This window comes from Eleftheria terrae (genome assembly GCF_030419005.1).
Classification (GTDB): Bacteria; Pseudomonadota; Gammaproteobacteria; order Burkholderiales; family Burkholderiaceae_C; genus Caldimonas; species Caldimonas terrae.
Map to the genome: position 1 here is coordinate 1 of NZ_CP106950.1, position 53,353 is coordinate 53,353.

General features: G+C 62.3%; 72 protein-coding genes (1 of these 72 cut by a window edge). 65 read left to right on the forward strand and 7 right to left on the reverse strand.

The features are described from left to right. Positions 1–683: 683 nt before the first annotated feature. The 6 genes from N7L95_RS00005 to N7L95_RS00030 all read left to right on the forward strand — a co-directional run bounded on the left by N7L95_RS00005 (position 684) and on the right by N7L95_RS00030 (position 4,325). Positions 684–1,499 carry an N-6 DNA methylase gene (locus tag N7L95_RS00005; protein ID WP_301255454.1) on the forward strand — a complete coding sequence of 272 codons (816 nt, stop codon included), beginning with the start codon at positions 684–686 and terminating at the stop codon, positions 1,497–1,499. 96 nt (positions 1,500–1,595) lie between these two features. Next, positions 1,596–1,823 (forward strand): hypothetical protein, encoded by a 228-nt coding sequence (locus N7L95_RS00010; protein WP_301255455.1) that lies wholly within the window; start codon positions 1,596–1,598, stop codon positions 1,821–1,823. A gap of 17 nt (positions 1,824–1,840) precedes the next feature. Further along, positions 1,841–2,245: a DUF4124 domain-containing protein gene (locus N7L95_RS00015; protein WP_301255456.1), complete on the forward strand. Its 405-nt coding sequence runs from the start codon at positions 1,841–1,843 to the stop codon at positions 2,243–2,245. A gap of 23 nt (positions 2,246–2,268) precedes the next feature. Next, positions 2,269–2,640 (forward strand): hypothetical protein, encoded by a 372-nt coding sequence (locus tag N7L95_RS00020; RefSeq protein WP_301255457.1) that lies wholly within the window; start codon positions 2,269–2,271, stop codon positions 2,638–2,640. Positions 2,641–2,803: 163 nt separating this feature from the next. Beyond that, positions 2,804–3,169: a hypothetical protein gene (locus N7L95_RS00025; RefSeq protein ID WP_301255458.1), complete on the forward strand. Its 366-nt coding sequence runs from the start codon at positions 2,804–2,806 to the stop codon at positions 3,167–3,169. A 772-nt stretch (positions 3,170–3,941) separates the two neighbouring features. Continuing rightward, positions 3,942–4,325: a hypothetical protein gene (locus tag N7L95_RS00030; RefSeq protein WP_301255459.1), complete on the forward strand. Its 384-nt coding sequence runs from the start codon at positions 3,942–3,944 to the stop codon at positions 4,323–4,325. A gap of 614 nt (positions 4,326–4,939) precedes the next feature. Here N7L95_RS00030 and N7L95_RS00035 read toward each other — a convergent pair. Further along, entirely contained in the window at positions 4,940–5,221 is a 282-nt protein-coding gene (locus N7L95_RS00035; RefSeq protein WP_301255460.1) for a hypothetical protein, read from the reverse strand. 618 nt (positions 5,222–5,839) lie between these two features. On the opposite strand from N7L95_RS00035, the gene N7L95_RS00040 reads away from it, so the two are divergent. The 9 genes from N7L95_RS00040 (at position 5,840) to N7L95_RS00080 (ending at position 14,049) form a co-directional block, all read left to right on the forward strand. Then, positions 5,840–6,577, forward strand: coding sequence for an NYN domain-containing protein (locus N7L95_RS00040; protein WP_301255461.1), 738 nt, complete (start codon positions 5,840–5,842; stop codon positions 6,575–6,577). Between the two features lie 54 nt (positions 6,578–6,631). Further along, positions 6,632–7,327, forward strand: coding sequence for an SOS response-associated peptidase (locus tag N7L95_RS00045; protein ID WP_301255462.1), 696 nt, complete (start codon positions 6,632–6,634; stop codon positions 7,325–7,327). Positions 7,328–8,126: 799 nt separating this feature from the next. Beyond that, positions 8,127–8,807, forward strand: a complete 681-nt coding sequence (locus N7L95_RS00050; RefSeq protein ID WP_301255463.1) for a DNA-binding protein — start codon at positions 8,127–8,129, stop codon at positions 8,805–8,807. 92 nt (positions 8,808–8,899) lie between these two features. Continuing rightward, a complete protein-coding gene (locus tag N7L95_RS00055) occupies positions 8,900–9,286 on the forward strand; it encodes a thermonuclease family protein (protein WP_301255464.1) in 387 nt (128 codons plus the stop codon). Positions 9,287–9,348: 62 nt separating this feature from the next. Continuing rightward, positions 9,349–9,558, forward strand: coding sequence for a hypothetical protein (locus N7L95_RS00060; protein WP_301255465.1), 210 nt, complete (start codon positions 9,349–9,351; stop codon positions 9,556–9,558). Between the two features lie 189 nt (positions 9,559–9,747). Continuing rightward, positions 9,748–10,149 (forward strand): hypothetical protein, encoded by a 402-nt coding sequence (locus N7L95_RS00065; RefSeq protein WP_301255466.1) that lies wholly within the window; start codon positions 9,748–9,750, stop codon positions 10,147–10,149. 506 nt (positions 10,150–10,655) lie between these two features. Beyond that, on the forward strand, positions 10,656–11,384 hold the full coding sequence (locus N7L95_RS00070) for a hypothetical protein (protein WP_301255467.1): 729 nt from the start codon (positions 10,656–10,658) through the stop codon (positions 11,382–11,384). Then, positions 11,377–13,185 carry a site-specific integrase gene (locus N7L95_RS00075; protein WP_301255468.1) on the forward strand — a complete coding sequence of 603 codons (1,809 nt, stop codon included), beginning with the start codon at positions 11,377–11,379 and terminating at the stop codon, positions 13,183–13,185. Before N7L95_RS00070 ends, N7L95_RS00075 begins: the two co-directional genes overlap by 8 nt. A gap of 171 nt (positions 13,186–13,356) precedes the next feature. Further along, positions 13,357–14,049 (forward strand): competence protein CoiA family protein, encoded by a 693-nt coding sequence (locus N7L95_RS00080; protein WP_301255469.1) that lies wholly within the window; start codon positions 13,357–13,359, stop codon positions 14,047–14,049. Positions 14,050–14,324: 275 nt separating this feature from the next. On the opposite strand, the gene N7L95_RS00085 is transcribed toward N7L95_RS00080, so the two are convergent. Next, positions 14,325–14,711: a hypothetical protein gene (locus N7L95_RS00085; RefSeq protein WP_301255470.1), complete on the reverse strand. Its 387-nt coding sequence runs from the start codon at positions 14,709–14,711 to the stop codon at positions 14,325–14,327. A 211-nt stretch (positions 14,712–14,922) separates the two neighbouring features. On the opposite strand from N7L95_RS00085, the gene N7L95_RS00090 reads away from it, so the two are divergent. The 15 genes from N7L95_RS00090 (at position 14,923) to N7L95_RS00160 (ending at position 23,737) form a co-directional block, all read left to right on the forward strand. Then, positions 14,923–15,351 carry a hypothetical protein gene (locus tag N7L95_RS00090; RefSeq protein ID WP_301255471.1) on the forward strand — a complete coding sequence of 143 codons (429 nt, stop codon included), beginning with the start codon at positions 14,923–14,925 and terminating at the stop codon, positions 15,349–15,351. Between the two features lie 298 nt (positions 15,352–15,649). Next, on the forward strand, positions 15,650–15,817 hold the full coding sequence (locus tag N7L95_RS00095; RefSeq protein ID WP_301255472.1) for a hypothetical protein: 168 nt from the start codon (positions 15,650–15,652) through the stop codon (positions 15,815–15,817). An 83-nt stretch (positions 15,818–15,900) separates the two neighbouring features. Continuing rightward, positions 15,901–16,479 carry a hypothetical protein gene (locus N7L95_RS00100; RefSeq protein WP_301255473.1) on the forward strand — a complete coding sequence of 193 codons (579 nt, stop codon included), beginning with the start codon at positions 15,901–15,903 and terminating at the stop codon, positions 16,477–16,479. A 124-nt stretch (positions 16,480–16,603) separates the two neighbouring features. After that, complete coding sequence (locus N7L95_RS00105) at positions 16,604–17,071, forward strand: hypothetical protein (RefSeq protein WP_301255474.1); 468 nt, start codon at positions 16,604–16,606, stop codon at positions 17,069–17,071. 137 nt (positions 17,072–17,208) lie between these two features. After that, the gene (locus N7L95_RS00110; RefSeq protein ID WP_301255475.1) at positions 17,209–17,553 is read left to right on the forward strand and encodes a hypothetical protein; all 345 of its coding nucleotides are present in this window, start codon (positions 17,209–17,211) and stop codon (positions 17,551–17,553) included. Positions 17,554–17,624: 71 nt separating this feature from the next. Further along, positions 17,625–18,320, forward strand: a complete 696-nt coding sequence (locus tag N7L95_RS00115) for a GIN domain-containing protein (protein WP_301255476.1) — start codon at positions 17,625–17,627, stop codon at positions 18,318–18,320. Positions 18,321–18,486: 166 nt separating this feature from the next. Continuing rightward, on the forward strand, positions 18,487–18,822 hold the full coding sequence (locus N7L95_RS00120; protein ID WP_301255477.1) for a hypothetical protein: 336 nt from the start codon (positions 18,487–18,489) through the stop codon (positions 18,820–18,822). Between the two features lie 30 nt (positions 18,823–18,852). Further along, a complete protein-coding gene (locus N7L95_RS00125) occupies positions 18,853–19,149 on the forward strand; it encodes a hypothetical protein (RefSeq protein ID WP_301255478.1) in 297 nt (98 codons plus the stop codon). 19 nt (positions 19,150–19,168) lie between these two features. After that, complete coding sequence (locus tag N7L95_RS00130; RefSeq protein WP_301255479.1) at positions 19,169–19,699, forward strand: hypothetical protein; 531 nt, start codon at positions 19,169–19,171, stop codon at positions 19,697–19,699. Between the two features lie 110 nt (positions 19,700–19,809). Next, entirely contained in the window at positions 19,810–20,142 is a 333-nt protein-coding gene (locus tag N7L95_RS00135) for a hypothetical protein (RefSeq protein ID WP_301255480.1), read from the forward strand. 229 nt (positions 20,143–20,371) lie between these two features. Continuing rightward, a complete protein-coding gene (locus tag N7L95_RS00140) occupies positions 20,372–20,596 on the forward strand; it encodes a hypothetical protein (RefSeq protein WP_301255481.1) in 225 nt (74 codons plus the stop codon). Between the two features lie 281 nt (positions 20,597–20,877). Further along, positions 20,878–21,171 carry a hypothetical protein gene (locus N7L95_RS00145; RefSeq protein WP_301255482.1) on the forward strand — a complete coding sequence of 98 codons (294 nt, stop codon included), beginning with the start codon at positions 20,878–20,880 and terminating at the stop codon, positions 21,169–21,171. A 1,037-nt stretch (positions 21,172–22,208) separates the two neighbouring features. Further along, a complete protein-coding gene (locus N7L95_RS00150) occupies positions 22,209–23,042 on the forward strand; it encodes a DUF932 domain-containing protein (RefSeq protein WP_301255483.1) in 834 nt (277 codons plus the stop codon). Positions 23,043–23,128: 86 nt separating this feature from the next. Next, entirely contained in the window at positions 23,129–23,257 is a 129-nt protein-coding gene (locus N7L95_RS00155) for a hypothetical protein (protein WP_301255484.1), read from the forward strand. Between the two features lie 12 nt (positions 23,258–23,269). After that, complete coding sequence (locus tag N7L95_RS00160) at positions 23,270–23,737, forward strand: hypothetical protein (RefSeq protein WP_301255485.1); 468 nt, start codon at positions 23,270–23,272, stop codon at positions 23,735–23,737. Positions 23,738–24,085: 348 nt separating this feature from the next. Here N7L95_RS00160 and N7L95_RS00165 read toward each other — a convergent pair whose 3' ends face one another. From N7L95_RS00165 to N7L95_RS00180, 4 genes are all read right to left on the reverse strand, one after another. Then, positions 24,086–24,517: a hypothetical protein gene (locus N7L95_RS00165; protein WP_301255486.1), complete on the reverse strand. Its 432-nt coding sequence runs from the start codon at positions 24,515–24,517 to the stop codon at positions 24,086–24,088. 14 nt (positions 24,518–24,531) lie between these two features. Then, the gene (locus tag N7L95_RS00170) at positions 24,532–24,750 is read right to left on the reverse strand and encodes a hypothetical protein (protein ID WP_301255487.1); all 219 of its coding nucleotides are present in this window, start codon (positions 24,748–24,750) and stop codon (positions 24,532–24,534) included. Continuing rightward, positions 24,747–25,154 (reverse strand): hypothetical protein, encoded by a 408-nt coding sequence (locus tag N7L95_RS00175; protein WP_301255488.1) that lies wholly within the window; start codon positions 25,152–25,154, stop codon positions 24,747–24,749. The genes N7L95_RS00170 and N7L95_RS00175 overlap by 4 nt, the downstream gene beginning before the upstream one ends. A 122-nt stretch (positions 25,155–25,276) precedes the next feature. After that, positions 25,277–27,097, reverse strand: coding sequence for a type IV secretory system conjugative DNA transfer family protein (locus N7L95_RS00180; protein WP_301255489.1), 1,821 nt, complete (start codon positions 27,095–27,097; stop codon positions 25,277–25,279). Positions 27,098–28,160: 1,063 nt separating this feature from the next. Here N7L95_RS00180 and N7L95_RS00185 point away from each other — a divergent pair. The 4 genes from N7L95_RS00185 (at position 28,161) to N7L95_RS00200 (ending at position 31,296) form a co-directional block, all read left to right on the forward strand. Further along, complete coding sequence (locus tag N7L95_RS00185) at positions 28,161–29,033, forward strand: hypothetical protein (protein WP_301255416.1); 873 nt, start codon at positions 28,161–28,163, stop codon at positions 29,031–29,033. Beyond that, positions 29,026–30,135 (forward strand): TadA family conjugal transfer-associated ATPase, encoded by a 1,110-nt coding sequence (locus tag N7L95_RS00190; protein ID WP_301255417.1) that lies wholly within the window; start codon positions 29,026–29,028, stop codon positions 30,133–30,135. Before N7L95_RS00185 ends, N7L95_RS00190 begins: the two co-directional genes overlap by 8 nt. Positions 30,136–30,191: 56 nt before the next feature. Then, positions 30,192–30,452, forward strand: a complete 261-nt coding sequence (locus tag N7L95_RS00195) for a hypothetical protein (protein ID WP_301255418.1) — start codon at positions 30,192–30,194, stop codon at positions 30,450–30,452. Between the two features lie 139 nt (positions 30,453–30,591). Further along, the gene (locus N7L95_RS00200; RefSeq protein ID WP_301255419.1) at positions 30,592–31,296 is read left to right on the forward strand and encodes a SprT-like domain-containing protein; all 705 of its coding nucleotides are present in this window, start codon (positions 30,592–30,594) and stop codon (positions 31,294–31,296) included. A gap of 131 nt (positions 31,297–31,427) precedes the next feature. Here the strand turns inward: N7L95_RS00200 and N7L95_RS00205 are convergent, their stop codons facing one another. Next, positions 31,428–31,679 carry a hypothetical protein gene (locus N7L95_RS00205; protein ID WP_301255420.1) on the reverse strand — a complete coding sequence of 84 codons (252 nt, stop codon included), beginning with the start codon at positions 31,677–31,679 and terminating at the stop codon, positions 31,428–31,430. A 216-nt stretch (positions 31,680–31,895) separates the two neighbouring features. On the opposite strand from N7L95_RS00205, the gene N7L95_RS00210 reads away from it, so the two are divergent. The 31 genes from N7L95_RS00210 to N7L95_RS00360 form a co-directional block, all read left to right on the forward strand. After that, positions 31,896–32,189, forward strand: a complete 294-nt coding sequence (locus N7L95_RS00210; RefSeq protein ID WP_301255421.1) for a hypothetical protein — start codon at positions 31,896–31,898, stop codon at positions 32,187–32,189. A gap of 2 nt (positions 32,190–32,191) precedes the next feature. After that, positions 32,192–32,545 (forward strand): hypothetical protein, encoded by a 354-nt coding sequence (locus tag N7L95_RS00215; protein ID WP_301255422.1) that lies wholly within the window; start codon positions 32,192–32,194, stop codon positions 32,543–32,545. Between the two features lie 76 nt (positions 32,546–32,621). Further along, the gene (locus tag N7L95_RS00220) at positions 32,622–35,210 is read left to right on the forward strand and encodes a VirB4 family type IV secretion system protein (RefSeq protein WP_301255423.1); all 2,589 of its coding nucleotides are present in this window, start codon (positions 32,622–32,624) and stop codon (positions 35,208–35,210) included. Positions 35,211–35,229: 19 nt separating this feature from the next. Continuing rightward, complete coding sequence (locus N7L95_RS00225; RefSeq protein WP_301255424.1) at positions 35,230–36,078, forward strand: hypothetical protein; 849 nt, start codon at positions 35,230–35,232, stop codon at positions 36,076–36,078. A gap of 27 nt (positions 36,079–36,105) precedes the next feature. Beyond that, positions 36,106–36,381: a hypothetical protein gene (locus N7L95_RS00230; protein WP_301255425.1), complete on the forward strand. Its 276-nt coding sequence runs from the start codon at positions 36,106–36,108 to the stop codon at positions 36,379–36,381. A gap of 104 nt (positions 36,382–36,485) precedes the next feature. Then, positions 36,486–37,493: a type IV secretion system protein gene (locus N7L95_RS00235; protein ID WP_301255426.1), complete on the forward strand. Its 1,008-nt coding sequence runs from the start codon at positions 36,486–36,488 to the stop codon at positions 37,491–37,493. Further along, complete coding sequence (locus tag N7L95_RS00240; protein ID WP_301255427.1) at positions 37,490–38,317, forward strand: VirB8/TrbF family protein; 828 nt, start codon at positions 37,490–37,492, stop codon at positions 38,315–38,317. Before N7L95_RS00235 ends, N7L95_RS00240 begins: the two co-directional genes overlap by 4 nt. Then, positions 38,314–39,138: a TrbG/VirB9 family P-type conjugative transfer protein gene (locus N7L95_RS00245; RefSeq protein ID WP_301255428.1), complete on the forward strand. Its 825-nt coding sequence runs from the start codon at positions 38,314–38,316 to the stop codon at positions 39,136–39,138. The genes N7L95_RS00240 and N7L95_RS00245 overlap by 4 nt, the downstream gene beginning before the upstream one ends. Before the next feature lie 2 nt (positions 39,139–39,140). Then, positions 39,141–40,790: a TrbI/VirB10 family protein gene (locus tag N7L95_RS00250; RefSeq protein WP_301255429.1), complete on the forward strand. Its 1,650-nt coding sequence runs from the start codon at positions 39,141–39,143 to the stop codon at positions 40,788–40,790. Continuing rightward, a complete protein-coding gene (locus N7L95_RS00255) occupies positions 40,765–41,238 on the forward strand; it encodes a hypothetical protein (protein WP_301255431.1) in 474 nt (157 codons plus the stop codon). Before N7L95_RS00250 ends, N7L95_RS00255 begins: the two co-directional genes overlap by 26 nt. Before the next feature lie 10 nt (positions 41,239–41,248). After that, entirely contained in the window at positions 41,249–41,674 is a 426-nt protein-coding gene (locus tag N7L95_RS00260; protein WP_301255432.1) for a hypothetical protein, read from the forward strand. Between the two features lie 173 nt (positions 41,675–41,847). Next, positions 41,848–42,105: a DUF2274 domain-containing protein gene (locus tag N7L95_RS00265; protein WP_301255433.1), complete on the forward strand. Its 258-nt coding sequence runs from the start codon at positions 41,848–41,850 to the stop codon at positions 42,103–42,105. Between the two features lie 76 nt (positions 42,106–42,181). Next, on the forward strand, positions 42,182–42,532 hold the full coding sequence (locus N7L95_RS00270) for a hypothetical protein (protein WP_301255434.1): 351 nt from the start codon (positions 42,182–42,184) through the stop codon (positions 42,530–42,532). A 105-nt stretch (positions 42,533–42,637) separates the two neighbouring features. After that, entirely contained in the window at positions 42,638–43,351 is a 714-nt protein-coding gene (locus N7L95_RS00275; protein WP_301255435.1) for a hypothetical protein, read from the forward strand. A gap of 20 nt (positions 43,352–43,371) precedes the next feature. Next, on the forward strand, positions 43,372–43,680 hold the full coding sequence (locus tag N7L95_RS00280) for a hypothetical protein (RefSeq protein ID WP_301255436.1): 309 nt from the start codon (positions 43,372–43,374) through the stop codon (positions 43,678–43,680). Continuing rightward, on the forward strand, positions 43,677–43,943 hold the full coding sequence (locus N7L95_RS00285) for a hypothetical protein (RefSeq protein ID WP_301255437.1): 267 nt from the start codon (positions 43,677–43,679) through the stop codon (positions 43,941–43,943). The genes N7L95_RS00280 and N7L95_RS00285 overlap by 4 nt, the downstream gene beginning before the upstream one ends. After that, positions 43,940–44,230 (forward strand): hypothetical protein, encoded by a 291-nt coding sequence (locus N7L95_RS00290; RefSeq protein ID WP_301255438.1) that lies wholly within the window; start codon positions 43,940–43,942, stop codon positions 44,228–44,230. Before N7L95_RS00285 ends, N7L95_RS00290 begins: the two co-directional genes overlap by 4 nt. Further along, positions 44,227–44,535 carry a hypothetical protein gene (locus tag N7L95_RS00295; RefSeq protein ID WP_301255439.1) on the forward strand — a complete coding sequence of 103 codons (309 nt, stop codon included), beginning with the start codon at positions 44,227–44,229 and terminating at the stop codon, positions 44,533–44,535. The genes N7L95_RS00290 and N7L95_RS00295 overlap by 4 nt, the downstream gene beginning before the upstream one ends. Positions 44,536–44,770: 235 nt before the next feature. Next, complete coding sequence (locus tag N7L95_RS00300; RefSeq protein WP_301255440.1) at positions 44,771–45,169, forward strand: hypothetical protein; 399 nt, start codon at positions 44,771–44,773, stop codon at positions 45,167–45,169. Between the two features lie 15 nt (positions 45,170–45,184). Further along, a complete protein-coding gene (locus N7L95_RS00305) occupies positions 45,185–45,787 on the forward strand; it encodes a hypothetical protein (RefSeq protein WP_301255441.1) in 603 nt (200 codons plus the stop codon). A gap of 144 nt (positions 45,788–45,931) precedes the next feature. Beyond that, on the forward strand, positions 45,932–46,567 hold the full coding sequence (locus tag N7L95_RS00310) for a hypothetical protein (protein WP_301255442.1): 636 nt from the start codon (positions 45,932–45,934) through the stop codon (positions 46,565–46,567). A 570-nt stretch (positions 46,568–47,137) separates the two neighbouring features. Further along, entirely contained in the window at positions 47,138–47,422 is a 285-nt protein-coding gene (locus tag N7L95_RS00315; protein ID WP_301255443.1) for a hypothetical protein, read from the forward strand. Between the two features lie 201 nt (positions 47,423–47,623). Further along, positions 47,624–49,138, forward strand: coding sequence for a hypothetical protein (locus N7L95_RS00320; RefSeq protein WP_301255444.1), 1,515 nt, complete (start codon positions 47,624–47,626; stop codon positions 49,136–49,138). 134 nt (positions 49,139–49,272) lie between these two features. After that, complete coding sequence (locus N7L95_RS00325; protein ID WP_301255445.1) at positions 49,273–49,734, forward strand: single-stranded DNA-binding protein; 462 nt, start codon at positions 49,273–49,275, stop codon at positions 49,732–49,734. 25 nt (positions 49,735–49,759) lie between these two features. Then, positions 49,760–50,080: a hypothetical protein gene (locus N7L95_RS00330; RefSeq protein ID WP_301255446.1), complete on the forward strand. Its 321-nt coding sequence runs from the start codon at positions 49,760–49,762 to the stop codon at positions 50,078–50,080. A gap of 62 nt (positions 50,081–50,142) precedes the next feature. Continuing rightward, positions 50,143–50,430, forward strand: a complete 288-nt coding sequence (locus N7L95_RS00335) for a hypothetical protein (RefSeq protein WP_301255447.1) — start codon at positions 50,143–50,145, stop codon at positions 50,428–50,430. Continuing rightward, positions 50,427–51,260 carry a ParA family protein gene (locus tag N7L95_RS00340; RefSeq protein WP_301255448.1) on the forward strand — a complete coding sequence of 278 codons (834 nt, stop codon included), beginning with the start codon at positions 50,427–50,429 and terminating at the stop codon, positions 51,258–51,260. The genes N7L95_RS00335 and N7L95_RS00340 overlap by 4 nt, the downstream gene beginning before the upstream one ends. Next, positions 51,257–52,150, forward strand: coding sequence for a ParB/RepB/Spo0J family partition protein (locus N7L95_RS00345; RefSeq protein ID WP_301255450.1), 894 nt, complete (start codon positions 51,257–51,259; stop codon positions 52,148–52,150). The genes N7L95_RS00340 and N7L95_RS00345 overlap by 4 nt, the downstream gene beginning before the upstream one ends. 53 nt (positions 52,151–52,203) lie before the next feature. Further along, entirely contained in the window at positions 52,204–52,608 is a 405-nt protein-coding gene (locus N7L95_RS00350) for a hypothetical protein (protein WP_301255451.1), read from the forward strand. Between the two features lie 43 nt (positions 52,609–52,651). Further along, positions 52,652–52,936, forward strand: coding sequence for a TrfB-related DNA-binding protein (locus N7L95_RS00355; protein WP_301255452.1), 285 nt, complete (start codon positions 52,652–52,654; stop codon positions 52,934–52,936). 16 nt (positions 52,937–52,952) lie between these two features. Continuing rightward, positions 52,953–53,353 carry the 5' portion of a replication protein RepA gene (locus N7L95_RS00360; protein WP_301255453.1) on the forward strand. It continues 688 nt past the right edge of the window, so the window shows 401 of its 1,089 coding nt (coding positions 1–401); its start codon is at positions 52,953–52,955; its stop codon lies off the right edge, out of view.

Below are 53,353 nucleotides of genomic sequence, written 5' to 3' on the forward strand. Positions count from 1 at the left end.
GCCGGGCGCTAGAGCGCCCGGGGCGCCGGTAGGAGCCGGCCCGGCAGGGCTTCAACCCCGCGGCCGCGGGCGTTGAACTCCGTAGCCCGGCGCCGGACTCGGCCAGCTCCGCCGCCTGACCCTGAACCTGCTCGCTGCCTTGGCGTCGCAGTGGCGGCGCCGCCGGCGCCGGCCACCTCCTACAGCTGCTGCCGCAGCAATCCCGTCCCCGCACCCGTCGACCAGGCTGACCTGGTCGACGTCACACGCCTCCCCCTTCGGCCTCGGCCAACACCCCCTTCCAGCTCGGCATGGCTCGGCCGCCGCGCCAGCTCGTCCCTCCCTGGCACGCCCGCCGCAGAGACGCCACGCCGAGATTCCCCCGGGCGACTCCGCCCTGCAGCCGTCCCGCCAGGCCGCAGCCCTGGCATGCCGGCCGCGATCGCTGCGTCGCCCCTCGCAGCCTCTCGCCGGGTACCCGCCCGCTGCACTCCCCCCACAAGCGCCCCCCATCCCTCAGTGAGGGGGGACTTGTGGGGGGATCTCATTTCGCAGCGGGCCGGAACACTCCGGCTCGCTCTTCGGCTGCCCCAATCCCACATCCCCCACCCCGCGCCCCCAGGGGCGAGCGAGGGAAGTCCGAGCGAGAGGATCTCCGCCATGTCGGCGCGAGGCCTCTTCCAACTTCTTTCGATGAGGTGGAAATGCAAGAGGCACAAAAGCGCCTGGTGTCACTCGTGAAACAGAACAGCCACCGGCACCGTCCCCACGAGGTGTGGCGCGACTTCTGTGAGCTGTCGGCGCTCGCGATCAGCAACAGCGTGGACCTGGTGCAGTACGCCCAGCGTGAGGCTCGGTATCTGGAGATCGTCAAACGCTACAACTCGGAGGAGGTGGAGCGGTTTCCGCACATGCTGGCCTGCGTTGTTGAAACATTGGAGGTTGGCAGTTGCGACTGCCTGGGCGAGACCTTCATGGCGCTAAACCTCGGTGACCACTGGAAAGGGCAGTACTTCACCCCCTACCCGGTGTGCTCCCTGATGGCTCGTATGTCAGTGGTGAACTGCGACGCGCCGATTGCGCGGAACGGTTTTGTGCGAGCTATGGAACCCTGCGTTGGCGCTGGTGCGATGGTGATCGCCTTGGCTGAGGCGATGCAGGACAACCAGCTCAACCCGCAACAGCAGTTGCACGTCACGGCTGTCGATATCGACGCGACCGCAGCCCATATGGCGTATATCCAGCTCTCGTTGCTGCACATTCCTGCGCTCGTCGTCCACGGCAACTCGCTGAGCCTCAAGACTTGGAGTACGTGGAAAACGCCCGCACACATCCTCGGGTTCTGGGATCAGAAACTTCGGAAAGTGGAGCAAGCCCAGGCCGAGCAACAACCGCCTGCCGAGTCGCAAATGTGTGACCTGAGTGACGTGTCTGCTGAACCTTCTCAAGGGGAACCAAGTGCGACCGAGCGGGAGCCGTTCCCGGCCACCGCTTCCAACCGGCAGTTCTCGCTGTTCTAGCTGCGCTCGACTGAGACGTAGCGTGTTACTGAGGGGTTGACAAACGCAACCCCGATGGTAGCCTATGAGTACATTGTGTACGCCGACGGAGACGACATGAGCCAATTTGCCGATCAAGAGGTATCCGATCGCTTCGCGCCCGGGTACTACCGGTGCGTGGCGGACGGCTCCGAAGTATGGTTCGGGTGGGCGGCCAGCGTTGTCGATGCGCACGCCCGCGCCGAAGCTGAAGGTGTTCCGGCCGAAGAGAAATTCGCTGAACGCATGACCTACGGCCCAGCCATGCACCCCGTTGTTCTCGCCGCTTGGCGAGAACAACATTGATCGACAGGAGTCACCCGATGAAGCGTCAAACTGCTGCACTCGTCTTGCTGGCGAGTGCAGCTGTTCTTGCTCATGCCGAGATCTACCGGCATGTCGATGACCACGGCAACGTGACGTTCTCCAATATCCCGCCCAAGGGACTGGTGCCTGCGCTCGCAGAGAAGGTGCCAGCCGCCAGGGAACTGGCCGCGCCTCCGGCTGCACGTTCGGAAGGTAGGGCAGCTGACTCAGTGCCTCGGCCAAAAGTTGCGGCGTCGGTGCAAGCTGTGCGGGACGCCGAGCGGCGACAGATCCTTGAACGGGAGGTGGCCAAAGAGCAGGAGCTTCTGGCTGCCGCGACAACCAAGAAGGATGCCGAGGCCGTCGGTCGACATCAGGCAAACCTGGTGGCGCTTCGGGCGGAGATGGGGCGGATCAAATGACGCAAACGCAGACAGGCTGAGGTATGGACATCGTAGGCACACAGCTGAACATCATTTCGACCCAGGAACTTATCGAACGGGCAGAAGGGCTCGGAGTTCGCATCACGCTTGAAATCGGCCGGAGCGACGATGGAGCAGATTTTCTCGTGCACGCCGTTGGTCGACATCTGTTGCTGCCAGGGAAGCGCCAAGCCCTAGGCCTGGTGGTCGTCGACGTGTCAAGCGAGGAGTCCCGGCTTCTCGGCGGTGCAACCCATGAAGACGCCGAGATCGACGCTAGAACCCAGCTCGCGGCCATTGCCGATCGCATCAGCTTTACAAGGACGTCAGCCCCGCTCAGAGCCCTCGGCGCCCAAGGAAAGATGCAACTAGACGTTATCGACCGCCTACACTGAACAGCCGCTTGCTCTATGATGAAATCGGCTGCGGGAGGACTTTTTAAAGTCTGATCGTAGCTTTGCGCTACTGCCGGAAGGGGATGAACCATGTTCATCCCTGACCGGATGAACATGGCTCTTTTGGCGGTGGTACTACACCTTTTCGCGAAAGGAACCAACCATGTTTAAGCGTAGCACAAGTAATGTTAGCTGTGGAACGGCCCGTGTCGAGGAAGTGCGCGTGCTGAAGCGGCCGGATGGCGAGCAGCCTTATCTGTCCGCATATGCGCGAGTGATCTTCTGTGAGAAAGGAACGAAGCGCGATCAAACGCTCTTCTTCCATCCCACGGACACGGAAACGGTCGACTTCTTGTTGGGCGCCATGCATGGCCGTCATACGGTCTACATGGAGGTCCTGGGGTTGAAAACGCCGATCCCGTTCTTCGATGCCGTCGCTCATAAGCTCGGTATGCGGAGTAGCTGGATTCGGCAAGGCGACATCGTTCACATGAACCTGGGCGATCAGCCTTTCGTGTTCCCGGTCTAACGCAACAGACGGCACGGTCCTTAGGGATCGTGCCGTTTTTTCATGGGTCTGCCAGATTCGCATGCACAGAATCACACGTGCCCTGGCCCGCGTCATTGCTGCGTTGCAGGCTGCGTGGAATTACGACATCCACGCTGCCCATCGCCGAGCGGGCGACCGAACGCCTAGAGGCGAGCAAATCCGATTGGAGTCCGCTTGGCGACGGCAGCAGCTGCGCGCCCATCGTGCGCGCCAGGCGGCGTGGCGATCGACCCGGCGGTTGGCCGGCGAGCCATCGGCTTGGGCCGAGCAGCTCGGCGAGCTGGTCGTGTTTGTAGTGAAGATCTTGTGTTGGTACTGGGGACTGACGGCTGCCGTGCTGGCACTGTGGTGCCTGGCAACGTCGACGCTGCCTGGCGAAGTGGCTGCAGAGGGAACGCACGCCGTGGAGTCGCTGGTTTCCCTGTCCCTCAGCCTTCAGTATGGATGGGCCTTGCTGCATTTGCGGCTTCCCATTGGCTCGCCTTTCGTGCGCACGTGGCGCGAGACGTATGAGAAAGTGGAGCGCGGTGATGCGGCACACCGATAGTGAATTGACAGTTGTCATTACACATTGTTGCGTGCTGGTGTATTGACGTTTGTGAGTGCAAGAACGATAAATACATCACTCGCGCGCTGCTTATCTGCGGCGAGGAGATGAAAACCGTTTTGGTAACCCCCCAGGACAACGCTTTGCGTTGTCCTTCGGGACGACGAGAGCGGTGTCCTTTTATCTACCGTGAAAGGATGCGCCATGTCTCACGTCAACCACGACGACGTTTCGTCGGTCACGTCTGCTAAGGCTTACATTCAAGAGGTGAAACTCTGCAGGAGTGAACCCCAGAATGGAAAGAAGGCTCGTGAGTTTCTGATCGTCAAGTTGAAGCAACACAACGGCTTCCGACGCGATGGCTCATTCGCTTTCAAATACCCGGAATGCGGCTTTACCGAGGATCTGAAGGAACTGGTAGCAGAACTGAAAGATCGGCTGGAAAAGGAGCCCGGATGCCGAATTGTCGCGCGGGTTGAGATTCTCAACGCTAGCGCTAAGCCCTGGTTTCAGGGAGACAAAGCAGGAGTGAATGATCGTGGAACGCTTCGTGCGATCCATCTGATCGAGCAGGAAGACGCTCAGTAGTGTCCCGCTGCAAAAAAACCCGGTCAGCCTACGCTGACCGGGTTTTCTCTTGCCATGGCAATAATGGCAAGTATGAACCGCTCTTGACGTGGTGCTTTATTTGGGGAAAATGAAGTATTCGCTGGCGATACAGCGGATCGGCGGAAGTTGTTTTGGAAACCGAAGGGCAATGCATTGCGTTGTCCTTCGGGATGACACAGCGCTGTCCTTATTACCGTGAGGATGATGTTATGTCTATCGACCAAAATGATCTTGCTTCGGTTTTTCTCCGGCGCCGGGCCATGTTCGGTGGTGACGTGTTGGCGCAATATGAGGTTTATGGCCTATGGCCTGACGGTGGACCTCAGTCTGCGTCGGTGCGTTACGCGTATGTGGTTAGTCTGGACGACGCGTTTGAACGGGCAAGGATGTGGCACCGGCAAGACTTGGACGTCGAGGTGACTGCTGCGGACGGCCGTGTTCTATTGTCCATTGGGGGTGATGAGCCCTGGCCACGGACTGCGTCGGAGATTGCGGAAGCGACGCACGGGTATGAGGATGCTTTTTAGTATCCAGATGCCGAAGAGCCCTGCCAACGTCTGTTGGCAGGGCTTTTTCTCGTTCAATTCAAGACGTCATCGAAGACAAATTTCCACAACCAAGCTGTCCCACATCGCTCGGCGGCTGTAGGGGCAGCTCCAGGTGCGGCCGGCGGCCGACATGCTGAAGCCACGAGCGACGAGAAGGGCGCAGATCTCGGGCGCGGGCTGTGCATCGAATGTAAAGACGATTCGGTCAGCTCCCATGTCGAGCTGGTAGTGCGGAGGAAGGCGCACGGCATCCGACGAGCCCCCAGTTGTCTGGGAATGGGCGTCGTCCGACACAGGGGCGCTAGGGACGATGCGAAGGCTTTTCATGACACGGTTCTCCTTGGTATGGATTTCTCGGCTGATCGGGCTGCTAGATTCAGGAGCCGATCGTTTTCGGCTTTCCGAGCGGAGCGGCCCTGGTGCCGCTCCCGTCGTTCTGCTGAGTTCGTTCGCCGTGTCTGCGCATTGAGACGGCGCGGTGAAGCAGAGCCGCAAGGGGACCGTGGAATAAATGGAGGGGACCCGCCGGAGGCGGGGAGGCGCTTTTTATGCCGCGAAAGCCCCTTGCGGCTCTGCGCGCGGCGGCTACCTTGCGCGGATTGCGAACGGGCGCAGCAGGGCGACGGATCGAAGCCGTTGCGCGAGGAATGCCCTGTCACTCACAGCACGCTTTGCGTGCTCAAGCTGGTAGCAAGCGATGCTTGCCCCTAGGTCGCGCGGAGCGCCCTGTGCGAGTCTTTGGCGCGCCAAAGACTTCCACGTCGGCGAGCCGTCTCCTGAGCGGCGTTGTCGTCTGCTTCAAGCTTCACGCTGTGTCTCTCTCCATCATTGTTGATTGACAAAGTTCACCGCGCGCTGCATAATCCCCGAACTACTCCTCCCTCGCCGGGTCATTCAGTTGGCTTCGGTTTGGGACGAAAAAACCGCCCAAGTGGCGGTTTTTTCATGTCTGCCTACCGAAAGCACAACGACGTGGAGACACCCGCCAAGGCGACCGCGGTCTACATCGACGGCTACAACCTCTATTACGGGCGCCTGCGCGGCACGGAGTTCAAGTGGCTCGATGTGGTGGCGCTGTTCGACCACATCCTGCACGTGCAGGACCCGGGCGCCTCGGTGGTGGCGGTCAAGTTCTTCACCGCGCCGGCACTGACCCGGTTCGCTTCCCACGGCGACGCCTCTATGCAGGCGCAGATGACCTACCACCGGGCGCTCGAAAACCGCCACCCCGAGCGGTTTTCCATCATTCTCGGCACCCATGTCTGGGAGAAGAACGGTACCGCCTTGCCCCAATACATCGAGGGCGAGCCCTTCGACAAGAACAAGAAGGTCAAGGTGTGGCGGCTGGTCGAGAAGAAAACCGATGTCAACCTTGCCATGGCGATGTACCGCGACGCTGTGGCGCGGCGCTACGACCAGGTCGTCCTCTGCTCCAACGATTCAGACGCGGAGCCGGTGCTGCAGGCGCTGCGTGAAGACTTCCCGGAGCTGACAATTGGCGTCGTCACCCCCATCCGTCCCCGTGGCGGCGAAGGTGCGTCGGATCGACGGGTCAGCACCTCACTTTCCGCCTTCGCACATTGGACGCGTCAACACATCCGGGATGAAGAGCTGCGGCTTGCTCAGCTGCCTGCCAAAGTACCGACCCGCAAGAAGCCAGCGGTCAAACCGGATCACTGGTGAGCTACGCAGGTTGCGCCGCTATCCTCAGGGCGTCGTGACCTGAAGGCATTGTCGATGTGTGTCAACTACGTGCCCCTGACGGACAAAGCGAGGTTTCGTCGTGAGTGGCAGTTGGATCTGCCCGACGAACAATGGCCGCGCGAAGTCTTTCCTCGCTACCGTGCTCCGATCGTCCGACGTAGGTCTGATACGTTGTCCTTTGACGTGGAGGCGGTCGCCGGCACCTGGGGCTTGCTGCCCTGGTGGGCGAAGGAGGCCAAGATTCCGTGGACCACGGTCAATGCTCGCAGCGAAGAGGTGCATACCAAAGCGTCGTACCGAGACGCTTGGAAGCGAGGGCAGCGCTGCATCGTGCCCATGGAGGCCTTCTACGAACCGAACTACGAAACCGGCGAACATGTTCGCTGGCGTATGTGGAGATCGGATGGTCAGCCCATGGGAATCGCTGGGTTGTGGGAGCGATGGCGCTCAAAGGATGGGTCTGGTGTCGACTTGGTCACCTTCACCGCTCTCACCATCAGTGCTGAGGGGCATGCCTTGATGCGGCGCATGCATAAGCCAGGCGACCCGAAACGCATGCTGGTGGTGTTGGACGAGACCGAGTACGGGCGCTGGCTGGAGGCGCCTATTGAGGAGGCTGCGCCGCTGCTCGATCAGTACCCGGCAGAACTCTTCAGCGATGAGGCGGCTCCATTACCCCCGCGTGGTGCTCGGTCAGCACATAGCACAACCACGACTGCCGATAGCTGAAAAGCTGCGTTCCCGTGCGCACCAGTTCCTGGCCTGTGATCACGAACTGTTTTCCTCGCAGCTGGGTGAGAAGCGCGTTGTCGAGTTGCGGCAGCAAGTGCCGCCCTGGCGGGCCTGCATTCTCGGTCAGCTTAGCGACGGTGATTAGCTTCCCGTAGGCGCGAGTGCTCGCAATCCAGAGGTGCCCCTGGATGGAGTCCGCCCGGTGAACGGCGAGGTCCAGGTCAGGCACTCGCCTTCCCTCCAGCCGCATACGTCTTACCGCGACCCACATTGCCCGGCTATCGGCGTCGGGTAGGCGCAGCTGCAGCGGCCCGATTGCCCTCAATGGGTGAGCGAGAGACCGCCAGGGCGTTGGTCTCATAGAGTTGCCCAGCTACACGAAACCAGAGCCGTGGATGATCGCCCTCGTCGTCCGCGCCAGGCTCTCGGCGCCAAGCGCAACACCCTACCTCTGGCAGCCGGGATACCGATTTCCCGCTGCTTTGGGGGTCAAGGCAGATCGTTGTGTACGGCAATTCGCCGTGGCCGCCGAAGCAGGCACAAACGTAACAGCTACCGCGCGACGAAGTAGAGTGCATGGTCGTCATACTGTACAAATATACAGGTATCCAAGCCAGGCACAACCTCGGTGACGCTTCCCCCCCCCGGATCAGCAGCCGAGTGGTGATGTTTGGCGCGCCAAAGAAAAGCCGCAACGACCAGGTGTAGGAAGTGTATGATGTAGGTTGTATTGTGTAGTAGCGCGTATGCTGTAGTGCTATACAATTGCATACGTATTGAGCTACCGGAGCACTACATGACGCAGCAGAAAACCCTTCCGTATGACCTCGACAACCCTCCGGAGCGCATTCTGGACATGTGGCGAGCGGCCGATAGTCTGGATGCGGAAGGTACTCGTGTAACGCTGGAAGCGGTGCGAGAACGCGCGGGGGGCGGGAGCTACTCCACCATCTCGAACGCGCTCGCTGGCTGGAAGAGAAAACGAGCAGCGGGGTCGGTGAAGGCTTCCGAGCCGATGCCGGCTGCCTACGCCGACCGCTTAAGCGCGGTCGGCGCCGAACTCTGGGCGATGGCCCTAGATGCCGCGAATGCTCGCTTAGAGAAAGAGCGCCGAGACCTAGGGGATCTTCGCGAGGAACTGGAGGTTGAACTGGGGGACGCCATGCAATTGGCAGACCGCTTGACTAAAGAGGTTGAGCAGCTACGGCGTGATGTGGAGGAACTCAGTGGCGCCAAGCGGCAATGCGAGAAATTGGCCGAGCAGTTGGCTGATCAGAAGCACCGCAGCGCGGAAGAGCTGACTCGTGCGGCAGCGAGGGTTCAGGCTGCAGAGGCGGCGGCCTTGGCAGACCGCGAAGCGGCTCGTAAGGCAGCCGAGTATGCGGCGCGCATGGAGGGGCAGGTTGAGGCCTATCGCACCCAGTTGAGCGAGCTAACGGCCGCAGTGAAGACGACACCCGGTCGTTCTAGGGGGTAGGCGTGACATTCTGTGCGCGATGGCTGTTAGCAGTACTGGCTGCGGCTACGCCTCTGGCGCATTGCTGGGCAGCCGATTTCGAAGGTGAGGTCGTGGCGGTACTCGACGGCGACACGATCGACGTTCTGCACGATCGACGCGCGATCCGCGTTCGTCTGGCTGAGATTGACGCTCCAGAGAAGCGGCAGGCGTTTGGCCAGCGCTCGCGACAGGCGTTGGCCGACTTGGTGTTCCGGCGCCACGTGAAGGTGTTAGACCGTGGGAGCGAGCGACATGGTCGCACGCTCGGCATCGTGATGGTGGCTGGCATCAACGTGAACGAGGAGCTGGTCCGGTGGGGGCATGCATGGGTATATCGTTCGTACTCCCGAGACGAGACTTTGGTGCAGTACGAGCAACTCGCCAAGGGGGCTCGGCGTGGACTGTGGGCAGACCCAGGCGCCGTGCCGCCGTGGGTCTATCGCAAGAGCCGGCCGTGAAGGGCCGGGGATGAAAACCTTTGGCGCGCCAAAGACCGCTGGCCGTCTTTCGAGGACTGCTGATGCTCAAGAAATCGGAATGGGTGGATCGGTTTGCCAACGAGTTTGGGCGCCGCTGGCCCGGAATTAGTCCTGAAGGCGCCTATGAAGTGGCACTGGACGCCGCCGACGATGCGCATGGATGGTTAGAGCCTGAAGAGGCCGCGGATCTCGAAGCGCGGCAGTGGCAGTGGCTTGCTGGGGGTGAACATTCGCACAAGGATGCACCATGAACCATTCAATCGGCTCTGGGATCTCGCAGTGAAGCCACCGAAGGCGATCACGTGCTCGTGAACAGTCTTGGCGGCGGCTGTGATCAGCCTATATCGTCGCAACGATGACCGGCTTCTTGTCTTGACAGGATTGACCCTCCGGTTCATCTGCGCTCGAATGCCCCGTTCAAATCACCGGAAGAGTATGCAATGAGCGCCGCGCGAGCCCCCTCGCTCGCCAGACTGGCCATCGGGTCCGTACTGGCGTATCTGGCATTCAACGAGGCCTGGCTCTATGGCGGCATCTGGGAGCTGCGCGCCCACCCCGCTCGCGAGGTTGAGGTGACGCTCTCTGACAACAAGACCGTCCTCAAAGGCGATCTCTCCCGGGCGTGGACAAAGGAATGGGTGCTCGAAACGAAGGATGGCCAGCAGTGGCATTTCGAGGACTACGCTGTGATGCGATTCACCCCATCCGAGCCGGAGCACCCGAGGGGCGCGCACCACTGGCGTTCCCTTCTGCCCCCGCTGTTGATCGCCTGGGCGTGGCTCGCATGGCTGCTGAAAGGAATTGCGATGCCAGTTTTCTCTGGCCGCAGCGAGGGGCATTGACATCGCCCGAAGTAGTGCGGTGGTGCCCCGTGTACGCGTGACGCCTTTTGCGGTACCTGGGCACAAACCTTCAACTTCCGTGAGCCCGCCTCCCGCCCACCTTCCGCGCCGAGATCACGCCTCGGCCGTGGTGGCTCAAACCGTCATCCGAGCGTCGCCGCGCTTGACTTTCCGGCGCCGCCTGCTGGAATAGGGATGGGGGCATGGTTCGCCCTGCCCCCGGCCTTTCGAGGGTGGGGACGCTCACCCGACCGCGACTCAACCCCTGTCAGTCGCTGTGCCGCGCCTAGCTAGCGCGGCCAAGGGGTCCCTGTAAGGGAACGCGCCTGCGATCCCGCCGCCGGCTGCCGCTACGCCAAGGCGAGCGGCGCCTCCCGTTCAAGAACGGCCGCCCTGCACCGGGCGGCCATTTTTTTTGACCGCACGCCCTGCAGATAACGTTTGTTATTTACAGGCATAATTTCTCAGTCAAATCTCCACGTTGTTGGGCTGAAGGAGCTAAGTGCATGTCGGAGAAAGAGAAATTTGAGGTCGACGGCAACAGCCTGGAGACGGGATGGGTGACCGCCCGGGGCATGGTGTACGTGCTCGCCACCTTGGTGTTCGTCGCCTTCTGCGCCTTGTTCGTCGTCGTGCTGCTGTACTTTGTCCGGTTCGGCGACCAACCGGTCGGCGATCAAGCGGTCTGGGGCCAGTTCGGTGATTTCCTCGGCGGTAGCCTGAACCCGCTGTTTGCCTTCCTCAGCTTCATTGCACTGGTGTTCACACTCGTGTTGCAGACCCGGCAGCTGGCCTTGAGCCGCCACCAAATGGAGGTGAGTCGCAACGAGCTGGCGTTGAGCCGCACGGAGCTGGAGCTGACACGCGCCGAACTCACGAAGTCGGCTGCCGCGCAGGCGGATCTGGCGAGAGCCACTGAAAAGCAGTTGACCTGGGCGGCGACCACTGCACGAGCGCAGCAAGAGGCCGCCAAAGCGCAACGGGCGACGGCCGAGACAATGAAGCAGCAAGCGCTCGCGGCCACGCTCGCTGCGCAAGCGCAGGCGGTGCAGGCCGATCTGTCCCGCCTCACGCAGGAGTTGGGCCGCTCCAGCGCTCTAGGCGGAATTCCCTTTGCCGAGCACGGACCGGCTACGGCGCGGATGAATGCGCTGCGCACTCGACTTCAGCAGCTAACGGATCGGCTCACCGCAATGAGCGAAAACGAGTCCGAAGGTGGTTCATCCGGTGATTGACCCGCACCGGCGCCTCGCGGCACACCACTTTGCCTACCTGCGGGCCTGGGTAGAAGGTGTACCGCTTGTTGACGCGGCGCGACGCTATCTCGGGCTGGAGCATGGCCACCAGGCGGTGACCATCCACCGTCTGGTCATCGACGAGCTGCGGGCGCTAGCGCGGCGCCGCGGAGACCGGCGCTGGCGGTTGATCGGCATCGACGTCGGTGCGCGCACGGAGGCCACGGGCCCCGCCTCGCAGCCCAACCTGCATGAGTGGGCCGCGGCCAAGGGCCTGGAGGGGTGGAGCGAGGCCGAGCTGCTGGAGCTGTACCAGGAGGCGTTTCCGCCACAGAACCCCCAGGGCGAGCGGAAGCAGCTGCGCAACGCCAAGCTGCGCCAGCGGCAGCTCGCCGTGCTGGCCGACCTGGAGCACGCGGTCGGCATGCCGGTCGCACCGACCGACCCGGTCGACACGTGGTTCGAGCCGGCGGTGGCCGAGCGACTGAAGCGCGCCGGGTACCTGCTGCTGGGGGAACTGGCCAGTGCCATCCGCCGCGGGGGACGGTGGTGGCGCGGTATACCGGGCGTGGGGGCGGTCAAGGCGGGGCGCATAGAAGCGCTGCTGACTGCCCTGCTGCCGGACCACCTCCGCACGCCGGTGAGCGCCGCGATCCAGAGCGCCGGGCTGCCGGCGCTGCCGCCGAACCGGCACGCGCTGGATGGGTCGGCCGGCGCCAACCGGTCGCCCCTGCCGCCGCGGGTGCCGGCCACTACCGACCTCGAAGCGATCAACGCCTGGCTCTCGGCCACGGTGGGCCAGCCGGGGGAGCCCGGCCACAACGCGGTGACCGACGCCACCTACCGGCGCGAGGCGCAGCGCTGGCTGCTGTTTTGCGTGCTGGAGCGCGGCAAGGCGATGTCGTCGGCCGACACGGAGGACTGCCGCGCCTACATGGCCTTCCTGAACCGGGTGCCGGAGCACTGGCAATCGCTGCGTCCCGCGCCGCGTCTGGATGTGGAGGCCGGCTGGACGCCGTTTCGAAAGCAGCCGGGGCTGGCCAGCCGGCGCCTGGCGGTCAAGGTGGTGCACCTGATGTGCCACTGGCTGGAGAAACAGCGCTATCTGGACAGCAACCCGTGGTCGGCCGTCAACCGCAGCCTGGTCGACGGCGACGAGACGCCGCCGGCGCCGACCAGCCGGGCACTGACGCCGTCGGCGTACCAGGCGCTGCTGGCCGGCCTGCCCGATCCGACACGGCCGGGGAGCACCCGCAACGGGTTCATCGTGGTGTTCACCCGCTTCACGGGACTGCGGGCGGCCGAGCTGCTGCGAGCCACGATCGCCGACCTGGTTGAACACGATTACGGGTGGAAGCTGAACGTGCTGGGCAAGGGGCGCAAGCGCCGCCAGGTGTCGGTGCCGTCGCCGGCCATCGCGGTGCTGCAGCAGTACCTGGCTGCCCGCGGGCTGCCGCCGCTGGGCAGCTGCCCCGGGTCGACGCCGCTGCTGGCTGCACTCGACGATCCCGCCAGGGCACCGACCTACTCGGCGGTGTACCAGTCGATCAAGGCCTTCATTCGTCGTGCGATGCGGAGCAGCGACCTGCCGCCTGCCGAGCGCGCCCGCGCCGAGAAGGCCACCCAGCACTGGTTGCGGCACACCTTCGCGACCCGGTCCGCCGAGGCGGGGGTGCCGGAAGACGTGCTGATGGCCGAGATGGGGCATGCGTCCCGCGCCACGACTGCCGGCTACTACCAGGCGCAGGAGCAGCGCCGTCAGGAACTGATGGAGCGGGCGGCGGCGGTAGGTATGGAGTGAGGGAACAGCAAGCGGAGACAAACTGGACCAACACATCAATAGCGTGCGCTGGCAGCCGCTGCCAAGACGTTGTTCGATGGGCAAAATACTGCCGGTGCGCTCACATCCACTTCGCAAAGCTCGGTCACTTTCACCTCACAGGACGCAAGCCGAGCACGAGATGCCCTTGCCATGCTGAGAGCGCTGATCGACGGCGAGAAGCGTCCTCCTCGGCATAGCAAAGAGAAAGCCGTCTGCCCCGACTGTGGCCAGCGGCTCTTAGCCGTGATGCCCATTCAACATGCTGCGCACTGGCGCCACAAAGGGCGCGACTGCGACCCCTGGAGCGAACCGGAAGGCGAATGGCACTTGGCCTGGAAAGAGCGCTTTCCAGAGGCGTGTCGGGAGGTCCGCCTTGAGGATGAGTTCAGCGGCGAATGGCATCGGGCGGACGTGAGGTGTCTTCGGCCAGGCCGCAGGGCGGCCGTACTGGAGCTGCAGCATTCCCCGATCGTCGACGCGGAGCGACGGGCTCGCGACACCTTCTATGGGCGTGAGCACAGCATGTACTGGCTGCTGCACATCCACGACGAGGGCAGCTTCAGGGTCACCAACCTGCGCATGTCGCTGAACTGGACCGACCCCGTTGACTGCCGCGGCAGGACGTTCTATCGAATGACCTGGATGGGTCGTTCGACCGAATTCATTGAGCGATGGAAGCACTCGGCAGTCCATGTTTTCTTCGATGCCGGTGACGGCGTTTACCACCTTGCGACAGCAGCGCTGTGCGCCGACCTGGTCGCCTCACTTGAGAAGGGCCGCTTCGCTTTGCGGCGAGTCTCAGAAGCCCAGCTCATAGCAGCAGTGAGCGGCGTCACCTCCTGACGGTGCTCCCGCACCGGATTCACTCCACGTTTTTCTGGGCTTCCCAAGATCATGGTGTCTTGCCTGTGCCCGGCTTTTGCCGTTGAATGCCAGCAAGCCGATTTAGAAGTGGAGCAGATGTAATGGGAGAAGCTGCGCGCCGAAAGAAGGCGCTCGGAACAGATTCGACGGCTGGCTACGTCGGCGACCCAGGACCGTGGTGGCACGGCACCAAGGCGAGTTTCAGCACCTGGTTGATTCCGCCGCCCCGCAAGCCAGATAGCACCGTCTTTGACCTACCACACCACTCGCTGTTCTTCACCAAAGAGCGGGACTTCGCCCAGGAAGCCGGCGAACGTCTTTGCCAGGTTCACCTTGTGTCCGATGCGCGCGTACTCGTACCCGGGGAGGCCACCACGGGTAGTCGAAAACTTCGGCAAGCCCTGCTTGAGCATCACAACGCAAGACACTGCGTTTGGCTGCATGACGACACGCAATGGATCAGCAGCTGGCGAAACGGGACGGCGTTGCGGTTCGCGGCGGACCAGCGAATCCTCCGCAGACTCTTGGCGCCTGCCATTGAGCGCTTTCGGCAGCACATGCCCGAGCTGCCTGACGATGCGCTGCTTTGGGCAGCAAAACAGAACTTGACCCGTGCCTGGATCGAGCTGGTCGCGCAGCATGCTCTCCGGTTGGGCTACGACGCGGTCCAGGGGCGGGAACTCGACTCGGAAAGCGGACCCGACGTATCTCGATCGTGGATGGCTGTGATGAGGGCGACTGCAATAACAGCCCCTGTGTGGGCGTGAGCAATACCGACCACGGCGTCGAGCCGCCGCCGTGGCGGCGACTTGGCGCGTTGAAGCAACGGAAAGAACGACGAGGAAGAAGCTGATGAGAAACGTGGCGCAAGCGGTGATCGCTGTTGCAATGGTGCTCCTAAGTGGCGCGGCGCGTGCGGCCGACCCAGCCGCCGTGACAGTGCCGCCGGCGGCGAGCAAGGGTGTCAGGGAAACGGTGGCCACGGCCTGGCCGAAGGCGCTCAAGATTTGCCCGGGTTTGAACAAGTACGCCGGCGACCTCACCTTTGCGGGTGTGGAGGACAACTACAGCCATGCTCCCAAACACGCCCAGCGCATCGAGGTCAAGTTCAAGATCTCGGAACAACCGACGCGTCTGCCAGCGACGTTCCGCGTAGCTGGGCACACCTGCTACTTCACCCTGGCGCCGGACGGCAGCAAGCTCTCGATTTCGAAAGCCGCCTGCGCAGCGCTGTGTCTCGACGGCACACCGCCCGCTGGCGACCTGGTCAAGCCGCTGTAGCCTGTGAAGATTCGAAAGGGACCGAGAATGAGTAAAGCGGAAAAAGTCTTCGGTGAGACATTTGGCAAACCGAGGAGCCCTCGTAGTGCCGAGTACAGGTTGGGGGTACTTGTATGCCTGCAGGTGCGACTGGACGGTGCTGTCAACGTCCGTTGCCCCTACGCAGAGGGGGCCTCTGCAGCCGACGCCTTCTGGGCTGGTGTGGAGGAGGGCAGGGCCTTGTCGCCGAACTGTGTTCCGCTGCCTGAGAACGCTGAAGTGCCTCTTGCGATGACGCTCTAGAACGGAGGCGACGGTGATGACCGACTTGCTGTGGCTGTGGCGCTGCTCGATGACGCTTTGGAAGCGTGGTGACATGAACCTGAGAACCGCTGTGTTCTGGAGCCGCAAGTTGAAGCAGCAGTTCGGCGGCCGATGGACAGGCTCGCAGGCGGCTCAGTTCCAGCTGGACCGCTGGCAGGACTAGGCGGAGTTGGGTACCGCCTGGCCACGGCCTCGCTCCTGGCCCGGTTGAAACAGCGATGATCGATAACGGAAAGAGTCATTGAGATGAAGCCTCCTGACACCCCGCTCTACAAGGCGTGCAAGTACCTGGCGCGCCGCGTGTTGTCTCAATCGGGTGCCGCATCAAGCGATGTGATCGAGACGTTGGCTGATCGATTCTTTACGATTGCCGAGAACCACCAGGACTTCGTTCGACACCAGCGCGAGTCCGATGACGTGATCGAACACGCTGTGAGGTACCTGGCGGATGTCCATGCCCTTCCGCCCATGGGCACGGATGTCGAGTGGTTCCGAGAAGCGATGAACGTGCTGATCGAGCTGGCGGTGCCAAATACTGGCCTGACCAACGACGCGGCCAAGCTGCTGCCTCACGTCCAAGAGGGGATCGCCCAATCACTCGCAGGGATGCCGGTCCCGCGCTCTGAGCTGCGTATCGACGACGAAGACGCGCAGCTGCTGAAGAGGTTCGAGGAAGCCGGCTGCGAGCACGGCTGCACGTCGGACCTCCTGGACTTGGCCGAGCGCATCTATCACGGTGACCCGCTCTCCGAGGAGGACCGGCGCATCTTGAAACTCGCGGCACTCGCGGCGCCGATCACACGGCACGCAAGGGAATCAAACTGAGCCCGAACACGGTGACGAGGCCCTGCAGATCGACGCTGTAGAACAGCTTCGACGGCAGTTTAATTCCCAACGGATGGCATGCGGAGGGGTTGACAAACGCAACCCCGCCGGCGAAGATGTGCCTATGCTGTCGATCGCCAGTCAACAAAAGAGTCGCCGCCTGAGTCGAGGCGTCGAAGTGCTAGAGCTGTTTCCAGAGACTCAAGAGCGTCAGGAGCCGGTCCGGTTCAAGTGGTGCGGCGGTGTGAAAGACACCTGGGGGCATCCCCGTGTTGAGGTGCACCTCATGGGGCTGTGGTTTTGCACCGAGGGGTGGCGGGTCGGCTGGATGGTGCGGCTGGATAAAGCGCTGGATGAGTGGTACCCGGGAGACCCTCATCGACACGCGAAGTACCGCGACTACCCGTGGTACCGCCTTGAGACGATGCCAACGTCGACGCAGTTGGTTCTAGCGTCTGCGGCGGCCGCCCGAGCCGCCAAGATTGTCCTGGCACAAATGACAGCCTATTCCGTCGATCAAGCCGGTGTCGACGACGCCAACCGGCTGTCGATGGAGATCGAAGACCAGGCGCGGCGCTGGTTGCTTACCTAGCGCACCCCCGTGAGGGGGCTTTGCTACCTTGCCATCGATGCATATGGTCTGCTCGGAGATTCGCATGGTGGCATGGTGGTGGGGTACGTCCCAACCCAAAACGCCGCCATCTCAGCGGTAATCAGGAGGAATTTTCAATGAAGCGTTTCGCTCTTGCTTTCGTGGTCACTCTTCTCGCGGCCGGCTCTGTACATGCCGCTGATAGCCGCCAGGTGGAGGAACTGCAGGCAACTGTCAATCAACTCGCTCAACAGGTTCAAGAGCTGAATGCCAGCGTGAAACAGCTGCGTCAGCGGCGGCAAGAGGTGGAGAACGCAAAGGCGCTTCCTCAAGACACCAAACGGTTCTGCTACCACGCGGGGCAGGTCTACAGCGAAGGAGCACTGGTTGATGACCGACAGTGCCTGCGTGCGCCGACCTCTGATGTGTTCTCTCGGCATGAGCAGCCTTTGTCGTGGCAGCGGCCGTCGGCGCTCGAATGACAGAGGCGCCCCGGATGATGTTTCGAGTCCTACTTTCGCTCCTGTCGGCCAGTTGTGCAGCAGCGGTGCCCATGCGCGCCACAGCTCAAGCGGTGACGTACTCCTCCAACGGAACTACCACCATCACTACTACAGGTAGCAACAGCGTCGTCATCGTGAATGGGCGGGTTGTGGGTTCAGGGAACGCGGTCGAAGCAAAGGGGCCCAATACGCCCGTACAACGCAACGCCGAGGCCTACAACAAGATTCACGTTGCGATCCCGGGCGAGTTCAAGTACTCCACGAGCACCTCTCGGTCGTTGGTCGTTGAAGCACCGGCCAACATTCTGCCGCTGGTGAAAACGTCGGTGCGCTCAGGAACCCTGTACGTGACACTGGAGGGCAGCGTCACGCTGAAGGAGCCGATTAAGGTCATCGCCTCAGGTCCGACGCTTCAGCTCTTGGAAACCGCGGGCAACGCATCCATCACTGCGACCGGCCTGAAAGGCGGTGCGGTGGTCATGTCGATCGCGGGTTCCGGCGCCATCGAGGCTGGTGGAAGCGTTGAGGCGGTTCGCGTGGAAGTCAATGGCTCTGGCAAGGCGTATCTCTCTCAGCTAAAGACAAACTCGGCAACGGTTCACGTGAATGGCTCGGGAAGCGTCACAGCTCATGCAGGCCGCTCTGCCGACGTTGCGATCGCTGGTTCTGGCGACGTATCAATCGAAGGCTCCCCCCCACATAGGAACGTGGCTAAGACCGGTTCAGGAAACGTGCGGTTTCGGTAAAAGGACTATACGGATTTCCCTGCGTTGCCCACAACAAAGCGCCTCTGCACCTTGGACTCGAAAGGAAACCTGACTCATGCATAGCACCTCTGCCCGAGCGCTTGTGCCGTTGTTCTTCGCTGTCATCGGTGCGCTCCCTGCGAAAGGCAGCGCACAGCCGCTCCACTTGGACTTGCAGATCTTGGTTGCGCGTGCGCGAGCAGTTCTGGGCGAGCCACCAGTTGAACAAGTGCTAGTGGTTCGCTCGAAGTGGGCAACTTTTTTTGACTATGGCTTCACCGAGGAGGCCGAAGAAGGCTTTCCGGATTCTGCTGCGTGCGAAGCCAAAGCGGCAGAGAACGAAAAGGAAAGGGGCCGCCACATGATTCCTCTCTTCGGAAAACACGGCGAGCTGCCCCACTTTTTCTGCCGACAGGCGGATGAGCACGATTTAATCGCGCTGGCGATTAGAAAGGAAGCTAGTAAGGACCCTGTTGGGCTCTCTCACTTCCCTGGTCATTGACACAATTTTCATGAAAAAGGGTGACGATTGATGGACGAGACATACTGCATCAGTGAGGATCTGCGCCAGGCTTGGAAGTTGCGGGTCGCGAAGGAGCGACGGATGCAGGCCGTAACCGCAGCGATGTTTACCTGGACGTTCCTGCTCTTTGTATTTACTTCGCCCTTCTGGTTGCCAACAATCATTGAGGACCCGTTGCTCAGCTCGTCGTTGTTCTTTTGGGCGCAGCTCTCGTTTGGCGCATTGATGCTCATAGGACTAGTGGTCGGGGGCGGTCATTTGCTCTTTCCGTCGCTGCGACTCCGTACCTACTTGAGCCACGACTGATCGGAAAGGACAACGGGGTATGGTCGATACGAAGCGGGTCTTAGCCAAATTCGGCTGGACAACGATGTTGATCGTGAGTGGAACTGCTGTAGGCGCGTTTCTTGGCGCCAATCAAAAGATGGTGTGGTACGAAGGCATGCTCCGCGACAGCGCCATAGCGTCGATACTGTCCGCAGAGACGCGTGAAGCCTTAATCAAGGCTCGCCCGCAAGGTTCGATGCGTATCTGGCACCCGGACGGTGCTCCGCATTACACGTACAACGGGCAGCACGTACCAGTAGTCACCACGCTTCTGCGCGTGGGATGTGCGCCCGGTGGGGAACACGTGTTGTGCGGGGCATCTGCGGGCGACAGACGCGACGAGCGTCAGCACCGATTTGCCGCGGCGTTTGGCTTCTGGGTGATCGATGGGGAGTTGGTAACCTACAGCTCCGGGGACGCACGCGAGCATCCAGCGCAATTTCGCCAGGAGATCGAGGATTTGGCTGCACAGCAGATCGCTCTCTGGCGCGACGCGGTTCGGTTGTCTGGCACAGGCGATTCCCTATAGCCAGTGACCGCCATCCATGTAGACCGGACGCGGATTCAGTAATGAAGTCCCTGCTTCGGCGGCTAAACACCTCCGCCTCAAGGAGTACGGCGCAGTCAGGAGACCCAGAGATGACCCAGGATGCAGCAGACGCCGAGCAGGGCATGCAGTGGTGGAACGGCATGACGGACGCCGAGCGGCGGAGGTGGGCGCTGGCGGTGCGCACCGGCGTGGCCGCCGACGCCTGGCGGCTCTACCAACGGTCGGCCCAGCTTGGCCAGCGCATCGAAGGCCGGTGCGTGTCCATGGGCACTACCTACGTGGGGACCGTCGTGGAGGTGATCCCCGTCTATGGCGAGTACGAGCCGCGGTATCGGCTTGCCGACACGGGCGCCCGCTACAGCGATGGCGGGCCGATCGAACCCACGGTGTTTCGCATCGGTGGCGCCCCGGCGTCCGCGTGAAGGCGCGCGACATCACGGTGCAGCTGCTATGGATCTGCCTGCGTCGTGTCGGCACCGTTCTCCTAGCGAGATTGCTAGGCCCCCTCGAAGGGGGGTAGGGCTCGCAAGGGCATGCTGCGACCATACCAGCCGCAGGGCACGCACGGCTAACGCTTGCCCGGCGAACAACCGCAATGAACCGTGGCCGCGCCCTATTGATGGACCGTCCCCATTGACCGAAAGGAAAGCCATGATGACGTTGACCGATGTGTCTAGCTGCATCCCGCGACTCTTGCTAGGGACAGCATTCGGGGGGCTAACGATACGCGCTCTTATTGCTGACGACTGGCCCATGGCAGGTCTGTTCGGCGTTCTGTGCGTGTTGATGATGGTCTGGCTGACTTACTTCCCCAAGATTCGGCGTGACCAAGCAGAAAACCGCAGGGATGTGGACGCTCCTGAGCAAGGGGTATGACAAAAGAGGCACGATGGGTTGCCCTTTCTGCGGTACCCGCGGTGCCTATGAGCCCGCGCCGATCCCGGAGTGGTGCACCGACGAGCAAATTGAGGCCGAGGAGGCCGATAGGGAAGCCACGGGCGAGATGCTTTTCAGGTGCCGCGCCTGCGATGAGTCCGATACGGAGACCGCCGGCCAGGCGCCCGAAAATTCCAGCCTGGTCGCGCCGGTCCGTGGTCCCCAGGATGACTCCAACGGGGTTCCTACCTCAACTGTCAACCGAACTTTGGAGGCGACACGTGTACACCATCCATCCATCTGCCTTGTCAGAGATCGGCATAGCAGCCGACAGCCCGAGCTTGTTTCTCGCCATCGAGCAGGCCGAGCACACTCAGTGGGACCACTGGGTAATTCGATCGGTGGCAAGTGGCAACGTCGTTGCCACTCATGCCGGCGTGGTGTGCGGAAGACCTCGCGAGGGCATGGGCGTGGGCGTGGGCTTGGGGCTCTTCGGGGGTGGGGTGATCCGCCCAGAGGGCGAGCGGCTGCGAGAAGGTTGCGGGACTCTGATGGCAAGGTTCACGGGCAAGTGAACATGGCAACCGAGATGATCGACCACGCAACGCTGAAACGCCTGGTGGCGGCCGGCGCGGTGAGCGGCGCCCATATCGTGGCCAGCCCGGCGCCTCGGCGTTGGTGAGTGGCCGGGCAGGCATGGCCCGCGTCTATAGCGCCACGGCGCGCCAGAACGCCGCAGGCGCTCCGATCGCTGCCCGACGAAGGGGGTAAGCGTGTGTTGGCAGTGACGGCTCCTTAGCCATGCTGCTGCATCGACGTTTCACAGCCTTTGTACGCTGGCCAGTTGAAGCGGGACCAGCTGGCCGTCCTGTCCCGGTGGCCGGGCGCTCTAGCGCCCGGGGCGCCGGTAGGAGCCGGCCCGGCAGGGCTTCAACCCCGCCCCGCGGGCGTTGAACTCCGTAGCCCGGCGCCGGACTCGGCCAGCTCCGCCGCCAGACCCTGAAGCTGGTCCTTGCCGGGCGTCGCAGCGGCAGCGCCGCCGGCGCTGGCCACCTCCTCCAGCTGCTGCCGCAGCACACCTCCCCACCGTTCCCGTCGACCAGGTCGACCTGGTCGACATCACACGCCTCCCCCGCCCGCCTCGGGCTTTCAGCCCGAGCGCCTCCAGGCTCGGCCAACACCCCCTTCCAGCTCGGCATGGCTCGGCCGCCGCGCCAGCTCGTCCCTCCCTGGCACGCCCGCCGCAGAGACGCCACGCCGAGATTCCCCCGGGCGACTCCGCCCTGCAGCCGTCCCGCCAGGCCGCAGCCCTGGCATGCCGGCCGCGATCGCTGCGTCGCCCCTCGCAGCCTCTCGCCGGGTACTCGCCCGCTGCACTCCCCCCACAAGCGCCCCCCATCCCTCAGTGAGGGGGGACTTGTGGGGGGATCTCATTTCGCAGCGGGCCGGAACACTCCGGCTCGCTCTTCGGCTGCCCCAATCCCACATCCCCCACCCCGCGCCCCCAGGGGCGAGCGAGGGAAGTCCGAGCGAGAGGATCTCCGCACGCTTTCCCGGCCTGCGGCCCTCTCTTGGTCAATCACTCCCATTCACGAATAGTCAAGGAGCGTCCATGCAGCTCGTATCCAGTTTCCGCAACCCGCAAAGCATCCGCGAGAACCGTCCTCTGACAGATGACGAGATCCGCCGCGTAGCGCCCTCCATCTATGCGCCTGCGGCGCATGAGAGCCGCTCTGAGCGGTACAGCTACATCCCGACCAGCGAGGTGCTCGCCAAGCTGCGCCAAGAAGGTTTTGAGCCGTTCGCGGCCTGCCAATCACGTACCCGGGACGCCGGCAAGCGCGAGCACACGAAACACCTTGTGCGCCTTCGGCATCCGAGCCAAATCGAAGGCAGAGAGGTGAACGAGATCCTGTTGCTCAACAGCCATGACGGCAGCAGCAGCTACCAGATGCTCGCGGGCGTCTTCGTCTTTGTCTGCAGCAATGGACTCGTGGTCGGGCAGACCGCGGCTGACGTCCGCATTCCTCACAAGGGGGATGTCATCAGCCGGGTGGTGGAGGGTGCTCATGTTGTGTTGGACGGGTTCACCCGCGTTGTCGAGGACCGCGAGGTGATGAAGTCGGTCCAGCTGCATGAGGAGGAGCGGCTTGCATTTGCGTCGGCGGCGCTGGAGGTCCGCTATGAACCCGACGAGACGAAACCGGCACCGGTCACGGCGCAACAAATCCTCATGCCAGCGCGTGCTGAAGACAGAGGCCACGACCTCTGGACCACCTTCAATGTGGTGCAGGAACGCCTCATCCGAGGAGGCCTGCGAGGCAGGGCCAGCAGCGGCCGCCCGACACGCACCCGTCCGGTGACTGGCATCGATCAGGATGTGCGGCTCAACCGGGCGCTGTGGACGCTCGGCCGGGAGATGGCGCGTCTGAAGGCCAAGGCCTGACGCTCGGTGCAAGCCCGGCTTGTTGGTCGGGCTTGCGATCAGGATGCTGTAGCGGGCGGCCACGCGCAGCGCAGAAGGAATCAGCAATGGATAAGAGTCAAGACAAGAGCGACAGCGATAGGCAAGAGCTGGGGCACTTCAACAGCCGCCTCGATGCGGTCGCCGCCTTGTGGCGGTCCCGCTACGAGGCCTTCTCTCGCCACCGGCATGATTGAGGGGCAACTGCCATGAACGCAGAAACGGTGCTGGGCTGGATCGGCTGCTTCGCCGGCATGGCGGGGTCGCTGCTGATCGCCTTGAAGATTAGGCGCTCAGGGTGGGGGTTTCCGCTCTACCTGGTGAGCAACGCGGCCTGGTTTGGCTTCGGCATGACAACGGCCGCCGCCGGGTATGTACCTGTTCTCGTGCAGTACACCTACTTCACGGTGACATCTGGCATTGGCGTGTGGCGCTATCTGCTGCAGCCATGGCTGCGACAGGCGAGGGGCCGGCGGTATCTGTGCCAGCTGGTGACGCCGGAGGGCGAGATTGTCACGGTCGACTTCATTGCGCCTCACGGCGCCAGCGAAGACGAGCGGGACCTGGCAGCCTTTCACGCCCTGGTGGCTGAGTGCCGCTCTGTCAGCTGCGTGAGAGCAGGATCGCGCGATGAGGGGGAGGGTGTCGTCGTAGAGCTGCGTCGATGCCGGGGATGACCGCCATTGCGCGAACGCCTGACCCGCGCTGCCGGCGCCTCTCTGTCCACCAGGCGGCCATTCCTCGCCAAGACTCACGTGCCATGCGAGGTTGGGCAGGATGAGCGCACCGACCGGCGACGAACGCTATCACCCCCTGTACGAATTTGACGACGAGCAGATTGATGACGCGCGCGCCACGCTCGAAGCTTTCGTAAGGGACTTGGCCGCTGGCGTCGCTGCCGGCGTTCCCGGCTTGTTGGAGAGGGTCAGTGACGCTGCGCCGCATATCGGGGCGACCGAGGTAGTGCCGGATGGCAGCGACAGCAGTCTCGAGAGTGGGCCACCGCAGTGGCCCGGGCGAAGGGCTCACTGTTGTGCGCGTACTCGCTCGGCAAAATTGGGATACGCCGCACGGCAATCAGGACGAACAGAAACCTCGCCTACCCTCTTCACCAACACCGTCACCCAACCGTCCGAGCCCGGCCCCCAAAGTGAGGTCCCGTGGACCGTGTAAAAGCGCATGCGCGCGTACCTCCCGCAGATCAACGACGTGCCAGCGTTGACCTCCCCAAGTACAGATAGGCCATCGCAGGAGACCCGCACTCGTTTCAGCTTCGCGGTGCGCTCGCCTGGCCAGAAGACTGCCACAGTTGCTACCAGCATGCCGACGCCTGCGATTAGCCAGCCCAGGAATCGAATGGGCACCGCATCGGCCCCGGTAGACACCGTCAGCCCCCACACAAAGACGGCCAGCCCGAGCGTTGTGAGTGCGACTTTTTGTTGATCTTCCACCGCCATGCCTTCCCTTCCAGTCAAATGTCGTAGTGCATACGGCTGGGCGGAAGCGCAGCGAGTTGTGTCACCGCCTTGGCCACGGCAACGCTAGATTTCCACATTCCAATCGCCTGGCAGGTGCGTGGCGAGATGAATTCTCTGGCATCAAGCTCCGACAGATTCAAGCGGACGGCGAGCTGCGCCTCAACCGCGTCCATCCAGTCGTCGAAGGTCAAAGGGGAAGATGAGAGTGTCACCGTGCGGGTCCTTGCTGAATAGCCATTGATACCGTGCTTCTGGGGGTTGAGTGGGCAGTCCTGACGCGATCCACCGTCAAAGCTAGCCGACAGATGACAGCGCCGATGGCGACGATCCAGGGAACGATCGCTTTGGGGTAGGTGAACCAGAGCCAGCCAATTTCTATGCTCCCGAGGGCCTGGAGAACCGGGTGATCCGGGTGCGGAAGTACCGCGCCTGCAAGAGAGGCAATCAAGTCGAGAGGGGCAAGCACCGCAATCGGGGCGGACCACCACAGCGGGAAAGACGTGACCGTCCAGTGCAGCGCGTGCAAGACTCGATCGCGCGGTGGAGGCACGAGAAACCAGACCAATACGCACGTGGCTAGGGCGAGTTGAAAGCCACCGAGCCAGAACAGGTTCATGAAGATTCTCCTAGGCGCTTGGTGTCATGGTCCATCTCCCGCTACGCGCCCTGAGGTAGGTGAACAGAGCCGGTTCGTGCGGCAAACTGGCGCAGGACCTGCAGTTCAGCGCTGGCAGCGCCTCACAGTTTGGACACATCAATGCCCCGTGGCGCTTCCTCCGCCGGCGGGGTGGTTGCCTCCACCTGGGCGGTGTCGTTGTCGTCGTGGTCGCCAGGTTTCTCGGCCGGCTTCGCCTTCTCCCAGGGGCGCTCCACCGACTTGTCAGTGGGTACATAGGCGGTGAAAACCGTTGTTGCTGTGACCCCTGGACGGTAGAGAACACCGACGCGCTCGGGCAGCATCAGCAGCCGGTTCTGGGAGACGTATGGCACCTCCTCATCCTTCAGTGTGCGGCCCTCGTCCCAAGTCTCACCGCCGTAACGGTTGACCTCGGTGCGCTCCATGGCAGCGAGCCGTTTCACCGTAGTTCCGCTGTTTTCCTCTCCCCACTTGGCGGTTTCGGTATCACCCGCCATGTACAGAAGTTTGATCTTGCAGTTGATCATGAAGCTCTGCTGGGCCGCCTTCTTGTCGATGTCCTGATCAACAATGTTCTGCAGGTCGCTCATGCCCTGCGTGGCGGCAATGATGTTGGCCTTCGCCGAGCGAATCGTGGCAACGCCATCGACCAACTCGTTGCCCATGGTGAAGCGAATTTCGTCGGTGACGACCATGGCATGGGATGTCCTCTCAGCCTTCAGGCGCTTGATTTCCTGAAGCACTTCTGCGACGTACACCCGGCTTGCCAGACGGACCACATTGTCAGACGTCGACCCCCTCACATACACCACGGCGGTGTTGCGAAGCGACTGTTCGACGGAGTGCCCGCGGTTCTTCTTCGGCGGCGTGAAGGTGGAAATTCTGGACCACTCGCTCAAGCTGTCACGGAGGCTGGAGAGCTTCTCATCATCGCCATCCTCGCCGCGAACGTGGTCGAGCATCTGCTTGACACTGCCATCGGTCTTCTCCAGCGCTCGGTCGAGTTGGGCCCGCTCGGCACGCTTGTAGACGTCGGCGTTGGAGCCGGTGTCGCCTAGCTTGAATGCGGCGAGCACACGTGCCCGCCGGTCACGGAGCGAGCCGCCCTTGAACGGATGCCAGTGGCCTTGACCCTCCGGATTGAGGTCCAAATACACGAACGGCCGTCCGTTGCGTTTGGCGGCGGCGTACATGATGTAGGGGACGAAATCGTCTTCCTTCGGGTCCACGAAGAACACGCAAACCCCTTTGTCGACCGCTTGGTCTATGACCACCCCGAAGATGCTGCCCTTGCCCGTGCCAGTGGGGCCGAGGTAGAGATGCATGGTCTCATGCATCTGAGCGTCCGGGATATACAGGGGCTGGTTGTGCTCGTCCAGACCAATGAAGTACGACCCAGCCTTGTAGTAGCGGCGCGGATCGTAGTTTTTGGTCTTTAGGAGGCCTGCTTCACTCTTCACGTCCGAGCGCTCGTCCTCCTTTTGCTTCACGCGCCAGCGACGAAAAAAGCTGGAAAGAAACGGGTCGGCGTAGCGTAGCCACGTGAAGGAAATCAGGACACCGCCAAGGAGCGCTGCAAGGGGGGCGGTCCAGTACGCAGAGGCCATCTCGCCCACCCAGCTGTAGAACATGTCCGCCGCCTCCCGTTGCGGCCTTCCACTGAGCGCGCCAAACAGAAAAAAGGTGAGCAGGGGGATGACAAAACCGAGGGCAACACTGAGCCCAACAACCGCCCAGCGCGTCCACAACGCAACGTGTTTTTTGAACGAGTGAACCTCGACGTCAGGAAGTCGCAGCGGCACTGGATGTACCAGGCAGAGCGCAAATATCAACGCCGAAATGCACACCCACCACCAGGGGTCCGCCCAGGTGGTGACCGCATGCAGCGCGAGCGACAGACCCGTCTTAAGTTTTTCCAACATTGTGGCATTGCTCCCTTTGGCGCGCCAAAGCACGTCTATCGATTGTTCCATCTACGGCGACGTCGTGTAGTATAGGCAAAACACTAGATGAATGAGTAGACAAATGGAACGATGGAAAACGGCGACGTCGACCGCTGTCGCGGCCAGCGTCGGGCGGGCGTGCCGGCTAGGGCCGGCCCTGCCCTTGAGGGGCCGCCCTCTGTCTTGTGGTGCAGGCTGGACGCCTTGCCCCACAAGACATTCACCCCGCGCCGCCTCGCTAGGGCGAGCGGCTTGGAGGGCTGAAGCCCTCTCGCTGGTCGGCTCGGCTGGACGCCCGAGCCGCCTCAGCGATTCACCCCGGCACCGTCAGGCCGTGTCGCGTTCCGCGCCCCGGCTGACCCCCCGCGTTCGCGGCTGCGAAGCTGCCGCCTCGCTTCACCGGGCTGCGCCCGGCTCGCAAGGCGTCATCTTCTTGGGCTTCGCCTCGCCCTGGACGGGCGACCAAACGCGGGGGGTCAGCCGGGGCGCTGGCGCCCGTCTGACGGTGCCGACCGACCGGTCGGGTCCGCCGTGGGCGGCGGACCACTCCCTACCCCGCGCGTGGGCGCGCGGGGTTCGGTCTTTGGTTCCCTGGTTGTGCGCTTGGGGCGCACGAACCAGGGAAGTTTCCGTGGCACTGTCGTGCCCCGGAAACCGCACCGGAGGAATGCGCCCTGGGGGGCGAATTCCTCCTTTGCCGCGGTGGGCCGCGGCAATGCGCCGGGCTCCGCCGCTGGGGCGGCTGCGGGTCAAATCCGGGGCTGTACGCCCCAGATTTGCCTGTGCCTTTTTGGGGTTCCGGGGCTCTGCACTCGTTGGTGCCGAAGCCCGGAAGTCCCCGGAGCATTCGCTGCACCGGGGACCGCACCGGAGGGGCTTGCCCTGCGGGCAAGTCCACCTCCTTTGCCGCGGCGAACCGCGGCAATGCGCCCGCTCAGCCGCTAGGGCGGCTTCGCTCCTCATGCGAGCGTCTTTGCCCCCTGTGTTGGGGATTCAGTGAGGCAACATTGCGCGCCTCAGGTAGCGGTTAGAAGGTAAAGGAATGGATCATGAAATCGGTGAAAACGGGCCTCAAAGTTCTGGCGGTAGTGGCGTGGGGGACGGTCAAGGTGGTCAGGGTGTTGATCGTGGTGCCGTTGGTGGCGGCGGTGTACATGCTGGCGGGGTAGGGCGGCAGCAGAAGCTGACTTGGCTTCCCGACAACCCGCGGGGTCGGGGCGAGGAAAAACTGCGTGCCGTTTTGCTGTGGATTTGCCGCTTTCACTACTCCAATGCCGCGGTGATGATGCAGCTCCTTGGCCTGAAGCATTTCACCAACGTGACCTACTTCAGTCGCCTCGTATCAAAGGGCCTTCTGAAACGCATCGAGATTCCGACACTGCGTCGGCCGGTGTACATGCTGACGCCCGCCGGGCTGTCGACTCTTGAGGGGGTACCAGAAGCGGCGTACTACCACGTCGACGAACGGCGCATTGCTGCGTCTCTGGCGCGGCATTCTCTGGCGGTACAGCGCGCGGTGCTGAACCGTCGCTCATCGTGGGACCGTGTGGTGCCCGAACGGCTCCTTAAAGAGCGCGGCAAGAAGATCCCCGACGCGGTGCTTATGTCCGGAGAAGCCAAGACCGCGCTAGAAGTCGAGTTGACTTACAAGACGCGGACGAAGATCTACCTTGCGTTTACGGACCATGCAAGGGCAATCCGGGATGGCGCCTATGCGAAGGTCGAGTACGTGTTTGTGGACCCCGTCATGCGGGATTCATACCGGTCAGCATTCGAGGAGGAGTTGTGGCCGGTCTACCGGTGGAACGAGAAGACTAGGCGATACGACCGGGACAGGGAGATGTTCCGTCCTGACTCGTTAAAGGGCCTCAAAGAGGCCGTGACATTCACAGTGGAGGATTTGCCGCATGACTGACCCGTGGAGCGAGATCCATGTCCCTGCGGGGGGGCTGCCAATGTTCAACCCTGACATGGACCTCCTGTTGGAGTTCGGGGCGCCTGTTCTGCCCTTCTTCAAGGACCCTCGGAACACCTCGATCTGCATCAATCGATTTGACACGATCTTTGTCCGCCAGGAAGGCAAGTTTGTGCGGACGGACGCTCGCTTCGAGAGCGAGCGGATGTTGGTGAATTTCATCAAGCAGGTAGCGCGCTCGTTGGGGCAGGATGCCGACGCAACCATGCAGCCGATCATCGACGCTCGCATGCCCGACGGTTCGCGCGTCAACGCTGTGCTGTACCCGGTAGCGCCGCTCGGTGCGAACATGACGATCCGGCTGTTTCCCAAGGTGCGCTACAGCGTTGAAGATCTCCTGCGCAAGGGCATGTTTTCAGCCGAGATGCTGGCGTTCCTGAAAGCGGCAGTTGCAATGCGCGCAACCTCGCTGATTGGCGGGGCGAGTGGAAGCGGGAAGACAACGCTACTGAATGCGCTGGGCAACCTCGTCCCGAAGGAGGAGCGCATCGCGGTGTTGGAAGACACCGCGGAGCTGAACATTGACCGACCCAACGTTGTCTCTGGGGAGGCAGCGAAGCGAGCTGCGCGAGACGCGCCTTCCATCACGTTGCAGCACTTGCTGGTCAACTTGCTGAGGCAGGAAGCGGACCGGGCGATCATCGGTGAAATCCGCGAGCCCTCGACCGCCACAGCGCTTCAAGTTGCGCTCAACGTGGGTCTTGAGGGCACACTGTCGACTCTGCATGCAACCGGAGACCACGGTGTGCTGCGTCGCTTCGAGACCATGCTGTTGTCCAACGATACGCGCATCCCATATGAGGTGGTCCGGGCCGACATCCGAGAATGCGTCCAAGTCGTCATCTATGTCGAGCGCACGCCCCTGCACGGGCAGCGTGTGGTGCAGCTGTCCGAAATGGACGAGCGTGGGGAGCTGAGGCGGCTGTTCGAGTGGGATTACCGGGCGGCTCGACATGTCCGGGTGTTCGATGGTGAGCCCCTCATTTTTCGGAAGGCGGCCAAGTACGGGATCGACCCCCAGTCGTTCTTCGTGGAAGGGTGACAGTAGCGGCAGCGGGATCGTGTTGCGTCAGCGAAAGGTTTGTCATAGGAGCGCCAATGAGCGAAAGATTTTCGAGTTTGAGCCCGTGTTCGGACTGGTTCTACGCGGCGAAAGGAACACGGGATGAGTGCATCGTGTTCAGGATCGCTGCCTGGGCCTTGACCGAGGAAGGGGAGGCTGTGGGCCTCGTTTCCGCATCAAGTGCGACCACGAGCGCTAACGTGTCCTGCCTCGTCGCACCGCCGCCAATCGGCGGGCGGTACCTGCACGTGTCCCAGCTCGATGAGGAGCAGCGCAACGCCGCCCGCCTGGGTTGAGCTGACGGGGGCCGGCGTAGCTCGGCCCACGTCATGCAGTTGCTCGGTCGAGGCACTGGATTGCACAATCCAGATCAAGCACATCCGACGTGAAGCGCGTTCGGTATGGTTGCGCAAATCAGGACAGGAGAGATGCGCCATGGCACACGGGACCGGAGTAGCAGGGCAGGAGGGCACAGTCACGCCGACCAGCCAAGCCTACGACGAGCTGGAGCGGGCCTATCGGTTCTACAACCGCGAGCTGTTCGATGGACGCTTGCCCGACTGCCTTATCACGCTGCAGCGCAAGGGCAAGCGCACGATGGGCTACTTCGCGCCTGACCGGTTTGCCCACCGAGATGGGCTGCTCTCAGACGAGCTAGCGATGAACCCGATGCATTTCGCTCGCGTCGACCTGGTCGAGGTCCTGCAGACCTTGGTGCACGAGATGACCCACGCGCAGCAAAAGCACTTCGGACGGCCCAGCCGAGCGGGGTATCACAACCGCGAGTGGGCCGACATGATGAAGGCGATCGGCTTGTACCCAAGTTCCACCGGCGCGCCCGGCGGCAAGGAGGTAGGTGACAAGATGGCCGATTACGTGATCACGGGTGGGCGGTTCGAGCAAGCGACGAAGCGTCTGCTTGCCGAGGGTTTTGCGGTGTCGTGGCGCGATGCCGTCGCGGTGGCCGCGCATGGCGACGATGAGGAGGCAAAGCCGCCCAAGGATCGTAGCAATCGGGTCAAGTACACCTGTCCCGATTGCGGCCTCAACGCCTGGGGTAAGCCGGACATTCAGCTTATGTGCGGAAAGTGCCGTCTTGATCTTCAGCGAGCGGACCGTTCCTTCGCGCGTGACCTGTAAGAATTGACAGCCCCCTAAAAAGGGGGTGGGACTAGCGCCCACGCCCGTAGTGGTGTTAAATAAATCACACTACAAATTGAGGGGATATGACACACGAACGAGGCGGCCTGCTAGGAACAGGCGCCGTCCGTCTATCCGCGCTCGTTGCGGATTGCCTTGTAAAGAGCCTCCTCCAAGGTTTCTTCGTTGACCACCGACACGCCCGTCTTCTTCAGATTGCGGCGTGCCTTGAACAGCATGTTGCAGAACGCATTGAGGATCTTCGACCGGTCCACGGTGTAGCCGTACTGCTCCTCAAGCTCCCGCGCGATCTCGTCCAGATCGGCAGCGATCTGCTCTCTCGTCGACCACGATTTGACTGATCGCTTTGGTTTTTTTTCCATAACTCCCCTTAGCTTGCGCCTGCCGTTGGCCATCCCCTGGGCGCGCAGACATGGCGCAAAGTCCTGGCGTCAGTATGGATATCTTTCATTACATCTGTCCATGCATTTGTCGTGATAAGGTGTAGGCAGAGTTCAATGATAGTGACAAAGGACGGTGTTTTGACGCAGTCACAGGGGGCACTTATGTCAGAGGGAAACCAGGCTCCAGGGAGTGACGTGGATGTTGCTCTCCAAGACGCCAAGGTCCTCAACGATGAGGATCTCACCGCCGGCTTGCCGTCCAAGTTCTTCTGGGGCGGCATCGTCGCTTCGGTCGCGGTCGCATTCCTGTTCAAGAGCGTTCCGTGGATTGGACTGCTGTTCGCATTCGTGTATTTCAGCGCCATGTACGGGATTCACAAAGACGATCCCAAGGGCGCAGATGGTTGGACGAGCGCCTTGCAGCGACCGTCCCATTGGTCCGGCGCGTCGGCGAGGCGCCGTCGGGTTGTCTACCTTGAAAGGGAGTAGTGATGGGTATCCTTCAGACCATGAAATCTCGGGCCAGCAAACTCGGGCCGCAGCTGGCACCTGGAGCTGCAGTGCTGGCTCTTGCCACCGACGCCATGGCGGGCGAGAGCATCGGATCAGCCGGCACTGGGCCGTTCGGAATGATCACCGAGTGGTTGCAGATGCTGGTCGATTTCATGGACGGCCCATTCGGACTGGCCGCCGTGATCATCTCGCTGCTCATTGCGTATTGCACCTGGATGTTCGCTCCCAAGGAAGGCATCGTCGGTCCCACGCTGCGCATCGCCGTTGGGGGCATCGTGGTCCTCAACGTGGGCGCCTGGATCGCTTCGCTTAGGAGCGGTACGTCCACCTGATCAAGCGACGCCGTGGAGTCAACAACCGAGGCTTTAGCGCGCTAAAGACCTCGGTTTTTTCTATCAGGGAGCGTGAATGAAGAAGGACAAGAAGGTCGGGTCGACGGCCGATTTCTTCGCAGTGGTCGAGCCCTATGGGAAGGACATGTTCCTGACCAAGCACGGATCGCTCATGGCTGCCATTGAGCTGAACGGTCAGGACGCAGACGGGCTGATCGATGTCGATCACCGCATGATGACCGGTATCGCGCATGCGATCTATGGGAAGCTGAACCGGAACATCGTGATCACGCAGTACTACGCCCACTACGATGGCGTCAAAGTCGCCCTGCGGGATCGACCGGATGAGCGCTTTCAGGTGCTCTCCAAACGCCGAGAGGCTCACCTCAACCAGCAGCGCCTGAGCGGCGCAAGATTGGTCCACTACCTAGAGATCGAGCCTGAGGAGAATCTCAACAAGCTCAAGCTCCAGGACCTGTTCCGCCACATCGGCTCTGCAACCTTCGACAAGCGAAGCAGGGCGATCGTGCTCAATCAGCTGTCGCACAACCGCGCGTTCCTGCTCGAACTAGAAGCGTTGGAGCGGATGGCGTCCATCCTCAACGACGCGTTGGCACAGGTGACAGAGCGCTGGTCCGCCTTGTTCAACGCGTGGCGCATGTCGCAGGAGGAAACATGGGCGCACATGCGATTCTTGGCTTCGCTCAACCCACGCGCGTTGCAAGAAGGCGTCGCGGAAGGCGTCGCGCCGGAGGACCTGGATATCTGCATGTCCGCCGGCGACATCGAGGCTGTGGATCTTGACGGAATGGACGTCCTGAAGCTGCCGGGGCCTGTCAAACGCTACGCCCGTATCGCTTCCGTCCGTCGGTTCATCAATCCGGGCGGCAAGGTGCAACCGGGGCTCTGGGCCGCGCATGACAACGCGCCGGCCAAGCTCTCTGGGAACTACGTTTTGATGACGCGCTGGAAGCCTCTAACGGAGGCACAACGCTGGTGGATGTTCCAGCGCAAGAACCTCGCGCTTGAACGCGCAAGCATCAACTTCTTTGACATGCTCAAGGGGGGTGAGGATCGGAGCGTCTTGGAGAAACAGGCCACCATGAAGCCCAGCCTCAAGAAGATGATGGAGGAGCTGGGAGCGGCTGAAGGTCTGCCGGTTCTGTGGGGAACCGGAGACGGCTACGTGATTGCATTCGGCGACAAGCCAGGACCCATCCGCGCAACGGCTCTTGCCTTGCAGACGGCCTGCAGCAATGCACGGGTCAACCTGATCTGGGAAACGGTCAGCATCGACCGTGCGTTCAAGGCCTTGCAGCCAGGCCAACGCATCGAGAGCAATCGCACCTTGAACCTGACGAGCGAGCAGTTCGGCGCGGCCTCCCTGGTGTACCGAGCGCACATCGGGCAGCCCGTGGTCAAGGACCTGCGCGGGGAGGAGGCGCTGTATGTTCTTACCTCGAAAGACGGCACACCGTTTCACTACTCTCCATGGATCGGCGGGCGCGCCATGGTCATCGGAATCGGGCCCATCCGGACCGGCAAGACGTTCACCAAGAACACCACAGCTGCGCATAGCCTGAAGTACGGCGGACTGTATCGGGCAGTCGACGTCGATCCCGGGTCGGAGCCACTGGCGCATGCGCTCAACGACGGCAAGGGCATCTTCCGGGTGAGCAATGAGGCGGGCCACGGATACAACTTCTTCGCGTCCTACAAGGGCCCCGGCGATGACCGGTTCAAGGCGCACGCTACGGCGCTGCTCTTGGAGATGCTCAAAGCCAATGATGCAAGAGACGATCAAAGCCTGACGCCGACCGAGCAAGACCAGCTCGACGAGGCACTCGAAACCATCCTGTCCAGGAAAGGGGACAAGACCCTCTCGCACCTGGTCGCCTTGCTGCCGGCGCCGCTGCGCCGCAAGTTCGCGCGGTGGGTGCGTGCCCGTCCGAATGATCTCTCAGCAGTAAACGGACGGTACGCCCACCTGTTTGATGCGGACGAAGACGCCATCGGAACGCTGGATGCGTCGATCGGCATCTTCAACTTGCAAGCGTTACGCAACGACAAGCGCGCCATCAACCCCGTGTTGATGGAAATGCTGTACCGCATCCGAACCTCGTTCGAGGACCCGAGCCGCCGGCACTTGCCCAAGCAGGTGGACATCGACGAAGCGCACGTTCCATTGGCGATTGACTACTTCGCTGACGAGGTGGTGAACAACATCAGAACGTGGGGTAAGTGGTACGCCTCAGTGCAGATGTGGAGTCAGTCCCCGCAGGAGTTCGCAACCCTCAAACACTGGCCGGCCATCCGTTCCGCGTGTACCACCTTCTGGTTCATGGCGGACGCGAAGATGGATGAGCAGCTGTACCAGCGCACCTTCGGGTTGTCCGCAGGTCAATGCAAGGCCATCCGCGAACTCGTGCCCAAGCGGGAGGCGTTTATCTGGCAGCCGGAACTTGATGTGAGCAAGATCGTTGTGCTCGACGTCGAGGACGAGCAGAAGGTCATCAACTCGTCGTCCCCCTACGAGGCTTCTATCCGCGACAAGTACGTCAAGGCTTACGGCTGGCAGGAAGGCCTGCGGCTCGCTGTTGAACACCTGATCCACGGACGAGAACCTGTGCTACCCCCGCCGGCGGACCTGCGCAAGGCGGCTTGATCTTCGAAAGGAGCTTTTCATGACTCGCGGTATGACACACGCTATGCGGCGCGGCCTGTTTGCCGTGTCGCTTGTCCTCCTGACTGGTTTGGGGGCTGTGGCGCCCAAACCAGCCCAGGCCCAGATCCCAACTACGGACATCCTGACAAACACGCAGCTGACCATCGACTACGGCAACCAGATGAACCAGTACGCAGAGCTGGTTGACCAGTACACGCAGCAGCTGGAGGACTACCAACTGCAGTTGCAGAACCTGCAGCAGCTGCCCGGGACGATCCGGGCACAGGTGCGCAACCGCTTCTCACATCAGCTCACCAGCACTCATCAGGACTATGGCCTCTCCTACCTGAATCAGTACATCCGCCTCAATCCCGCCGCGGGCAGCTACTACCCGCAGTTGGAGTCGATGTTGAAGACCGCGCTCACGGTGGTTCCGCGCACCATGAACGCACTGAACCTCGACATGGAGGCACTGGACCTCCCGCAGGACCTGAGCAACCCTGTGTGGAAACGCGCCTACACCGACCGCATCCAGTATGAGCGGCTGTTGGATGACCATCGCGCCCTTGCGCTACAGCGGCAGAACGCCCAGGAGCGCGCCCAGGAGGCGGCCGCGATCACCTCTCAGATGCAAGCGCTCCCTGACAACAACACGGTTGGCGCGATTCAGCTGCTGGCAGCCCAGAACAGCCTCACGTACATGCAGAACGAGGAATTGCTGAAAGCGAACGCACTGCTCGCGAAGCCCATCCAGCAGAAGGAGGCCGAGATTCTCGCCAACCGAGAGGCCCGGCGTCAGCTGGAGCTGGAGAGGGTCAAGCGAGCGCAGGTCCGCAGCTACACGATGAGCATCAACGAAACGCCTTGAAGGCGCGCAAGCAAACGGAGCACGAATATGCACCACCGAACCGCCATCGTGATGCTGGCGCTACTCGCTGCCGGCTGCGACAAGGCCCCCGAGTCCTCCAACAAGCCGGTCGAAAGCCTCAGCTACGAGGAGAAGCAGGCCATCGTCGAGCAGTGCGATAAGAGCGGCAAGCTGGCCACCGACAGCTACTGCAAGGAAGTGGTTCACGTCTACAGCAAGGAACGCCATGACCGGAAAGAGCAGGAGCGGGTGTCCAAGGTCCGCAACCGCACGCCGGTGACGACCGTGAACGAAAGCCCGTAAGGGCCTCGTCCTCTCCAAAAGCGGCTCCAAAGGGCCGCACATTGAACGTACATTTGTATTGACAAATGTACGTTCAACTCATATAAACACGGTCAGGGGGAACGATGCTTACTCGCGTGCTTTGCTCAGGGATCTTCAGGCAGCGGACTGCGGCAACAGCAGCTCTGCTGCCTGTTCTTTTCGGCGGGCCGACGCTCGCCTGGGCTCAGGACCACGGCGACCCGAACACGATCGTCACCGGGTGGAATCGCTTCATCGCGAGTGTCACAGCGCTGACGAACGCTGCCATCACTTCCGCGGCGTTCGTCTCGATGGTCGACATCATGTGGATGACCTTCGCGTTGGTGCTCACCATCTGGACCGCGATGGAGTACATGTTCAAGAAGGCGGATGTGCTGGACATCCTCACCGTGGCGCTGCTCATGCTGATGACCCGGGTCTTGATGGCGTCCTACCCGACTCTGACCACGGCAATTTGGCAGGCTGGGATCGGGTATTCCTCTGCTCTACAGCAGGCGATGCTGGGCAACGACGCCCTCTTCTTTGCGCCGCAATTTCTCACCGCGGTGGCCCAGTCAATTACGTTTCCGTCGCTGCCCACGCTGGACGTCGGAGAAGCGTTGGCTCTCGCGCTTAACCTGTTTGTGCTCGGCTTGGTCATCTTTCTCTTGAGCGTGATGTCCTACCTCGTGGCTATGTGGGGATTCTGGGGTTTCACTCTCGCCAAACTCATTGGCCTTACCTTCATCCCGTTCCTGCTGTACCAGCGGCTGGCGTTTCTCTTCGACGGCTGGCTGCGGTTCTTCCTGGGATTCGTCGTCTATTACATGGTGGCACGCCTGAACCTCGTGCTGGTGGTTTGCGCCATCGCCCTCTACTTCGGCGTATCGATGCCACCCAGCATTACCGAGGTCCGCCCAACCGCCATTCCGGAAATATCTCAGCTCAGCGAGTTGATCGGTCTCCTGACCTTCGCAGTCATTGGCATTCTGGCGTTGTTCTCCACCGGCCGGTTCGCTTCCACGATTCTGTCCGGCGCTGGCGGCGGCGGCATGGGGATGGCTGCGCACGGTGCCGCGCGATCGCTGGCGAAAGCAGCCCTGGGCAAATGAATATGGAGCAACACATGCAGAAAGCACGGCCCATTCAACCCGGTGGGTTGATGGATCAACAAGAGTACCAAACGGGACTGAAGAAAGGTCGCTATGCGGCGACACAAGCATTTCTCCGGGCTTCTAGGAATATAGGAGCCATCCGCGAGTTCATTCTGCTCGCGTTGCTCATATTTGTTACTTTTGCGTGGTATCGAGCGGACGAACGCTTCGCGAACAACGTGCGCGTCGCGTGGGTCAAGCTCATGCCGGATGGCACCACCTCGGTGGAGTACGCCGACGAGTCGACCAAGATCGATTTCTTTCCTGCAACGGTCGAGTCAAAGCTCAGTGAATATGTTGAGCGCCGTTTCAGCAAGCTGCGCAAGTCAATTGACGCGGACTACGGCTTTGCGAACTTGTTGATGTCGGACAAGTTGTCGAAGGAATTCACAGATCCCAATGGATACAACGCAGCAGAGGTTTCAGCGCGATTGGCAAATTGCGACGGATGCAACGAGACTCAGGTGACAGTTCGGAATCTGCAATCCATCGACAAAGATCCGTTGCCGAAAAGTAAGAAGGACTATCTGTTCACGACGCTGGCTTTTGTCAGGGTAAAAGAGACGAATAAAGACCATCAGGTGGTGGACTGCAAAAATCAGATTATCACCTTGATCTGGACCTTCCGGCCTACGGAGAAAATCGTCGCCCGACGTGCTGAGCTTCGCTACAACCCTATTGGCATAGAAATTGACCGCGAATCTGTACGCGACGATCCGACGCCGGTGAATATCAAAGAGTGCACGAAGAACGAAACGGACAAATCCAGGGAGCAATCATGAAAGCAGCAGTCATCAAAACTCTCGCAGTCGCTACTCTCGCCGCGTTCGCTGGCGCTGCAGCTCATGGGCAGGAGGTGCAGCGGTGTGCCGTCTACAACTGGAAACCTGGGGACATCATCCCGCTCAAGGCGACCATGTACATGCATACCTCGGTGACGCTGCCGGAGGAAAGCCAGGACGTTCTGTGGGCCGCGAAGGAGATGTGGGAGACCGAGTTCATCAAGAACCGGATCTTCACGAAACCGTTGTCCAACACCGAGCAGGGCAAAGAGACCACGATCACGGCAGTTGGAATGAGTGGCAACAGCTACGAGTTCCGGGTTGTCCGGGTGCCACGCGGCAAGCTCGCCAGTCACTGCCTGATCGTCACGACCAGCGGTGCCATGGTCAACCGCGCCAACTGGGAGAGTCGCGACAGTCAGCATATGGCGCAGGTCCAGGCGTTGACGGCGCAGATCGCGCGTCTGCAAGCTGACAAGGTCGCCGCGGACCGAGAAGGCGAACGCAAGACCCGTGAGGCGCTCAAGCTGTACCGTGCCGCGGTCAATTCGAACTACGAGTGGAGCGGCGCTGAAGGCTGGTATGCCGGCGGAGGATCGGTGGTTGAAGCCGTCCACGACGACGGCCGTATGACCTACGTGAAGCTCAAGCATGACAACTTTGGCCTGATGTCCATCTTGGGCGAGATTGACGGCAAGCAGGAGATCCTGGAGGCCAAGTACGAACCCTCCACGCGGACGTACACGATCAATGGCATCTTCCCGCGCTTCAAGATGCGGGCCGGCAACTCCGAGCTGACGATCAGCCGCAAAGGGGCATGACCATGGCGGACACCTCCCCCGTCGCCCCGGAGAGCGGTGACTCCGCCTCAAAGGAGCGGCCGACCACCTACGGGAAGAAGGCTCAGATCACCGCCATCGCACTCACAAGTTTGGTGGTGGTCGGCCTGGTCATCCAGACCACGATCAACATGAAGAACCGCGACCAGCGCCGCGCAGAGCAAGAAGCTGAAGCAGAGAAGCGTGCAGCGGAGCCGACGCCGGAGACGCCTCGTCTGAGCAGCTTCGAGGAGGCCCAGTCACGCGCTGCGCGAGAGCTGAAGGCGAGACAGAAAGCTCTGGAAGAAGAGGAGCGGCGCAAGAAGGCGCTGGCTGATGCGGCTGACTCGACCAACAGTGCGGCTGGCCAGGGACAGCAGGGTGGGCAAAGCGCCGATGGGAGCGCCCCGTCGCCCGAACAGGTGCGCAGGGAGTTCGAGCTGGACGAGTTGCGGCGAGCGCTCCATGCGGGCCGGTCCAAGTTCGGCAGAGTGAGCAACGAAGAGGACCGTTCGAATGGTCGGCCGCCGCAGCGGCTGGCCGGCATGGCGCAGCCGTCTGGGACGAGCGGCTACGCCCCGACGGTCCAGTCGCCTTCCGGGACGCCTACGGCGGACCCAGCTACTGGCGCACCGGGCTCGGATGTGCACCAATCCGCCGCCCCCGCTGGCATGACGGACAACAAGGCCGAGCTCGCCCGCGTGCAGCAGGAGATTGCGCGCAGCCGAGCACAGTCCCAACAGCTGCGCGCCGAAGCTGCGCGAGCCTTCGACCTGGCCCGGCAGTACCACCCTGCCCACGCCAATCGAGTGCTGGGACCAGGCGAAGCGGCTGGGCCGGCGGTTCCTCAGGCGGCTGCCGGGGCATCGCCGCAGGCAGGCAGTCCGGGCGCCGGTTTCGCCGCGGCATCAGGCCGCCAAGGCTTCGCCCAAGCAATGACCGCAGGCGCTGAGCCCGCTCGCCAGCCGGCAGCCCGCTACGCCGATCCTCTGGCGTTTGGCGAGGCGGCACAGAACCGCGCTTTTCGGGAACCCGCGAACGCTGGTCCTCGGGACGGTGAAGTGCTGATGCCGACAGCCACCGTGATCAGTGCCGTCACCCAGTCGGAGATGATTTCTGACTACGACGGCAACTGGACTGCCGTCCTGCAGCGACCGGTGCTCGATGCCAGCGGGGAGTGGATTCTGTTCCCCACAGGCACCAAGATCACCGGCAAGACGGCACGCACCAACAAGATCAACGAAGCCATCCAGCGTCGGATGGGCATGACGGTCTTGTGGGCCATACGACCCGATGGCAAGCGCATCGACTTCCGTCGCACCGCCGGCACCGATCACGCAGGTGTAGCCGCGCTGCAGGACCAGGTCGACTACCACGTGGCGGCCCAGATGCTGGGCGTTCTGGCCTATGCCATTGTGGGACTGGGCCCATCGACCGTGGACTCCGGCGCAGCCGCCGAATCGTCGCAGGACTACGCCGTCCGCGAGGCCACGTCCCAGACGCGTTCGCTGGGCCGCAACTTCGCCAGCAAGTACCTGCAGATCGTTCCCACGGTGACGATTCGCGCCGGCACGCCGATCAAGATCTTCGTGGAGGACGACATCTATGTCACGCCTTGGGCGGCCGTGGATGCGCGCTTTTTCGCGCAAGAGTGATTGGGCCCTGCAGGGCTACAGCCGTTTGCCAGTGGCAGCGCGCGAAAGCCTGCTGCCCGTGGTGCTCGCCAGCGTGCCGATGGCCATCGGCACCGCCTTCGCACCCACCTGGCTCATCCCGGTCGTGTTGCTCTTGACCTTCGTCTTGCTGCACGAGGTCACGGCCGAGACCGAACGGTTCATGTTCAAGCTGGACAGGGCCCGCGCACATGTCGCGATCAGCATGCCGCTGACGGGCTTTGTGAGTCTCTGGGGCCTGTGCTTGGCTGGTGCTGGGCGCCGCGACGTGATGCTCAGCGTCGTCGGACCGTACTGCCTGCTGTTGCTACTCGTGTGCGCGCCGGCGTATCGGCTATTTCAAGCACGCCAACAGCGGCGGGTTCCACTGCGCGTCACCTTTCCCGTGTGCGCGTCCCTCGTGTTCCTCTGTTCGTTGGCTGCAATTTAGGGAGATTGCTATGTCGAAAACTAACTGCCTAATCGGGCTCGCCGCACTGCTGTGTATGGGAACTGCTTCCGCGCAGATCCCGGTAGGAGGTTCGGTGCCGCCGGCCGCGATCGCGGAGGTGCTCAAGCAGCTGCCGCCCGGGGCGGCCACAAACTACAACCGACTCCGCATCGGCACTCACCTCGATCTGCCATCGCAGTTGAAGACGGTCCACGAGGGGGCGAACTACCTGCTCACCCCCACCGGGTACCGCCTGGTCCTGCCCACGGCGACATCGCGCGAGACACAGCAGATCTTGCAACGCACGCTCACCGCCGCGGCCCGCATCGGAACGTTCACGACGGTAGAAACCGCGCTACTCACGATCGCGGGCGACGATGTCCGCCTCGTCGTAGACCACCAGAACAAGCTCGTTGCCTTCGAGCCGAACCACTGAGGCCTTCCATGAAGACTGTTCTCACCCTGCTATGCGTGCTAGGCCTCGGTGCTTGCGCCGCCCGGCAGCCCCATCCCCCCGTTGTACCGGCTCCTATCGAGAACCCGCGAGTTGTAGAGCGAGATCTCGCCAAAGCCGGTCCTGTTTTGCCCAATCCGGAGCGTCCATAAGTCATGCCACGTAGATCTGCTGCCCCCGTTGACCTCGTCCTGGCCAAGGTGCCGAAGCCGCCTCAGTACGAGACCGTCAAGTTCAAGCTGCCCAAGCCGCTGCTCAATTGCCTTGAGGACTACCGCAGTTGCTACAAGGACATCCGCCAGGAGGAGATCGAAATCGATGCCCTTCTTGCACTGATCCTCGAAGGGCACTTCGAGCGCGATCGAGCCTTCGCCGATTGGCTCAAGAAGAACGGCAAGTCTTTGGCGCGCTAAATCTTCAACTCCGCCAGACATTCGAAACGGGCTGGGAGGCTAACGCCTCCAGTCCATCTTCAGGGAGATGGCCATTATGGAGACGACTACCGACGGTCGAGACGAGCAGGCCGCCATTGCCGTTCGGCTGATGAGCGCAGCGGTTCAAGAACGCGACAAAGCGATCGCGCAGCTCAAACGTGACAACTACCACCTCTACCGCCTGGCGCTGGACATGGCGCTTGGGCCACTGAGGGCGCCAGACGTTCGATTGGCGTATTGCCTGTCGGACAACAAGGACGACTTCCTCGGCCGGCTGGTGGGGTGTTTCCCCGACCTCCCGGAACTGCACAGCATCGTGGCCGGCTACGTTCTGGACCTCCCGTCGCAGCCGCTTCCGCCGGCGGCCGTCGCCCAGGTACAGCGGGCCCTCGCCTCGCCGACCTGACGACCTCACACGCTACAGAGGCACCTGATGACAACGATCAGCCAGCACGCGGGGCCCGCACAACAAGCCCCTAATTCCGCAGCGCCACCACGGAGCGTGGTTGAGGTGATGACCGAGAACGCGACATACCGCCTTCGCTGGCAGATTGCGAAGCTTGCTTCGCACCACGCTCTTGAGCGAGCCGTGAGGCTGCCCGCGACGTCCCAACGCGTTCAGCAACAGGCACTCGCCTTTGCAGATGAGCTGCGTCAGGCAGCAGAAGTGGATGAGGCGAGCTTTCACAATGCACCGCGATACATTGCCCGCTTCGAGGTGAATGGGCGTGCAGTCCTGGGCGACAACTACACGTATGAGCGCTATGAGAAGCGTTGCGAGTTCGTTCGTAGCCTGCTGCCTTGCCACATCAGCTTGCGAGCGGCAAAAGCCGCGGTGGAAGAGTGCATCGCCATGCCGGAAAACTTCGTCAGGCAGGCGTTTGAGGCGGACCGCGAGGAAGAGTGCCGCCTGTTGGAGTTCTGGCCTGACAGCATCATCCTGACGGACGACTTGCACCGTCCCGTGGCGCTCGGTGCGCTCGACCAGGCGCACGCGATCTCCGACGCGACAAGCAGAAGCGAGGTGACGTGGGCGGTCAGCTGGGAGGTCCCTCACCTGTACAACGGGAAGGACTTGCGCGAGAAGGCGGAGATGCTCCGAGAGCAAGCGGCCTACGAGGCGGGCTGGGACAACTTCAGCACTGCCGATGGGTATTGGAATCAAGCCTGGTGGCTCACCACGCTGGCCGATGCATCGACCTTCAGCCTGAACGTTCAACCATGAGACTGCGACAACAAGCTCCCTTGAACACGCCACTCACCCAGGTGCCCATGCCGGGCACAGAGGCCGACGGTCTGGACCCGGAGTTCGTGGCATCTTTGCCCCTCAAGGCACTCTGGTTGTCATGGGCCGCAGCTGCCGCGGTTGCCGCGTTCTTCGCTGCCCACGGCATTGTCGCGCGAGGGCGCCCGCATGCCTTCGCGATTGCGGCCTTGATCCTCGTATTTGGCGCTGGCCTCACCGTAATGGTGAGGCTCAACAGAGATGTCCAGCGCGCACGCCAACAGATGGCTGGCGAAGCACCGGCTCCTTTGGAGGCGCGACAACAGTGAAGCGGCTTGACGGGTTGCTTGTGGCGGGGACCGCAGCCGCTTTCCCCGCCATCATCACTGCACTGCTGCTGGCGCAAGCGCTGCAAGGCGACATGGCCACAGGGGTAGTTACTCTGCTGCTGCTGGCCTACGCAGCGGTGAGCTACCTGCGCGACCGCAGGCGCGGCATTTGCAACATCATGTCAGTAGGATGCTTCTCAGGCATACCGATGGGCGTGATCGCAGGACTGTCGCAGGCCTACAAATTCGGAGTCGTTCTATGAAACCCGTTGAGAAAGACATCGACTTTTCCAAAGCCAAGTGGGCGGCCGCCGGACTTTTCACAGCAGCTGCCTTGATCGTCTGCATGGTCGTGATTACGCTCGCGCAGTACGCGATCACGCCTCGCCAAGCCCTGCTCATGGGGGGCTTCGCGGCACTCCTCGTTGGATACGGGGGCATCTTCAACGAGTTGGCCACGAAACAGGTTTTGTTCCGGCCCGGGTCCTGGGGGCTGAAGACCGTCTGCGGGGGCGCTGTGTCGATGCTCGTGGCGATCGCACTCCGATGAATGCTTCCGCTATCGTGCCTGGCATAGAGGCCGAGGACTTGCGGCGGCTCGCGGCAACACCCGGCACGCTGCGCGTAGAGGTGGCAGAGCTGGACGCCGTCTACGTGCCGATCGTCTATTTCAGCGCCAACGGTACTGCCCCCGAGCTGCTCGGCGTCATCATCGAGGCCGGCGGAGTTCTGCATGGCACAACCTTGAACGGGACCTTGCAGCGCGTGCACGCATTGACCGGCGACTTCGATACCGCCGATATGGCGAACGACGGCAACATCGTGTTGACCGGCCTGCTTGCCACCCGCCATTGACCTGCTGAACAGCACGAGACGAGCCGGCCGCGCGTCGGCTCGTCTCGCTTCTAGCAGCGCGCCTCGTGAGGCCGGTGTCACGTCAGTCGGCCAGCCCGCCGGCGGACACACTTAGGCACTTGTATTGAACTTTGTATGGACGTATGCTGGCGTCGTAGTTTCAACAACCCGAACGGCCACGCTTTGCGTGGCCTCCGGGCGCGCAGTGTGGCTTTCACTTTTCCAGGAGATCGCCATGCACGCAGTTGAGATTGCCGACGTCAGCTCTTTCGTCAACGTGGTTGGAGTGCGGGCCGAAGTCGCCTCTCGCGACGACTCCCGTTTCAACCGCCCGCAGATCGCTGAATTCACCGACGACACCAGCGACTTCCATCTGAAGTACGCGGAGTTCCATCGGTGGTATGAGCAAAACGGTTCGCTTCGCCAGCGTCCCCTGGACCTGGATGAGCTGATCGCCGAGCTGCAAGCGCTCTACGGCTATGACTACGAGGAAGCTGAGTGCACCGCGATCTTTGATTCGCGTGCTCGCTCGGGTGACTCGGAGTTGTGGGACGCTCGCCTGCGCCAGCAGGAAGTCGCTGCCTTCGAGATGTCCATGCCGTCGTTGTCGACGCCCATGACATCGCCGCACTGAAAGAAGGCCTCAAGGATGCATATCCTTGAGGCCTTTCTCTTCGACACGCTGCCGCGGGCTCACTGCTCACTGGCCCGGGCGTCAGGAACAAAAGGGGGACTCTTGAGGAAGAACGCTCTGCTCGCGATGGCGCCGATCGCTGCTCTGTTGCTGATGGGGTGCACCGAGACGCTGAAAACAGTCAATCAGGGACTGGCGACGGCTCTGCCGCCCAAGGGCCTGGCCAGGATCACCACCGACCAACAGTCGCGAATCCAGATGGCGCTTGCGATGCCGCTGAAGGACGAGCAGCTGCAGCTGATGGTCAAGGATGCGGCGCCTGTGATTCAGACCTTCCTTGAGCGGGTCTCCTGCATCAATGCGTACCGAACAAGCGCGCTCAACGCCTACGCCGCACCTGGCCGGCGGCTGGACAATTTCAACGCGCCGATCTTGCTGACCAAGTACCACAACAAAAACGTCTGCATGACCCTCACTCGCATCCAGGCGGTGGAGATGCCGGCGCGCAATGCCATCCGTTTCGAAGCGGTCTACACATCTGACCTGAGCGGTGAAGTCGCGAAGACCACGCATGTGGCGGTTCGCCAGCCAGAGGGGCACTGGTTGTTCAACTCGTAGGAGCGATCGCAGCCCTCAGGCGCCCGGGACTGAGAAGGGAAAGGTCCCATCCCGCTTTTCGTTGTGCGCGACTCTCCGCGTTTGTCACTACAAAAATATGGACTGGAGCCATCACGGCCTCTAAGATCTCCCCGTCATTTCGCAATGAGCAGGGAGATCACCGTGAAGAGATTGATGCTTGCTGCGGCCGTCCTGATGGGCGCTGCAGCTCCAAGCCAGGCCTCCGAGTGGGGCTGCACCGTGCTGCTGTGCTTGGCCGACCCGGCCGGTCCCACCGCCCAAGCCATGTGCGTCGATCCAATCCATCGCTTGTGGGACCGCTTGAGACGCGGCCACTCCTTTCCGGAGTGCGACGAAGCCCGCAAGCCCAAGTCACCGTACCCCGACAAGCCGAGCTGGGCCGAGCGCGGCTTCAGCTACTACGACCCTTGTCCGACCGGCACCGAACCCCTGCTGTCCGGCTCGATCGGACTGTTGGCATCGGAGATGCCGGAGCGCCCCCGATGGGGCGGCTACGGCGCTACGCCCTACCAGGGGATCGGCACCGGGGATGAACTGCGGCCATCGCGAGACAGCGAGATGCCGACCAAGGTCTGTGTGGGAGGGTATCGAGGCACGACTTACGTCTACTTGCCGGGCGGAGATGGCGGCAGCTACGAGGCCTCAATCTACGACCAGGTCATCGAATTGCAGGCCACGACCAAGCCCCGCATGATCAACGTGTACATCACTCCGCCAGAGAGTGACGTTCCGGTGTTGTGGGAAACCGTGCGCTACTGACAGCGACGCCATAGGAGCCTGCGGTCGGCAGCGCCGCCGGCGCTGGCCACCTTCTCCAGCTGCTGCCGCAGCACACCTCCCCACCGCTCCCGTCGACCAGGTCGACCTGGTCGACGTCACACGCCTCCCCCTTCGGCCTCGGCCAACACCCCCTTCCAGCTCGGCATGGCTCGGCCGCCGCGCCAGCTCGTCCCTCCCTGGCACGCCCGCCGCAGAGACGCCACGCCGAGATTCCCCCGGGCGACTCCGCCCTGCAGCCGTCCCGCCAGGCCGCAGCCCTGGCATGCCGGCCGCGATCGCTGCGTCGCCCCTCGCAGCCTCTCGCCGGGTACCCGCCCGCTGCACTCCCCCCACAAGCGCCCCCCATCCCTCAGTGAGGGGGGACTTGTGGGGGGATCTCATTTCGCAGCGGGCCGGAACACTCCGGCTCGCTCTTCGGCTGCCCCAATCCCACATCCCCCACCCCGCGCCCCCAGGGGCGAGCGAGGGAAGTCCGAGCGAGAGGATCTCCGCACGCTTTCCCGGCCTGCGGCCCTCTCAGTCCGTCACTTCATCTCGAAAGGGGTTGCTATGTCTCAGAAATGCGTTCTGTTCGACACCGGCTTTGTCACCCGGACCCCGGGTGCCCTGATCGCCATCATCAGCGCGGGAATGTCGGAGTCCTTCCTGATCCAACGCCATCAATCGGGCGACTTCGGCGACATCGACGCCGAACAGAAGGCCCAGAACGCCCAGGCAGTCGCCTTCGGCGGCAGCGTGACGTCCTGCTACCAGCTGGGCCCGCGCACCTGGGTTGAGGTCATCACCGACGAGGACCGCCGCAATACCACCGTGCAGCTTCCTGACGAGCACTGAAGCCAGTTCGGGCGCGCTCCCGCGCCCGTTGCCTACAAGGAAAATCCATGCCTGAAAAGAAAGCAAACGGAAAGTCGACGCTGGAACACCTGTCTCTTGCGTTGTTGGTCAAGTCTGCGCGCAATGTCCGCAAGGCCCGGAAGAACCCCGGCAACATCGAGCAGCTCGGCAGCGAGTTCAGAGTGGGATCGGCAACCCCACATGCTGAAACATCAGCTGACCGCGCACGCTGTCAGCCTGAGGAACGACGCCGTTGCGAGGTTTGTAGGGCTTGCTGCCTACGAGGCAGCCGGCGGCGTCGTGACCCGTGACCTCTTCACCGACGACGAGGCCACCTACCTGACGGATGTCGAGCTGTTGCAGCGGCTGGCGAAGGAACGCCTGGAACGCATTGCGGAACCGTACCGCGCCGAAGGATGGGGGTGGGTGGAGGTGCGGGCAGCTCGTGTCGGCTATGCGGAAGCCAGCGGCTTCGGGACGATCCCCGCCAAGCGGCGCTCGATGACGCCCGAGGAACAAGCAGAACTAGACCGACTGGAGGCTGCGCAGCAGGAAGCGCGGGATGCACTGGAGCGCGCCTATGAGCAGGACACCTGTTCTGATGAGGATGAGGAGCGGCTGCAGCGCAGCGTCGAGGAAGCGGAGGAGCGATTGGACACGTTCGTTCACGCTCTGGACACGTATGACGACGTGGCAAAGGCGGGCGCGGGAGTCTTGATCTCCATCGACTACGACGGCACGCCTGAGATTCGCTGTGGGCTAGTGAGGCCGGAGGATCGTGGATCAAGCCGTGGCGGGATCACCGGCGCAGCCCGCACAGGGCAAGACAACACACCCCACGCAGCAGGCCTGTCCTCGGCGTTGATGCGCAGGCTCACGGCTCATCGCACTGCTGCGCTGCAGGCAGCAATGATCCGCAACCCCCACGTGGCACTCGCTGCACTCGCGCATCGGATGGTCACACGCCTGATGAGCGAGCACGCCGGCTACTGGCATCCCTCGGCAGTAAACGTCGGAGTCACGAGCTGCGCGAGCAAGCTCCGGCAGTACGCCGACAACATCGAGGAGAACCCGGCATGGACCGCAGTGCTGGCGAAGGAAGCGGAGTGGCGGGCGAAGGTGCCCAAGCAGGGCATCTTCGCCTGGCTCGTCTCCTTGCCGACCGATGATCTGTTGAACTTGATCGCGTTCTGCACTGCCTTCGCGACTGATGCGACTTCGGAGAGTGAGGGGTGGGGCAACGCCCATAGCCTTGCATGGGCCGCCCCGCTCGACATGGCCGAATGCTGGGAGCCCTCGGCCGCGAACTACCTTACGCACGTGCCCAAAGCGCGCATCCTGGAAACGGTGGCCGAGGCGGTATCAGCAGAAGCGGCCGCCAAGCTCTCGCATCTCAAAAAGGCTGACCTGGTGGACCGAGCGGCTGCGCTGCTCGCTGGGTGCCGATGGCTACCTCCAGCACTGCGTACACCGTCCGGTCCGCCGGCGCCCGAGGACTGTGACGAAGAGGATGACGACGAGGCCAGTGCTACCCACGCTGCAGAGGTGAGGCGACTCGTTGACCCGTCTCGCGGCTTCTACTTAAAGGACGAGTTGCAGCCCATCAGCGACAAGCTAGCCAGACGGCTGGTTGAGGCACGCACGGAGCGCAGCCAGTCGACGCGGACGAAACTGGCATTTGGCGCGCCAAACAAACACAAAGAAGAATGCAAATAGGGGTTGACAAACGCAACCCCAAAACGCAAAATATCAATCATGGCGGGACTCGGCTGACATGACCGGCTCGCACCGCGGAAGTAGCCGAAGCCGGGCACCGGGCTGACGAAGCATCAGGTACGAAGGAGTCTCAGATGGCATCTGTCAACAAAGTGATCTTGATCGGCAACTGTGGCCGTGACCCGGAGGTCCGCTACACCCCCACCGGCACGGCCATCTGCAACGTCTCCGTCGCCACCTCCAGCCGCCGCAAGGACCGCTCCTCCGGCGAGAGCATCGAGGAGACCCAATGGCACCGCGTGACCTTCTATGAACGCCTGGCCGAGATCGCCGGCGAATACCTCAAGAAGGGCCGCCCCGTCTACATCGAAGGCCGCCTGAAATACGGCAAGTACACCGACAAGGACGGCGTCGAGCGCAACACCGTGGACATCATCGCGGAGCAGATGCAGCTGCTCGGCGGCCGTGATGGACAAGGCGACGAGGCGGGTGCTGGCGAAGAGCGGCCCTCCCGCTCCGGGCAGCGAGCAGCCTCGAAAGAGGGGCCACCCGCCGGTGATCACGACGGCGACGGCGACGGCGACATCCCGTTCTAGTCACTAGGGAAAGGAGTGACCGAGCATGGATGCAGCAATGGACCGCGCTCAAGAGCTGGCTGCCGATCCTGAAGCCGCTGGATTCGATTTTCGAGGTTGGATCGTGCGCCTCGATGATGGACAGTTTGTCCAAGAATGGCAGGTTCTCCGGGCCAGTCCCGGAAAGGGCATCGTTCTTACGCGCGATGAGGAGGACGCGATGACCTGGGATAACTTCAACACCGCGACCTTCATGGCACGACGTGTCGGAGGGCACATCGCGGAGGTGTGGGAGTCGCAGACTGAACGGCTCATCTGCTGGGGGGGCCACTGCGTAGGGCGTCCCGCCGGGATGCCGTTGCATTAACCGACAACCTGTAGCGATTTCCTGGGCGCCATGCTAGGGCTGCCCGTACCAGAGGGAGAGCGATGATGACCAGTCGATTTGCGGATGCAAGCCCCAGCCAACAGACGTGCATGGCGAGCGTGGCGGCGGCGTTCTTGCATCAGGGAGGATCGCGGCTCGAATTGCTGCGCGTTGCCCCGGGAGAGTGGCACGCCACTTGGCAGCGACAGCAGCCCCGCGAGCAGTTGAAACTGGCCACCATCTACGAAGAACGCGAGGCCGATGCGCGCTCGGCACTTTTGGCCCTTGTCTGGGATGCGATCATCTCGCCCGGCGCACTTGCTGCGGCACAAACGGAGAGACTTCAATGACGACGACAGCACCGACCGTCACCGATGCGGTGAAGGCTGCAGTGATCCTCGCAATCACAAACATGAAGGGCGGCGTGGGCAAGTCCACTACGACCATCAACCTGGCGAAGTACATCGCGCAGTTCTCGAAGCAAAAGGTGTTGGTGGTGGACATCGACGCTCAGGGCAACAGCACTGCAACCTTCCTCTCTGCGGTCCCGAAAGACGCTCTGGTGGGCTCGGACCTGTTCAAGGCAGAGTTGCCGGAAGGCCGGCTGCCCGCGGTGGCAAGTGAGCGTGTCCACGTCATTGCTGGCGACCGCCTGCTGAAGTCGGTGGACGGCATGGTGGCCAGCGACAACGCGGCAGCACGACGGGCGCTGTACCAGCGATTCCGGGCCAACCTGCGGGCGGTCGCCCAGGGTTACGACGTGGTTATCATCGACACCCCGACCACAGCGGAACACCGCTACTTCTCCGCGATGGTGGCCGCTGACTTTAGCGTCACGCCGGCGTTGATGGACGCCTTCTCGCTGTCCGGAGCGAGGGACCTGGTGCAGGCCTTGCACGATACCAAGGCGCTGTATGGCAACCCCCGTCACAAACATGTCGGGATACTGCCGAACCAGTTCAGCAAGCGCAGTCGTTTGCATCAGTCGTCCCTTGAAAAAATCACGTCCGCGGGGATCAAAGTCGTGCCCTTCCAGCTCAACCACCGGCCAGCTGTACAGGATGCGATCGATGCGCGGCGTGCCGTCTGGGAGGGCGACAGCGAGGGGCGGGTCAACCGTGCCGCGGGAAGTGAGTGGAAGTCCGCCTGCAAGGCCATTTTGGCCGAGGTGCTGCAATGAGCATGTCCGACAGCTTCATCAACGACATTCTGGCTGCGCAGAAGACGCGTAATGTCCTCGTGCTGCATTACGGCGACGTGCGCCCGGACCCCAACCAGCCGCGCAAGACGTACAGCCAGGAGGCCATCGAAGACCTTGCAGAGAGCTTCAAGTCTGTCGGCCAGCTGCAGCCCATCGTTGTGCGCCTGGCCGATGATGGCTATGTGATCGTCGTAGGGGAACGTCGCTGGAGAGCCAGCCAACTGACCCCGGCAGGAACGGTTGAAGCGATCGAGGTTGACGAACAAAGCGCTGGCAAGATCCTCGCGATCCAACTGGTGGAGAACAACCAACGCGAGGCCGTTGATCCTGTACACGAAGCGATGGCCTGGAAGCGCCTGATCGAGATGGGTGTTTGCAAGAACGCCGCTGCGGTTGCGAAGATGATCGGGCGCAGCGAGCCGACCATCAGCCAGGGCCTGAAACTGCTGACGATGCCAGCCGAAGTGCAGGAACTGGTGCAGACCCGCGTGTCGGGCGTCGATGCTGCGCTGGACCTGGCCATCATTCAGCAGAACGACCCCGAGGCGGCCGCCGAGCTGGTGAGCGAGGCGAAGGCCAAAGGCAAGCTGGAGCGGGCGAAGACGCGCGAGGTGAAGCAGCAGGTCGCGCCTCCGAAGAAGGCGGGGGCTGCCGCTGCGAAGAAGGCGGCAGTCGACGCAGACGGCGTTGCCGACGAGGAGGCCCCGAATGACCAACAGGCCAAGATCGCCGGATGGCGTGCAGAAATCGACGACATGGTTGATGCCATCGCGACGCGCCTGTCCTGGATCGACGAACACGGCAGCCGACAAGATGCTGCGGCCGTGCGCAAGGCACTCACCGCCCGCTTGCAGAAGATGCTGAAGTGACCTCCGTCTGTGCTCTGACCTGGCACACACGCGGTGAAAACTGAGGGAGCAACATGGCGAGAAATCGCGTACTGGCCAGCCTACCCGCCGCGGGCGCCGTGTTCTTCGGTCTGTCCAGCACGGGTGCGTTTGTGGTTGGGCTCATTGGTGCGCGTGGCGATGCCCTGGCTTGGGCATGCCTCTCTGCAGGGATTGCGCTGTCGAGCTTGATGTGGGGCCGCTACCAGCCGTCGAGGCAGGACAGCCTTCTCGGTCGGTTGGCGTGCGCCAGCTTCGTCCTGTGCTCCGGTTTGGCTCTCTACACCAACTTCGCCTGGGCCCTCTGGGCGCTCGGGATGCCCATGTCGCTAGGTGCCGTCGAGGACGGCAAGATGGGCGAGCATGACTGGTTGGGGCCCTTCACATTGGCCTACGCGGCGGTGTGCTACGGCATCTGGAAGGGCAGTTCTAAGCGGTGAAAATGCGCCGCTGAGTTGCGCCTGTTCCACCGACAATACGATCATGACCGACCTACGCCGGGCCGTTGGCTCGCTGACCAAAACCCAATTGAATCGCGCCTTGAAGTCCTTTCCTGGCATGTCCGAACAGAACCAGTCAATCGTCCGCGATGTGCTCGTGGGCGGCGAGCTGCAGACGGACGTTGCGCAGCGCGTAGGCCTCTCGCGGGAGCGGGTGCGCTACCTGTGCGCGCAGGTATACGATCAGCATCTCAAGCTGTTGGAAGAGGCAGCAGCGAAGGGAAGCGCAAAAACCACTCGGCCGGCAGCCAGGAGCAAGCTGGCCTGAGGTTGACGGAGCACGGATGGACAAATCGTCAGGCGACTCCAACATGGACTCTCAGCGCCCGTTCACCGGGACCGATGTCCCCGTCGAATCGATCGATGAAGTTCTCGACCTTCGCAGGCCGAAACAGGTGCCGAAATGGGTCCAAGAGGCCATCGAGGCCCATCTGGAGATCGAGCGCGAGGACGCGAAGAGTGCCGGTTCCCTGGGCTTCATGCACCGCGCGTTGGTGAACGCTTCGATGCCCTACAAGGACCCGAAGTCCCGGATTTTCGAGCGCAAGAATGGCAACTTCACGCTGACGATCATGGCGGGCTACCACGGCGGGATTCCGTATGGGATCTACCCGCGGCTGCTGATGTCTTGGGTGTCCACCGAGGTCGTGCGCACGAACTCGCCCGAGCTGGAACTGGGTGACTC

Coding starts and splice junctions, on each gene's coding strand:
- N7L95_RS00245 (WP_301255428.1), top strand. CDS start 38,314: ATGAAAGCAGCAGTCATCAAAACTCTCGCAGTCGCTACTCTCGCCGCG.
- N7L95_RS00125 (WP_301255478.1), top strand. CDS start 18,853: ATGGACGAGACATACTGCATCAGTGAGGATCTGCGCCAGGCTTGGAAG.
- N7L95_RS00270 (WP_301255434.1), top strand. CDS start 42,182: ATGGAGACGACTACCGACGGTCGAGACGAGCAGGCCGCCATTGCCGTT.
- N7L95_RS00025 (WP_301255458.1), top strand. CDS start 2,804: ATGTTTAAGCGTAGCACAAGTAATGTTAGCTGTGGAACGGCCCGTGTC.
- N7L95_RS00320 (WP_301255444.1), top strand. CDS start 47,624: ATGCTGAAACATCAGCTGACCGCGCACGCTGTCAGCCTGAGGAACGAC.
- N7L95_RS00040 (WP_301255461.1), top strand. CDS start 5,840: ATGTCTGCCTACCGAAAGCACAACGACGTGGAGACACCCGCCAAGGCG.
- N7L95_RS00110 (WP_301255475.1), top strand. CDS start 17,209: ATGAAGCGTTTCGCTCTTGCTTTCGTGGTCACTCTTCTCGCGGCCGGC.
- N7L95_RS00240 (WP_301255427.1), top strand. CDS start 37,490: ATGAATATGGAGCAACACATGCAGAAAGCACGGCCCATTCAACCCGGT.
- N7L95_RS00065 (WP_301255466.1), top strand. CDS start 9,748: ATGAGCGCCGCGCGAGCCCCCTCGCTCGCCAGACTGGCCATCGGGTCC.
- N7L95_RS00180 (WP_301255489.1), bottom strand. CDS start 27,097: ATGTTGGAAAAACTTAAGACGGGTCTGTCGCTCGCGCTGCATGCGGTC.
- N7L95_RS00020 (WP_301255457.1), top strand. CDS start 2,269: ATGGACATCGTAGGCACACAGCTGAACATCATTTCGACCCAGGAACTT.
- N7L95_RS00200 (WP_301255419.1), top strand. CDS start 30,592: ATGGCACACGGGACCGGAGTAGCAGGGCAGGAGGGCACAGTCACGCCG.
- N7L95_RS00345 (WP_301255450.1), top strand. CDS start 51,257: ATGAGCATGTCCGACAGCTTCATCAACGACATTCTGGCTGCGCAGAAG.
- N7L95_RS00215 (WP_301255422.1), top strand. CDS start 32,192: ATGGGTATCCTTCAGACCATGAAATCTCGGGCCAGCAAACTCGGGCCG.
- N7L95_RS00160 (WP_301255485.1), top strand. CDS start 23,270: ATGAACGCAGAAACGGTGCTGGGCTGGATCGGCTGCTTCGCCGGCATG.
- N7L95_RS00035 (WP_301255460.1), bottom strand. CDS start 5,221: ATGAAAAGCCTTCGCATCGTCCCTAGCGCCCCTGTGTCGGACGACGCC.
- N7L95_RS00050 (WP_301255463.1), top strand. CDS start 8,127: ATGACGCAGCAGAAAACCCTTCCGTATGACCTCGACAACCCTCCGGAG.
- N7L95_RS00255 (WP_301255431.1), top strand. CDS start 40,765: ATGCGCGCTTTTTCGCGCAAGAGTGATTGGGCCCTGCAGGGCTACAGC.
- N7L95_RS00070 (WP_301255467.1), top strand. CDS start 10,656: ATGTCGGAGAAAGAGAAATTTGAGGTCGACGGCAACAGCCTGGAGACG.
- N7L95_RS00130 (WP_301255479.1), top strand. CDS start 19,169: ATGGTCGATACGAAGCGGGTCTTAGCCAAATTCGGCTGGACAACGATG.
- N7L95_RS00105 (WP_301255474.1), top strand. CDS start 16,604: ATGCTGTCGATCGCCAGTCAACAAAAGAGTCGCCGCCTGAGTCGAGGC.
- N7L95_RS00135 (WP_301255480.1), top strand. CDS start 19,810: ATGACCCAGGATGCAGCAGACGCCGAGCAGGGCATGCAGTGGTGGAAC.
- N7L95_RS00295 (WP_301255439.1), top strand. CDS start 44,227: ATGAATGCTTCCGCTATCGTGCCTGGCATAGAGGCCGAGGACTTGCGG.
- N7L95_RS00260 (WP_301255432.1), top strand. CDS start 41,249: ATGTCGAAAACTAACTGCCTAATCGGGCTCGCCGCACTGCTGTGTATG.
- N7L95_RS00205 (WP_301255420.1), bottom strand. CDS start 31,679: ATGGAAAAAAAACCAAAGCGATCAGTCAAATCGTGGTCGACGAGAGAG.
- N7L95_RS00175 (WP_301255488.1), bottom strand. CDS start 25,154: ATGAACCTGTTCTGGCTCGGTGGCTTTCAACTCGCCCTAGCCACGTGC.
- N7L95_RS00165 (WP_301255486.1), bottom strand. CDS start 24,517: ATGGCGGTGGAAGATCAACAAAAAGTCGCACTCACAACGCTCGGGCTG.
- N7L95_RS00010 (WP_301255455.1), top strand. CDS start 1,596: ATGAGCCAATTTGCCGATCAAGAGGTATCCGATCGCTTCGCGCCCGGG.
- N7L95_RS00220 (WP_301255423.1), top strand. CDS start 32,622: ATGAAGAAGGACAAGAAGGTCGGGTCGACGGCCGATTTCTTCGCAGTG.
- N7L95_RS00355 (WP_301255452.1), top strand. CDS start 52,652: ATGACCGACCTACGCCGGGCCGTTGGCTCGCTGACCAAAACCCAATTG.
- N7L95_RS00195 (WP_301255418.1), top strand. CDS start 30,192: ATGAGCGAAAGATTTTCGAGTTTGAGCCCGTGTTCGGACTGGTTCTAC.
- N7L95_RS00150 (WP_301255483.1), top strand. CDS start 22,209: ATGCAGCTCGTATCCAGTTTCCGCAACCCGCAAAGCATCCGCGAGAAC.
- N7L95_RS00265 (WP_301255433.1), top strand. CDS start 41,848: ATGCCACGTAGATCTGCTGCCCCCGTTGACCTCGTCCTGGCCAAGGTG.
- N7L95_RS00090 (WP_301255471.1), top strand. CDS start 14,923: ATGAGAAACGTGGCGCAAGCGGTGATCGCTGTTGCAATGGTGCTCCTA.
- N7L95_RS00185 (WP_301255416.1), top strand. CDS start 28,161: ATGGATCATGAAATCGGTGAAAACGGGCCTCAAAGTTCTGGCGGTAGT.
- N7L95_RS00225 (WP_301255424.1), top strand. CDS start 35,230: ATGACTCGCGGTATGACACACGCTATGCGGCGCGGCCTGTTTGCCGTG.
- N7L95_RS00290 (WP_301255438.1), top strand. CDS start 43,940: ATGAAACCCGTTGAGAAAGACATCGACTTTTCCAAAGCCAAGTGGGCG.
- N7L95_RS00015 (WP_301255456.1), top strand. CDS start 1,841: ATGAAGCGTCAAACTGCTGCACTCGTCTTGCTGGCGAGTGCAGCTGTT.
- N7L95_RS00095 (WP_301255472.1), top strand. CDS start 15,650: ATGACCGACTTGCTGTGGCTGTGGCGCTGCTCGATGACGCTTTGGAAG.
- N7L95_RS00005 (WP_301255454.1), top strand. CDS start 684: ATGCAAGAGGCACAAAAGCGCCTGGTGTCACTCGTGAAACAGAACAGC.
- N7L95_RS00060 (WP_301255465.1), top strand. CDS start 9,349: ATGCTCAAGAAATCGGAATGGGTGGATCGGTTTGCCAACGAGTTTGGG.
- N7L95_RS00085 (WP_301255470.1), bottom strand. CDS start 14,711: ATGCTGCGCGACCAGCTCGATCCAGGCACGGGTCAAGTTCTGTTTTGC.
- N7L95_RS00315 (WP_301255443.1), top strand. CDS start 47,138: ATGTCTCAGAAATGCGTTCTGTTCGACACCGGCTTTGTCACCCGGACC.
- N7L95_RS00030 (WP_301255459.1), top strand. CDS start 3,942: ATGTCTCACGTCAACCACGACGACGTTTCGTCGGTCACGTCTGCTAAG.
- N7L95_RS00190 (WP_301255417.1), top strand. CDS start 29,026: ATGACTGACCCGTGGAGCGAGATCCATGTCCCTGCGGGGGGGCTGCCA.
- N7L95_RS00155 (WP_301255484.1), top strand. CDS start 23,129: ATGGATAAGAGTCAAGACAAGAGCGACAGCGATAGGCAAGAGCTGGGG.
- N7L95_RS00115 (WP_301255476.1), top strand. CDS start 17,625: ATGCGCGCCACAGCTCAAGCGGTGACGTACTCCTCCAACGGAACTACC.
- N7L95_RS00235 (WP_301255426.1), top strand. CDS start 36,486: ATGCTTACTCGCGTGCTTTGCTCAGGGATCTTCAGGCAGCGGACTGCG.
- N7L95_RS00250 (WP_301255429.1), top strand. CDS start 39,141: ATGGCGGACACCTCCCCCGTCGCCCCGGAGAGCGGTGACTCCGCCTCA.
- N7L95_RS00080 (WP_301255469.1), top strand. CDS start 13,357: ATGCTGAGAGCGCTGATCGACGGCGAGAAGCGTCCTCCTCGGCATAGC.
- N7L95_RS00350 (WP_301255451.1), top strand. CDS start 52,204: ATGGCGAGAAATCGCGTACTGGCCAGCCTACCCGCCGCGGGCGCCGTG.
- N7L95_RS00140 (WP_301255481.1), top strand. CDS start 20,372: ATGATGACGTTGACCGATGTGTCTAGCTGCATCCCGCGACTCTTGCTA.
- N7L95_RS00045 (WP_301255462.1), top strand. CDS start 6,632: ATGTGTGTCAACTACGTGCCCCTGACGGACAAAGCGAGGTTTCGTCGT.
- N7L95_RS00305 (WP_301255441.1), top strand. CDS start 45,185: ATGCATATCCTTGAGGCCTTTCTCTTCGACACGCTGCCGCGGGCTCAC.
- N7L95_RS00330 (WP_301255446.1), top strand. CDS start 49,760: ATGGATGCAGCAATGGACCGCGCTCAAGAGCTGGCTGCCGATCCTGAA.
- N7L95_RS00230 (WP_301255425.1), top strand. CDS start 36,106: ATGCACCACCGAACCGCCATCGTGATGCTGGCGCTACTCGCTGCCGGC.
- N7L95_RS00100 (WP_301255473.1), top strand. CDS start 15,901: ATGAAGCCTCCTGACACCCCGCTCTACAAGGCGTGCAAGTACCTGGCG.
- N7L95_RS00310 (WP_301255442.1), top strand. CDS start 45,932: ATGAGCAGGGAGATCACCGTGAAGAGATTGATGCTTGCTGCGGCCGTC.
- N7L95_RS00335 (WP_301255447.1), top strand. CDS start 50,143: ATGATGACCAGTCGATTTGCGGATGCAAGCCCCAGCCAACAGACGTGC.
- N7L95_RS00325 (WP_301255445.1), top strand. CDS start 49,273: ATGGCATCTGTCAACAAAGTGATCTTGATCGGCAACTGTGGCCGTGAC.
- N7L95_RS00300 (WP_301255440.1), top strand. CDS start 44,771: ATGCACGCAGTTGAGATTGCCGACGTCAGCTCTTTCGTCAACGTGGTT.
- N7L95_RS00340 (WP_301255448.1), top strand. CDS start 50,427: ATGACGACGACAGCACCGACCGTCACCGATGCGGTGAAGGCTGCAGTG.